This is a genomic window from Dyadobacter chenwenxiniae (assembly GCF_022869785.1).
Lineage (GTDB): Bacteria > Bacteroidota > Bacteroidia > Cytophagales > Spirosomataceae > Dyadobacter > Dyadobacter chenwenxiniae.
The window spans coordinates 519044-576714 of record NZ_CP094997.1 but is presented as its reverse complement, the minus strand read 5'-3'; the positions used below and the strand labels follow the sequence as shown (position 1 = coordinate 576714).

Genomic DNA, 57671 nt, shown 5'->3' with positions numbered 1-57671 from the left:
GCCGCCGTTCAATATATAAGGTATTTTTTCTCCCAATTGCGCATTCACATGAGCAGCATTCGTCGGGCTGATGTAACCGAAAGGGTTCGCGCTTGGTGCAGCCAAAGGAAACGGCAGCGACCTTAGAAGTGCAAGCAACAAAGGGTGATTGGGAATACGAACGGCAACATTATCAAGTCCAGACGTTACAAGGTCTGGAATGATTTGCTTTTTAGGAAGCAACAACGTGAGCGGGCCAGGCCAGAAATGCTTTGCCAGCAGCAAGGCCTTTTCGGGAAATTCGTTAACAAACTCCACGGCTTTTTCCAAAGAATCCGTATGAATGATCAGCGGATCGAATGCCGGCCGGTTCTTCACTTCGAAAATTGACAGCACCGCACTGTCGTTCAATGCATTACCCGCCAACCCATAGACTGTTTCGGTAGGAATGGCCACTAATTCTCCTTTTGTGAGAAATTCTTTTGCAACGTTAATGTCAGTTCCGGTGATCGCCAAAATAGGTGCTGTTTTCAAAATGCAAAAGTACGGCGATGATCGTTAAGAGCAAATGTTGGGTCAAGTCATTTAGATTGTTTTTAAATAACCTCTAATAATGAGTTCCACAGACTACCGATACATAATCCGTGTTTATATTTATTAATTAAATAGCATTTCTAAACTACCCTTTTTATTATGTTTCAAATCAAAGAACAACCTGCCGTTTTTGACGTCTGTATCATTGGCTCAGGAGCGGGAGGTGGAATGGCAGCACTTCAACTTGCCCAACAGGGAGCCAAAGTGGCGCTTTTGGAGGCCGGTGGATATTTCGATCCTGCTGACCCTAAATATATTACGCAGCTGAAATGGCCGTACGAGTCGCCACGCCGCGGTGCTTCCAACCACCGTCCGTTTGGAGATTTTGATGCTGCCTGGGGAGGCTGGGAAATTGATGGCGAACCCTACACAAGAAAAAACGGAACGCAATTCGACTGGTTCAGATCGAGGATGCTGGGTGGCCGGACCAATCACTGGGGCCGCATTTCCCTGCGTTTCGGGCCAAAAGATTTTAAAAGAAAAAGCATTGACGGACTTGGCGACGACTGGCCGATCGGTTACGACGATGTAAAGCCATATTATGATAAGGTTGATAAGCTGATCGGGGTTTTCGGGACGGTTGAAAATATGGATAACGAGCCGGATGGCATTTTCCTTCCTCCGCCGAAGCCACGTTTACACGAGCTTTTTCTAAAACAAGCTGGAAAAAAAGCCAATATTCCGGTAATTCCTTCCAGACTTTCAATCTTAACAAAACCTATAAATGACCAGCGCGGCGTTTGCTTCTATTGCAGCCAATGTTCACGCGCCTGCCAGGCATATGCGGATTTTTCTTCTTCATCTGTCCTTTGTATACCTGCTGTAAAAACCGGCAATGTAACACTGATCAACAATGCAATGGCACGCGAAGTGCTCACCGATCCGGTTACGGGGCTTGCAACTGGCGTTTCGTATGTAGATCGTGAGAAATTGACTGAGCATACTATTAAAGCAAAAGTTGTGGTTCTGGCGGCGAGCGCGGGAGAATCGGCCAGGTTGCTTTTGAACTCAAAATCAGACAGACACCCTAACGGACTTGCCAATTCAAGCGGCGTGGTAGGAAGATATCTGCACGATTCAACGGGTGCCTCACGCGGCGCATTCCTGCCTCATTTGATGGACAGAAAGCGCTATAACGAAGACGGCGTTGGTGGAATGCACGTGTACACGCCGTGGTGGCTGGACAACAAAAAACTGGATTTCCCAAGAGGCTACCACATTGAATACGGTGGCGGAATGGGTATGCCGAGCTACGGATTCGGTGCCGGAATCGAAAATATGAATGGCAAATATCCGACAGCAGCAGGTGTTACCAAGCCAGCGGGCGGATACGGTTCATCATTAAAAGAAGATTACCGTCGTTTTTACGGAGCTTACGTCGGCATGGCTGGTCGCGGCGAAGCTGTTCCTAATTTTGATAATTACTGCGAAATTGACCCGAATGTTGTGGACAAGTTTGGCATCCCTGTACTTCGTTTCCATTACAAATGGACGGATTACGAAATCAAGCAGGCCAAACATATGCATGATACTTTCGAAGAGATCATTCATGCGTTGGGTGGCGTAGCAAGCGGAACCAAGCCTGGTGCTGATACGAATTACGGCATTGCAGCTCCGGGTCGTATTATTCACGAAGTAGGAACGGTGAGAATGGGTAACGATCCTAAAACTTCCGCGTTGAACAAGTTCTCACAAGCGCACGACGCGAAAAATGTGTTTGTGGTCGATGGTGGTTCATTCGTATCCCAAGCCGATAAAAATCCGACCTGGACCATTCTTGCGCTTTCTATGCGAGCGTCGGAATACATTGTGGATCAGGTTAAACAAAAAAATATCTAATTATTTGAACACGGTTTCAAATCATAACTATGAAACGTAGAGATTCATTAAAAGCATTGACGCTCAGCTCCTTGGGTTTATCTGCGCTCAACCCGCAGGTTGCTTTGGCTGAACAGAGAGAACTTGATGCCCAAACCCCGCCGGAAACACCCCTTAAAATTCCGGGCGGACGGACAAAGGAAGAGGCCATCCGTGATGCAAAGCTGATGAAGGAAAAATTCCTCACAGCTTCCGAAATGGCGACAATAAAAGTGTTGGTTGACATTATTATTCCTGCGGACGATAAGTCCGGCAGCGCGTCACAAGCTGGCGTTCCGGATTTCATCGAGTTTATTGCCAAAGATATGCCCCAAAACCAGGTCCCTTTGCGCGGCGGGCTTAAATGGTTAGACCTGGAATCAAACAAAAGATTCACGAAAGGCTTCACCCTGTTGACAAAGGCCCAGCAATTGCAAATCGTGGACGACATTGCCTATCCCGAAAAAGCAAAGCCAATGCATAGCCAGGGCGTTGCATTCTTCAATCTGATGCGTAACCTTACTGCATCCGGTTACTATACATCCAAAATAGGCATTGCTGACCTTGGTTATATGGGCAACACCCCAAATGTTTGGGAAGGTGTCCCTGCGGATGTTTTAAAGCAATATGGTTTGAGCTACGAATAACCTTTGTATAGAATAAGAAAACCCCGGTCGCTTCGCAGTTGCCGGGGTTTTTCTTTGAAAACCGGGGAATAATTGAAAATCTCCGGCTGGTAAACGGATAAGGATCGACATATTCTAATGGTTTAGTTGCGGCATGAGCACACACACGCTCTCAGTTGAACTGCTAAACTATGCCCTCGATCACGTCACATTATCTGTTTGTCAAACTGGTTTGGTTACTGGTTTTCCTCATAATCGCTGCATTCTGGACCACAGTTTATCATTACGCATATAACTTCCCCTATTACGACGATTTCCAGTCCATTGTCCTTTTTCTGACTCATTACATCCAGTCAGACAGTCTTTCTGAAAAGCTAATTCTGTTTTTTGAACAAAATTTCGAACACAGGGTGGTGCTCGCAAAGCTTTTGACGCTAGGCGTTTTCCTGGTCACCGGTCAGGTTAACATTAAAATACTGATTATCCTGGGCGACCTGAGCCTGCTCGGAACGTTGTTTCTGATGTTCAAATTCTTCTCGAAGAAACAGATATCACTGCCAGGCTTTTTCACGATCGTTTGCCTGCTTTTCCAGGTGCAGCATTATGAAGACACCATTTCCTGGGCCACTTGCAGCCTTCAACATGCGCCTTGCCTATTCTTTTCGATGTGGAGTTTTTACCTGGCGCTGCGTCGAAAAAGCGCGTTTTGGAGCAGCGTGTTGGCAATCCTGGCACTTTTCACGAGCGCAAACGGCCTGTCTGCCGTCATTATCCTCATGATTATAACGGCCTATTCCAACATTCCCAAGCTCCACAAAATGACACAAGCGGCATTTTTGTTGTTTATCACTGCTGTGCATTTGCTGACGATCAAAATACATTCCGGCTCGATGCTGGATCATGTCTTTAAACATGTTGCTGTCAAATCAGTGCTATTACTTTCATTCGTGGGGCAACTGGCCGACACAAATTATACCAACAGCATGGTGCCCAGTGTTGTGCTTGGGATTGTGTTTTTGTTTCCAATAACCATTGTTTTGAAAAATTTCTTCGAGAAAACACTAACGGACGTTACCACATTGCAATGGTTCTGCTTCGCAGGCATTATCTCGCTGCTTTTTGTCGGATTCCTGATCGTATTTGCCAGAGGCGTCATGCCGGACTTTGATGGTTACAGAATGGATCGCTATAAAATTTATTCCGCATTCTTCGCTATTTTTTCCGTTGCATTCTATGATCGTTACTGGACATTTGGCAAAGCAGGGTCTTTGGTGAAAATCGCAGTTGCGGCCGCATCGCTGGCATTTTGCATCAGTTCCTATTACATTTATTATGATAAGATCACGCATTTCAGCAGGGAAATCAGCGCGAATGAGCTAAATTATAGTTGGAGTAAAACGATTTACTATCCTGTGATTTTCGAAGATGTCAGCATTACAAATTATCTGGACTTTGCCCAGCGAAATTTTATGTTATCGGACCGGGGCCGTTTGAATGCATTATTAAGCAACATAAATTGGAAACAAAGCGAAGGCAACATTGCGGTGGACATACTAAACATGCCGGATCGCATCGTAATAAGTAACGCGCCTAACAGCCAAATCAATCAGCAAGCGGATGAGCTTTATGTTGTCGCGACAGATCCTGTTAACAATCAGCCAAAATATTTTTGCCTTGCATCTAACAATTATGTAAGATCGGTGAAGAATTTTTACACCACATTTAAAAAATCAGTGGGAACCGAATTTACTTCGACTATTTACAAAAGGAAATTAAAGCCCGGAAATTACAACTTGCATCTGCTTTCCATTCGCGACAGAAAATCCGTTTCTGTTCATTCCATAGGTGAAATCACACTGTAAGTTGACATGCTGGCCATAAAAAAAGGCTGCCACGTAATGGACAGCCTTTGAAATACAATATTATCAGATTAGTACAGCTTCTGACGTTGCTGCTTCACAGTTTCGTCTTTCAGGAATTCGTCGTAAGTCATTAATTTATCCAAAATCCCTTTCGGCCCTATTTCAATGATCCTGTTCGCAATCGTATGAACGAACTGGTGATCATGCGAATAGAACAGAAGACAACCTGAAAAATCGATCAAACCGTTGTTCAATGCAGTAATCGATTCAAGGTCCAGGTGGTTAGTTGGGTCATCCAAAACCAATGCATTAGCGCCTGAAAGCATTGTTCTCGAAAGCATACAACGGACCTTCTCACCTCCCGACAACACTTTTGCTTTTTTAAGAGATTCTTCACCAGAGAAAAGCATCCGTCCCAAAAATCCACGGATAAAGCTTTCGTCCTTTTCTTCGGAATATTGGCGCAACCAGTCAACCAGATTCAGATCCACGTCGAAAAACGAAGTCGGATCTTTTGTGAAGTATGACTTCGTAATGGTCACTCCCCAGGTGTACGATCCTTTGTCGGCTTTCTGTTCTTCGTTGATAATGTCGAAGAAAGAGCTGATAGCCATTACATTACGGCTAACGAATGCAATTTTATCCCCTTTATTAACATTGAAACTGATATTATCAAAAAGCTTCGTGCCGTCGTCAGCCGTCTTTGACAAGCCTTCAACACGCAGAAGCTGATCGCCAACTTCTCTTTCAGACTTGAATGCGATGTATGGATATTTACGCGACGATGGCTTAATGTCATCAATGGTAAGCTTATCCAAGAGTTTCGCACGGGAAGTTGCCTGCTTCGATTTCGAAGCGTTGGCACTGAATCTTCTGATAAATTCTTCCAGTTCCTTACGCTTATCCTCAGACTTCTTATTCTGGTCCTGGCGCTGCTTTAAAGCAAGCTGGCTCGATTCATACCAGAAAGAGTAGTTACCAGAAAACATCTGCACTTTGCTGAAATCGATATCCACAACGTGCGTACAAACCTCATCCAGGAAGTGCCTGTCGTGAGAAACTACGATCACTGTATTTTTGAAATCGGCAAGGAAATTTTCGAGCCAAAGCACCGTTTCAACATCCAGGTTGTTGGTAGGCTCATCCAGCAGTAACACGTCCGGATTTCCAAAAAGAGCCTGTGCAAGCAAAACGCGGACTTTATCATTCGCATTGAGGTCGCTCATTAAGGCACTGTGCTGTTCCTCTAAAAGGCCCAGCCCGCTCAGTAGTTGCGCAGCTTCGGTTTCCGCTTCCCAGCCATTTAAATCCGCAAATTCGGCTTCGAGCTCTGCTGCTTTCTCTCCGTCTGCATCAGTGAATTCTTCCTTTTCATAAATCGCCTCACGCTCCTTCATGATTTTATATAGGCGCTCATGGCCGAGGATTACCGTATCCATCACCGTATAGGCGTCAAATTCGAACTGATCCTGTTTCAGGAAAGTCATCCTTTCCCCCGGATTCATGCTTACATTCCCTGTTTGCGGTTCTATTTCGCCTGAAAGTATTTTCAAGAATGTAGATTTCCCAGCGCCATTCGCTCCGATCACACCATAACAATTGCCGGGAACAAACTTTATATTAACCTCATCGAATAATACCCTTTTGCCGTATCGCAATGATACGTTCTGAACCGTAATCATTTTAAAATAAATTTTTTATGAATGAAAGCGCAAAACTACGAAATTCAGAACGAATTCGCATGTTGAACAAACTAAAACAAACGAAGCGGACCGGTGATTACCAGCCCGCTCAGTCGAAATTTACATATTTAATCAAGGGATAACCCGCAATGTATGGGCACCTTTGCCTACGCTGATCGTCGCTCCCTGCTTTTTAAGCGATGGCGAATCGCCTTTTGCGACTGTCCAGAACTCAACTCCCCCATTTCCCGTGCCATATTGGAGATATTCAAATACGGACACCGCAATGTTTGAACCATCCTTGTCAAAGGCAACGCTCTGCGGATAAATTCCTTCAAAAGGATAATCAGCCACTTTGGTCAACGCGCCAGTTGCAGCCGTAACTTTATACAATGAAAGCGAAGCACCGGTTCCTGAGCCTGCTTCTGTCCAGGGCGCACCGCTTTTACCCGCATTCACAGTTACCAGCATGGACCCATCCGGACTGATTGCAAATGAACCTGTATTTGTTCCCGCCGGAACTTGCGCAGCCACTTTATGCTCAATCGCACCGTCCATCGAGAAATTGACCACCAGAATTTCCCCGTCACCTGCTCCCTTACCTGGCGTTGCAGACTTGGTATCCAGTACGAAATAATGCCTTCCATCCGCTGAGAATCTTCCAAACGAAGGTTCTGTTCCAACCTTGATCGGTTTTCCAACCATTTCAACATTCTTCAATTTCCCCGCTTCCCGGATCACTTTATAGAGTCCTACTTCATTGGAATTATCCAGTGTAAAAGCAATAAAATCACCTGATGGATGCCAGGTAATGTCGATAATCTTGCTCGTTGTATCAATCGCAGCGGGCAGGTTCAGAAAACGCGCAGGTTTACCATCCGGTCCCGCTTCGATGAAAACGAGCTCTTTTCCAACATCATTCGTGGTCAGTATCAGCTCGTTTTTGTTTACGTCAATGGCATTTGGTTTTTTGCCAACAGCAAATCCAAACTTTGCTTTTGGTGCGGCAAGGTTGGTAATGTCAACAACGAACAATTTTTCTCCTGCCGGAAATTCAGCAGACGCATCCTTATATTCATTTACGCCATCCTCAGGACGAAGCCTGCTATCGAGCACGTAGGCTAGCGTTCCTGTTGCGGGCACAGCCAGTGTTTTTCCGGATGCGAGCACAGAGTTTGACACAAGCGCGCTCCCTATGCCTTTGCTCCCGCGCTCAACCGGAAATTTGATTGTTGTAAGAAGGTCTTTTGCAGTATTGTCTCTTAACAGCTTCCCATCAACCAATGCCGATGCCGCCATATCAGCATCCGAAACAACAACCAAACCCCGGGCATTAAAGTTAATGGGCGATTGAGCAATCGCGGGAACTGCTCCGAGCGCTGCCAAACCAGCAAATAATGCGACTTTTTTCATAGAAAAGAATTTAAGTTATAGGTGGTTTAAAATATTAAATGGAGGTTATACCAAAAGAAACCTTGTGAAGCAACATAGCCTCACAAGGTTTCTTCTTGAAAACGCAATATACGATAAAAATAGAAAAGCCCCGATAACAGCGTTACCGGGGCCAAATCTTTACTACAAAAAATTATGCTGCTACTGCAATCGAATTAACCAACCTGGCCAACTTCGACTTCTGGTTAGAAGCTTTTTTCTTGTGGATGATGTTTTTCTTTGCCAAACGATCCAACATTGAAGATACAGTTTTGTAAACTTCAACAGCTACTGCCTTATCAGTCGTTTCACGCAATTTCTTTATGTATGAACGTGTAGTTTTGTGTTGGTAGCGATTACGCAAACGCTTAGTTTCGTTAGCGCGGATTCTTTTTAATGCTGATTTATGATTTGCCATTTTGTAATGATAATTTTCTCTTCTTCATTTCGGTTTGCAAAAATAGAAATTGCTTGTTGAAATGCCAAATTTCGCCGTAAATATATTTGCTAAACCTGACAATACTTATTTGGGCATACGTTGTACGTCCGAATTCAAGTATTCTTCGATGCGATTTTCCAGCTCTGAATAAGGGATGTTGCTGTGAAGCTCTCCTTCCACAGCCAGGGAAATTTTACCCGTCTGCTCAGAAATCACAATGACAATCGCATCCGTGGCCTCGCTCATCCCCATGGCTGCACGGTGCCGGAAACCCAGTGACGAAGGAACATCTACGCCATCGGCAACGGGCAAAACACATCGCGCGGCTTTCAAAATGCCATCCACAATGATAATAGCCCCGTCATGCAGCTCACTATATTGATTGAATAAAGAAACAAGCAGCGGCTTGGAAACACGTGCATCCAGCAATTCCCCGGTCTCCACAAATTTACTAAGATCATCGCGCTTGTTAACCACGATCAATGCGCCGGTAAAATTGGAAGCAATGGTTTTAGAAGCATCAACAATTTCTCTGAGATTCTTGCCTTTCAGATCCAGGACCGAACTGCCCATCACTTTTTTAAGCAAACCATTATTCGTATAAATCGTGGATTTACCGATAATGAGCAGAAACCGCCTGATTTCCTGTTGAAAAATGACGATCAATGCCACGGCTCCAACGCCCATGAAATATTGCAAAATGGCAGTGAGTAAGCCCAGTCCCAGTCCTTTCACAACCAGATAAAACACGTATACAAACAAGTAACCGAGAAAAACCCGGCTGGCAATGCTTCCACGGACAAGTGTAAAAACCTGATAAAGAAGAACGGCCACCAAAAAAACATCCAGGACGTCGGCCCAATTGATGTTCAAAAAACCCACACGCATAAGAAAATCAATATTATTTCGCGACTAAATTACTATTTTTAATTCACACTGGAAGCAGCCAGCCACAGTTTTACCGCCTCCGCGGCAGGTTTCACATCGTGCACCCTGATGATCGAAGCACCTCGCTCCAAAGCCATCGTATTCATGACTGTCGTACCATTTAATGCTTCTCCGGCCGAAACATGAAGCGTTTTATAAATGGTTGCCTTACGCGAGATGCCGACCAAAATAGGACAGTCTAACAAGCTGAATTCGGACAAATGCTGCAATAACGCAAAATTCTGCTTCGTGTTCTTGGCAAATCCAAAACCGGGATCTACTATGATATCCACCACTCCCAGTGATCTCAACTTATCCATTTTTCCTTTCAAATCCTTCAAAATATCCGGAACGAGCTGATTATAAGTCGTCATTGTGCTCATCGTTTGCGGCGTCCCGCGCATATGCATAAGTATATATGGGACATGCAATGCGCTGACAACTTCAAACATCTGCTCATCCAGAGTGCCTCCGGAAACATCATTAACGATGTGCGCACCTGTTTCTATTGCCCGTTTGGCCACCTGAGAACGAAATGTATCCACAGAAATGATAAGTTCAGGGAAATTCTTATTCAGTGGCACCACTGCCGACTCCACCCTATCCGACTCTTCCGCTGCCTCCACTTCCCTGGCCCCGGGCCGCGTGGAGTATCCGCCAATATCAACCATTGTTGCACCCTCAGCCAGCATCTGCCCGGCTTTCGAGAGCAACTCATCCTCAGATTGCATCCGGCTACCTTCGTAAAATGAATCGGGTGTGATGTTAAGAATTCCCATCACTGCCGGTGTGGACAGATCAAGGAGTTTGCCCCTGATGTTGAGCGTTTTTTTGCTAACTTGCAACATAAAATCTTGTTAAATCCAGACAAGGATGTGAGTATCAAACCGTTTGATTTTCTTGTCTATTAAGCAGCAAACCAATTTTACGCAGTGAAATCCACAGAATCGGAATATCAGGAAATCATTCAGTATTGCCAAGATCTTTTCGCAAAAAAAAATCAAGATTACGGAACATCCTGGCGCATTTTGCGCATTCCTTCCCTTACCGACCAGATATTCATCAAAGCGCAGCGCATTCGCACCATTCAGGAGAAAGGTACTCAAAAAGTGAATGAAGATATTTCCTCAGAATTCATCGGGATCATCAATTACTGCGTGATGGCATTGATCCAGATTGCTGCCATCGAGCATAGGGAGGAGATCAATGACACCCAATTGACTTCACTATATAATCAGCAAGTGAACGAAGTGAAGGAACTGCTGTTTAATAAAAATCATGATTATGGAGAAGCTTGGCGCGATATGCGCGTTAGTTCTATGACCGATATCATTCTCATGAAGTTGTTAAGGATCAAACAAATTGAAGACAATCAGGGATTAACGCTTGTCTCTGAGGGGGTTAAAGCCGGATATCAGGACATTATCAACTATTCTGTTTTTTGTTTGATCAAATCCAATGCTTTGCAAACCAATTGATCCGATACCTTCGTCACTGGCAATCCTAAATTTTTGAAATGAAAATCCTTGCTCAGATCTCACGCGCCATAGTTGGCTTACTCTTCATTTTCTCCGGACTTATCAAACTGAACGATCCCGTTGGGACGCAGTACAAACTGGAAGAGTATTTTGAGGTTTTCGCAACGGACCTGCCCCAATTTCATGATTTTTTCATGGCGCTTGTGCCCCTGGCGCTCTACTTTTCAGTGTTTCTGTGTACCGCAGAAGTTGTTTTGGGCATCGCATTGCTTGTAGGATATAAACCCAGGACAACTGCCTGGTCGCTGCTGCTGATCATTGTCTTTTTCACATTCCTGACATTCTATTCTGCTTATTTTAATAAGGTTACGGATTGCGGCTGCTTTGGCGCGGCGATTAAGCTGACGCCCTGGACTTCTTTTAGCAAAGACGTTTTCCTTCTGGCGCTAATCCTCATCATTGTTTTTTACCGAAAAAAATTCAAAGCATTACCAACAGGAATTATCGTCGTCATTTCTACGATTGTTTCGCTGGGCATCGCAGTTTACGCTTTGAGGCACCTTCCGATCCTGGATCTGCTTCCTTACCGCGTCGGTGCCAGCATTCCCGCGCAATTAAAGCCGTCTGAGCCACTACGCTATCTGTACGTTTTTGATAAAGGCGGCAAAGAGGTAGAATTTGAAAAATATCCAAGTGATACCACATTGGTTTTCAAGGAAATGATCGTGCTGAATGAGGATGCCAAGCCGAAAATTACGGATTACAAAGTCTGGAACGACGCAGGCGATTACACTGAGGAAACATTCAAAGGCAAAAAGCTATTTTTGATCATTAAAAACCTCACAGACATCAATACAGCTGCTCTACCTGACATTAACAAGCTCATTAACAGCATCAGGACAAAAGGCGTGGAGCCGATTATTCTCACATCGGGCAACAGCGAAGAAATCGTAAAATTTCTCTCTGCACATCAGCTCAATGCGCCTTATTATTATGTTGACGCGACGGTTTTAAAAACAATTTCGAGGTCCAATCCCGGCTTATGGCTTCTGAAAGACGGCGTCGTGAAGGGAAAATGGCATTATAATGACACGCCGGATGCAGAAGAAGTAATTGAATTGGTAAAATAGTAAGCATGAAAAATGTCATATTAGTCGGTATGATGTCGTCCGGCAAATCGACATTGGGTAAAAAGCTGGCGCGGCTTCTTCATTACAAATTTGTTGATTTGGATAAATTAATTGAGCAGGATCAGCAAAGTGACATTCCTACATTATTTGCCCAAAAAGGCGAACCTTATTTCCGGGAAGTTGAAAGCCGCCTGTTAAAAGAGCAGGCCAGCCAGCAAGGGGTTGTGCTGGCGTCTGGTGGCGGAACACCTTGTTTTCATGATAATATGGCTTTTATCAAAGAAATGGGGATCAGCGTATTTCTGGACGTCCCTGCTGCGAGTCTCGCTAAACGGATCCGGAGCCATGGAAAAGACGACCGCCCGATCCTTTCAGGAGCAGCTTCACTTGAAGAAACACTGCAAAGCAAAATTAACGAGCGCCTGCCATTTTATACCCAAGCCGACATTGTGATAAAAGGCGAGGTGGAAGCCAGCCATTTACTAGAAATGCTTCATCCATTGTTATAAAAAAACCTGCACAAGGCAGGTTTTTTTAACATTTTGAAATAATATCTCTTAGAAATTCACACCGACAGTCAGCACCACATTGACCGGCTTGTGCGTCACTTCAACGGACGCGTAGTTCTCCGGATTATTCAACACGTAAGGGGTGTAAATAGATTTGAATGTGCTCATTGTTCCGCTCAGGTCTGCAAAAAACCTGTCTTTGCGAACGCCCACCCCAGCTGAGAAAAGCAGCTTATCCCTTTTAAACCCAACATTGGCCTGGTAAGGATCTCCAATGTAAGCAGCGCCGAGCCTGGCCCTGAACAAATTGGCGCGAAACTCGCCGCCCAGCCTGAAATTATATGAACTGCGGAATGTGTCTTTGATTTCCGACTTTGTATTGGATTTAAATGCACTGTTATCGGTGCTGCTCAGGTAACTGGTGCGCACGCCCATTACGCTATAATCCTGATATTCGATTGAGCCTGTTACAAAACCTCTGTCCTGAATAAAAAGGGTTGCTCCTACATTAGCTTTTAACGGGCTTCTGAGTAAATATTCGAAGTCGTTAGGAGCAATCGGCAGGTTCAGATATGGGGGCTGGATTAAAGTGCCATCCGGGCCTGTTACCAGATTATCCACATATTCCGCGTTGACATTCTGCGTGAATGTTTCTTTAATGGAGCTGAATGTCGGACTTGTTAACACACCGCCCATTTGAAAAATTGGGTTGAACTTATAAATAACGCCCAGCGCAAAGTTGATCCCAGTGCCTGTCACCGTCAAAGCTTCATTTTGTTGGGTATAGACTAATTCAGGACTATCTACATAATTATCCCGCAATGTCCGGTCATAAGAATAGCGCAGCCTGCTGAAACCAAAGTTGGCACCAATGTATAATTTATCGTTATAATTGCCCGCATAGGCGATCGTCCATTGCGTATTGGCACCTGTTGCTGTGTAAGTGCCGAGCTGATCCACCACGCTGTTTCTGTCGAGTGCATTGTAAGGCGGCCCGCTGTTGGATGTCGGGTTGATCAGATACATTTGATAATACGCTGCCGGCAGTGAATAAGCCACTGGTCCACCACTGTTAGGATTGCCTTCAAAGTCTTCTTCAAGCTGCTGACTCGAAATGCCGCCGTCGATACTGGCGTCCTCAGCCACTTTATCAATAAATGCACTCTTGTCATTCAAACCCGTAAATGTGTAATGATCCCGGAATGACTGCTGTCTTGAAAAAGAGATCCCAAGCGAAGATCGTTTCCACTTGCGTTGAAATCCGGGCTGGCTGGCAATGATCAGGGAAGCTTGCGCAATATTCAGGTTACCCTTGGTTGCGGAATTGTTGTCTCCAAAATAGCTGGTTTTGGTATTTGAAGGCGTAACCCCAGGACTGAATGTAAATTCGGATCTGTTATAAAATCCTAATCCGGCCGGGTTTCCGTGAATCGAACTGGGGTCGCCGCCTAATGATGCGTGATTGCCACCCAAAGCCTGAAATCTGGCCGAGCCGGTCTGGTCCCTTTCCGAATATCGTAACGCATCGGTCGCGTACTGGGCGTAAGTTGTTGACGAAGTTAAAAGAGCACATAATACAGCGCTCCAAAGAATCAGTTTATTCATGGGTCAAAAAAGGAATGCAACGGGTTATTATCAAATACTAAGTAAACGAAAACCCTGCAAAATTATGACATCTTGCAGGGTTTGAAATTCAATTTAGACGCAGTTGGGCGGATTATCTTGGTCCTCTTGAAGAAGAACGTGTTGCACCGCCGCCGCTGCCACCGCTCGAAGGAGCACTGTAACTCCTGGAAGGTGCGCTTGGCGCGCTATAAGTTGGCTGACTGTATGTCCTTTGCGGAGCACTGTAAGATTCGCTCCTGCTGCTTGGCGAGGAATAACTTCTCGTTGGAGCAGTGTAATCAGACTGGCTTCTGGTTGGAGGCGTATAGGTGCTTCCTGAACCTCTCGTCGATCTTGGTGAAGCATAATTACCGGAAGTCACGCCGTCAGAAGAATAATTGCTTCCGCTTGCTGCGCGAGGACGCGAGTAATATACATTGTTTCCTTCACCACCGCCTCTGCTGTATGAGGAGCCAGCTGCTGATCTGCCTCCCGCATCCGCTACGCCTGTTCTGTTACCAGATCTGGAAGAGCGTGGAGAAGTATAACTATCGTTTGCCGAAATTGTGATGTTCGCTGCACTCCTACCCGATCTGTTGCCAGACGCATTGCGGGGTGAGCTTACATAATTCCCGTTGCTGTTCGTACGGCTGCCGCTTCTCGAACTGGTTCCTGCCACTACACGCGGACCAGCCGTTCTGGTTAACCCTCTGCTTTCGTAATTGTTGACAACGACAACCGGACGGCTGTAAGCCCATGGATTGTAACCATAACCTCCTCCGTAGAAGCTGTCATAACCGTAACCGTACATGCTGTTATAACCCCATGGAGAGTAGCCAAATCCGTTATATCCAAATGGATCATAACCGTACATGCTGCTCATTCCCCAAGGCGAATAACCCAGCATCGAACCCATACCATAGCCCATTCCAAATCCCATATAAGGACGAACCCTGCCGTAACCAAACTGGAAGCCGACATTCATCATACTTCCAGGCCAGTACGAACCAAGTCCGCCGAATCCGTATGGATTGGCAAATGCCTGCGCGCCACGGTCGTAACCATCAGCAAACCCGGCATTGTAACCCGGATCAGGTGAGAGTGCACGTTTTACACTGCGTGAAGAAAGGTAGGAATCGTCGTAATAGTCACTCGTTCCCTCACCCGCGTCACCCGTGTAGGCGTAATCGGGATTATTTGAGCGGGAAATATCTTGATCTGCACCCTGGTCTCCACTCACTACGCCAGGGCCGGTGTTATTACCGTAGAGGTCATCATAACCGCCTGATCGTGAAACATATTGATTTGTGGTACATCCCCAAGCTCCCAGCAACACTAGCAAAGAAAGATATTTTGCTTTATTGATCATCGTCATGGCTTTTAAGGATTAAAAGTTTGTTGCTAATATATATAAAAATCCGTTCCTAATTACTAAGTAAACGTCCGTTATAATACATTAATTCCAAAGTTAACATAAAAAACTATCTTTGCAACGCTTGGAAAAACAGGGTGAGCATAACGATATACTCCTTTTCATTTATCAAATAATCCTAATAATGAGTAAAGCCTTACCAACCCGAAGTGAAAATTACTCCGAATGGTACAATGAGTTAGTAAAAAGGGCCGATCTGGCCGAAAATTCCGCGGTAAGAGGTTGTATGGTAATCAAGCCATATGGTTATTCGATCTGGGAGAAGATGCAGCGTGCATTGGACGATATGTTCAAGGAAACGGGTCATACCAATGCTTATTTCCCGCTTTTTATCCCTAAATCGTATTTGAGTAAAGAAGCTTCCCACGTGGAAGGTTTTGCCAAGGAATGTGCCGTTGTGACGCATTACCGCCTCAAAAATGATCCCAATGGAAAAGGAGTGATCGTGGATCCGGATGCGAAACTGGAAGAAGAACTGATCGTTCGGCCCACTTCGGAAACAGTGATTTGGAGCACTTACAAGAACTGGATCCAATCCTACCGCGACCTTCCTTTGCTGATTAATCAATGGGCAAATGTGGTGCGCTGGGAAATGCGTACGCGGTTGTTTCTCAGGACTGCTGAGTTTTTGTGGCAGGAAGGGCATACCGCTCACGCAACCTCCGCAGAAGCGATTGCAGAAACCGAACAAATGCTGGATATCTACGCACAGTTCGCCGAAGAATGGATGGCACTTCCGGTTGTTAAAGGTGTTAAAACGGCCAATGAAAGATTTGCAGGCGCAGTGAACACTTATTGCATTGAGGCATTAATGCAGGATGGTAAAGCGTTGCAGGCTGGAACTTCGCACTTTTTAGGACAGAATTTCGCGACTGCTTTTGATGTGAAATTTCAAGATAAGGACGGCAAGCTGGAATATGTCTGGGGCACTTCCTGGGGTGTGAGCACGCGATTGATGGGCGCATTGATCATGGCGCATTCCGATGACGCCGGGCTGGTTTTACCTCCAAAACTGGCGCCTATTCAGGTGGTGATCGTTCCTATTTATAAAAATGAGGAGCAATTAAATTTAATTTCAGAAAAAGCAACAGAGATTTCGAAGGCACTTAAAAAACTGGGGATCAGTGTGAAATTTGACAACAGTGATGCCTACAAACCTGGATATAAATTTGCCGAGTATGAGTTGAAAGGCGTCCCCGTGCGTCTTGCGATAGGCGCGCGCGATCTTGAAAACGGAACGGTTGAAGTTGCACGCAGAGATACAAAAACGAAAGAAACAGTTCCGCTGGAAGGCATTGCTGAATTTATTCAATCGTTGCTCGATAACATTCAGGAATCTATTTACAACAAGGCGCTTGCATTCCGTGATGAAAATACAACGAAGGTGGATTCCTTTGAAGCGTTTAATAATGTGCTTGATTCCAAAGGCGGGTTCATATTAGCGCATTGGGACGGCACGTCAGAAACTGAGGAAAAGATCAAAGAAGAGACAAAAGCTACTATTCGCTGCATTCCCTTGAATCAGGAACAGGAAGCTGGTGTTTGTATTTACTCAGGAAAGCCTTCGGCAGGACGAGTGGTTTTTGCCCGGGCATATTAATTTTATCAATCTGAAAGCAGTTCTTTCACTGTTAGTAAGGCATTTTTAACCATTTAAGATTTACAAGATGAAGCAGGCGCAGGCAGGTGACAATGTGCAGGTCCATTACAAAGGGACTTTGACAGACGGACAACTTTTTGATTCTTCGGAAGGACGTGATCCGTTAAATTTCAAGCTCGGTAGCGGCCAGGTTATCAAAGGCTTTGACGACGGCGTTACAGGCATGGAAATCGGGGATAAAAAGACCATTCACATTCCGAATGCAGAAGCCTATGGCCCTGTAAACGAGGATATGGTTATCAATTTCGAACGATCACAAATCCCTGCCGACATTCCCCTGGAAGTGGGCGGAACGCTTAATATGCATCAGGATGGCGGACAGGTTATCCCTGTTGTTGTTAAAGAAGTTACTGACCAATATGTAATTCTGGATGCCAACCACCCTCTGGCAGGCCAGGATCTGATTTTTGAGCTGGAACTTGTTGGGATTAATTAGGAAGATATTTGAAATAAAAGCTGTCGGCTGTCGGCTATAGATTTAGAGTTAATGCTATCGGCTTTCAGCTGTCAGCTATCGGCTATCTACTAGTGCCGATAGCTGACAGCCGAAAGCCGATAGCTTTTTCATTTTGCCCATTTTAGACTGAACGCCTGGGGCTTATGTCTGGAAATTTGGAGCAGCACCTGTTTCTCTGCCAGGTCGTGCAACATTCTTTCGGCCCGTTTTTCGGAGATATTAATGATTCTTGAAAAAACTCTGGCTGTAACTGAATCCTGTTCCCTCAGATATGTAATCAGTGTTTTTACATGCCTGGACGCCAGCAATTTTTCAAGATCTGCATCCGTTTCTCCCTGCATTAACAGTTTCGGAATGGGAATGCTTTTGTCCTTCACACGGATATAAATGATCTTCATATCCTTTTCATTAACAGCATAATGCGGTTTATCAGGACTTTCGTCAATCTCTACCTGCAATACTTTCTTACCGTCCAGTAAAATCGATTTAATTCCGATCGTCAGCTTTGGCTCAATGAGTTTGCTTGTCGCAATTTCCAGCTTTTTTAGCTCCGCCAGCTCGGAAGCAACGCCCAAAAATGCGCCCGCGTCCGAAATGCCGATCAGTAAGCTGCCTCCCGATGTGTTGGCGAAAGAAACAAGGGTCCTCGCAATCTTGAATGGGCTGTCAATAGTCCGTTTGAACTCAGTCGTCAACCCCTCTCCCTCTTTGATAATTTGTATGATACTTTTTTCCTGCATTTAGATTAATCCATATTTTTTCCCTGGTAACGAACGGATCATTCCCTGAAATTCCAGGTTCAATAACAAAGCCGCCAGCTTATTCAAATGCATGCCTGCTTGCCAGGCCAATTCATCCAGTTGCATGTTTCCTTTCTGTTTAAGCAGCGCTAAAATCTGCCCTTCGTCCTGCGTAAAACCTTCAAAGCTCGTTTGCATTTGCACCGGCCGCACCGGCTCCGGGTCCTTCCCGTTTTGTTCCCAACCCATCGCCACCGCCATATCTGCAACAGACGTAAAAATGGATGCTTTGTTGTCCCTGATTAAAAAATTACAACCTTCTGAATGCACGCTCCCCAGCATTCCAGGGACCGCATAAACATCCCGGTGATAATTCTGTGCGAACTCAACGGTGATCAGGCTCCCACCCTTCCTGGCAGACTCTACGACAATGGTAATGTCACTCAGCCCCGCAATGATCCGGTTACGCGCCGGAAATCTCATGAAATCCGGTTTGGTATCCAATGCGTTTTCGGTAACCAGCCCGCCGTTTCCGAGCATTTCCGAGGCGGCTTTCTTATGGACCGACGGATAAATGACATTTAAACCGCTGGCCATCACACCAACGGTTGGCATGTTGTGTTTTAGACAAGCCCGATGCGCGGTAATATCAACACCAAATGCAAGCCCGCTCACTACCAATGCATGATAAGGTTCGAGCTCCTTAATGATGGTTTCAGTTACTGATTTCCCATAATCGCTTATTTGCCGCGTGCCTACAATGCCCACCGTTCGGGCCATATTGAAGTCAAAATTACCGCGTGAATAAAGGACAATGGGCGAATCGTATAAGGGTTTCAGTCGGGCCGGATAAGTGGGATCTGTGAAAAAATGCAGGCTGGTATCTGTGTTGCTACAACTGACGAATTCTTTTTCAGCCATTCCAACCGATTCTTTGCTCAGGATTGCCCGCACAACCTTTTCGCCGATACCGGGAATGTGAATGAGCTTTCTGTAATCGGCCTGAAAAACTTCCTCTGCGCCCCCGCAGTAGCTGATCAGCTGCCTGATGGTTATGGAACCCACACCGGGCGTGTGTATAAGCGCAAGCGTACAGATCTTTTCGACCTCCGTTAATTCTGACATGATAGTGTGTTTTGAGTGGCATACAATTTGCCAATATACGTAATGAATATCATTCAAAAATAATAATAATCCTCAAAGGGAATATGGACAATTTACAGACCACTGAAACAGAACCGGTTCAGAGTTTTGAAGGAATGGGTGCTACGTGCTACCCGGAAGGAGTATATTACAGAGTTTGGGCACCAAATGCAGAGGGTGTTAGTGTCATTGGAAGTTTTAATGACTGGAAAGAAGATGCAAACCCTCTTTCACCAGAAGAAAATGGACACTGGGGTGCGCTAATTGAAAACTCAAAAGAAGGTGATGAGTATAAATTTTTATTAAAAACACCATCAGGTGTTCTCCACAGAAATGACCCCTATGCATTGAAAGTGACCAACTCAGCGGGAAATTGTGTGGTTTATAACCAGGCAAGCTTCGATTGGCAGAATGTAAGTTTCCAAATCCCCAGCTGGCACGAGCTGGTCATCTATGAACTGCATGTGGGGACATTCCACGTAAAAGAAGCAGGGCAGGTCGGCACATTATACACGGCTATTGAAAAGTTGCCATACCTGAAAGACATGGGATTTAACGCTGTTGAATTAATGCCCTGTTCTGAGTTTCCGGGATCACGCTCCTGGGGATATAATCCCGCAAGTCCTTTCGCGATAGAATCTGACTACGGCGGCCCCGACGGCTTGAAGGCATTCGTCAAAGCAGCGCACGAAGCCGGGATCGCAGTCATCCTTGATGTTGTTTACAACCATTTTGGTCCTTCTGACCTGGATATCTGGCAGTTTGACGGCTGGCATGAGAACGACGGAGGCGGCATTTACTTTTACAACGACTGGCGTGCCGAAACGCCCTGGGGAAGCACCCGTCCGGATTACGGGCGCGGAGAAGTAAGGCAATACATTCACGACAACGCCATGATGTGGCTGCGCGATTACCGTGTTGACGGACTGAGAATGGATATGGTCCCCTACATCCGCAATGTAAAAGCGGATGGAAACCCCGGAAACGACATCCCCGAAGGCATTTCCTTAATGCAATGGATCAATAAAGACATTCGCGAAAATTGCCCTAACTGCCTCACGATTGCAGAAGATATGCATTCGCTGGATTTCATTACCGACTCCGTGGAAGACGGTGGCTTGGGATATGGCTCTCAATGGGATGCCCGATTTGTGCATTCGGTTCGTGAAGCCATTATCACCGCTAATGATCAGGATCGGAATATGGAGGATGTTGTTGAAGCGATTACACACCGATACAATGAAGATTCCTTTCAACGGATTATTTATACAGAATCACACGACGAAGTGGCCAATGGTCAGGCACGCGTGGCGGAGGAGATTGCGAATGGCGATGTAAATAACTGGTATTCCAAAAAACGCGCTGCTCTGGGGGTTGCGTTAGTGCTTACTTCACCAGGCATTCCTATGGTTTTTCAGGGACAGCCATTGTTAGAGGATAAATGGTTTTCTGACAGCGACCCGATTGATTGGTCAAGACTTGAAAAATTCAGTGGTTTCGCGACTTTACATCGTGATATGATCCATATGCGCCGAAACTGGTTCGGTGTAACAAAGGGTCTTCAAGGCCAGCATGTCCAGATCATTCGTGCCGATAAGGATAAGAAAGTGATCGTGATGCACCGTTGGAGCGAAGGCGGGCCAAAAGACAGCGTTGTTGTCGTTTTGAACTTCTCAATTGAAACATTCCATGACTATAAAGTCGGTTTCCCCAGAGCCGGCAAATGGAACCTGCGATTCAACAGCGACAATGAACAATATGATCCGGAATTCTCACATCTGGGTGTGTTTGACATTGAAACAATGGATGGTGAATTTGACAGTCTGCCAGTTCATGCCACATTGCAAATCCCGCCTTACTCAGTGCTTGTATTTTCTCAGGAAGATTAATAACAACTTATTTCTACCAAAAGACCGGCTTATCACCGGTCTTCTGGCTATTCAATAATCCTGAAAATTCTGTCCCATCGAATCTTGTTGACAAAACTGACAGGATCAGGATCCAGCGACATCCATACAAAAACTGCTTTTCCTACAATGTGGTCTTTGGGTACAAATCCCCAGTATCTTGAATCGGCCGAATTGTGCCGGTTGTCCCCCATCATAAAGTAATAATCCTGGCGAAATGTATAGCTGGTAAGCATCTTGCCATTTTGCAGAATCTTTCCGTCCTTGATCACGATATCGTCATTTCCATCATAATTCTTGATAACCTCTCCATAAATCGCAACATTTATCGGAGATAAGGGAACATTAACTCCTTCTTTTGGTACGACGATGGGGCCATAATTGTCTTTATTCCAATATAATGAGTCCGTTTCAGGAAAGAGATAAGGCTCTTTCAAACCCTTGCTGGTGTGAATGGGCTCAACTCTTTTTACAAAATCAAAAGCCTTTAATTTCTCAACAAGCGCGCTGGTTGTTTTGATAATATACCCCGACTCATCATTGGAGGCTACACTGTCATTAAATGTCTCGGTAAATTGCGAGAAGTCCGTAATGCCATTTTTGCGAAAAACATTCTGCTCGTTAACGGGCGTGGTTGTAGACATAAAGTACTCGCTTTGCATCCGCGCCGGATTCTTTTGCGCAGTTTTGTTTACATACACCTGCCCGTTACGCACTTCGAGCTTGTCCCCGGCAATAGCGACACACCTTTTAATGTAATTGGACCGAAGATCCAATGGATGTGGATGAAGGTCTGGCAAAACTGAACTGTACTTATTGTATGCCTCCGGATGCTCCACGGGCAAATTGAACACAACCACATCGCCGCGTTTTACATCCGTAAATCCTGGAAGCCTGTATTGAGGCAATTGTATCCAGTCAAGATAGGAAGGAATGCTCGTGCCCCAGACCGACTGATGCGTGAGCGGCACTTGCAATGGCGTAACGGGTGTGGTGGTTCCGTAATGTAACCTGCTAACAAACAGATAATCACCAACCAGGAGTGAATTTTCCATGGAAGGCGTAGGAATCACAAAAGCGCTGAAAATGAGCCAACGAATCAAAGTGGCGGTGATTACGGCAAACAGCACAGAATCGAGCCACTCCCTAAAACCGGATTTTTTTGGTTTGGCTTGCTGCGGCTTGTGTGGAATTGAAGTGACAGACATTATGCTGAACTATAAATTTTCAGCAATATAATGTTTATCACAATAATAAATAAACAGTCATATAATATTTATTTATATATCAAAAAAAATAGGAAGCATAATTTATGCTTCCTATCGACTTTATATCATCACTTACTAATTAATCACACGGAACAAACGATTCCATCTGATCTTATTAAAGAAGCTCGTTGGACTTGGATCAATGGACATCCAGACAAAAACAGCCTTACCTACAATGTGGTCCATTGGAACAAAACCCCAATAACGTGAATCCGCCGAATTATGACGGTTATCGCCCATCATAAAATAGTAATCCTGCTTGAATGTATAGCTCGTAATCGCCTTGCCAGCCACTTTCACCGATTTTTCGTCAAACTCCACGCCTTCAAGTCCTTCGTAATTTTTGATGACCGGACCGTAAGTGGCAATGTTCTCAGGGGTTAATTGGACGGTCGCGCCTTCTTTTGGAACAATGATCGGGCCATAATTATCACGGTTCCACTTGAAGAGGGAGGAATTCGGATAAAGCATTGGCTCACTGATGTCCTTCGAAGATTTAACCAATGTAATGCCTTTTACGAAGTCGTATGATTTTAGTTTTGCCGCAATTTCAACGGTGGTAAAAACCAGATAACCCATCTGGTCATTGGAAGGAATTGTATCATTGAAGCTTTCAGTATATGCATTGTATTCTGAAACGCCATTTTCCTTAAATACTTTTTCCTCATTCACAGAGGTTGTCGTCGCCACGAAATATTCATTCTCCATGCGCACTGGATTTTCGACTGCTGTGCCATTGGCATAAACCTGCAAGTCTCTCACTTCCAGTTTATCGCCCGGTAACCCCATGCAGCGTTTAATATAATTTGTTTTAAGATCCACGGGATGCTGCAACTCAGGCGGGTAGTTAAAAACCACAACATCGCCGCGTTTCACTTCACTGAAACCGGGCAGACGATATTGAGGCAATTGAATGGCATCGCTGTAAGAAGGAATGTTCGTTCCCCAAATGGTCTGATGCGTCAAAGGCACTTGCAACGGCGTTTTGGGCGTCCGGGTGCCATAATGCAGCTTGCTAACAAACAAGAAATCACCCACCAAAAGGCTGTTTTCCATGGAAGGCGTCGGGATCGTAAATGCTTCAAAAAACAACCAACGGATTAGGGTCGCGGCAACAACAGCAAAAAGTATGGAATCGAACCATTCCCTTACCGGCGATTTTCTTTTGCCGGTGTGAGCAGTTCGGGAAGTCATTTCTTTATTAATAGCCATGCTATGTTCAATTGATAGTTAAGAGTTTGTATTTCAAATTTTCAGGAGGTCGTTCATACCAAAAACCCCGTTTCTGCCGGGAAGCCATTCTGCCGAAACAACCGCACCCAATGCAAAACCTGCGCGGCTGTGCGCTGTATGGGAAATTTCAATGGTATCCACTTCCGATTCGTAGCGCACAATGTGGGTTCCGGGAACTTCCCCTTCCCTTTTGGACGTAATTTGCAGATAACCGCCCTCCGTTTCAGGAGCGAGTTTCCAGCCTTCCAGATTGTCGATTTCGTCCGTAATGGCCTCGGCGAGTGTAATTGCGGTGCCGCTGGGCGCGTCCAGCTTGTGAATGTGGTGGATTTCGGTCATGGATTGTTCGTAACCATGTCCGTTCATTAATCTGGCCAGCTGGCGGTTGAGGCGGAAGAAGAGGTTAACGCCAATGCTGTAATTGGAAGCATAAAAGAAGGCGCCGTTCTGCTGCACACACAGCTTTTCAATTTCAGAACGATGTTCTAGCCAGCCCGTTGTGCCGCTTACGACGGGCCATCCTTTTTTCAAACAGTAGGTAATATTGTTATAAGCAGCCTCGGGAGCACTGAATTCAATGGCAACGTCCACATCGGCTGGCTTCAATGCATCCATGTCGGAGCGGTTATCGATATCAATTTTCCCTACGATCGAGTGCCCTCTTTCAAGTGCAATTTTTTCGATCGTCTTCCCCATTTTGCCATATCCCAGTAATAAAATCCTCATTAAACGTAAATTTATTCTGTACTAATTATTTTAGGTTAAAAACAAGCCTTAATCCCGGCGTCGGTGTCAGCATTTGCGGTTGATTCAGTTTGGGCTCAACCCTCAAAGTCAGGTCTTCCGATAAATCGAATGTCTTCAAATGCGCTGCTACATTGGCTTCAATGATGGACAGTGTATAAATCAATCCGGACACAATTAAAGCAAACCCCCGGTTACGCCTCCAGTAATTCTTACCGCGGGCAGCCTGATCACGACTTATTTCACCCATTTCACTATTGGTATTCAGCAAATTACGGACCCTGATCGGCATAACTGAATCGGCTGTCAAACCGGCTTTGATCTGTCCATAATCTGGACTGGCAGGGTTCAGATCGTAAAACGACTTATATGTTGCCAGATAATCATGGTATTTCAATGAGTTGAGATAATAAGCGTACAATCCTCCTCCGAAAGCGATGTAAACAATAGGAAGTTTCCAGTAATCGCGGTTATAGATCTGCCCTCCTCCCGGAATTAAAGCAAGTCTGGTCGCTGTTTTAGGAACTGGGAAAAATTTCTTTTCCTTTTTATTCCCTATCAATGAGTCTGCTGCGGAAATTACTGTGCTATCAGCCGTAATGATCTGCACCTGACCTTTTTGCACCGTGTCCTTCGATGTTTTTTGCGCTATCGCTTCCTGAGAAAATAACACGACTACAACAAGCCAAAACCAGTTTTTCAAGTTTTATTTAAATTTCAGTGTTTCCAGAATCTTTTTCAGCTCGTCTTGTGACCCAAAGGGGATCTTGATTTCTCCTTTGTTGTCATTATTGCTTTTTACGGAAACCTTAGCCCCGAAAAAGGACGATAATTGAAACTGTAACGACTTAATTTCTTGATTAATTGTTGCCTGTTTTTTGCTCGCAAACGAGATATTACTCATCATTCCCAGCTTTCTGACCTCCTCTTCCACTTTTCGCACCGACCAGCCCTCTTCAATTATTTTGTTAAAAATCTTTAATTGACTCTGATCACTATTAATGGTGATAATAGCGCGGGCATGTCCCATGCTGATCTGGTTGTCACGCAATGCTGCCTGGATCACAGGCGGCAGTTTCAGTAACCTGATATAATTATTGACCGTTGTTCGATTTTTACCAACGCGTACACCCAATTCTTCCTGCTTAAGATTACATTCCAAAATCAGCCTCTGATAGCTGAGCGCAATTTCAATTGAGTTAAGATTTTCGCGCTGAATGTTCTCGATCAGCGCCATTTCCAGCATTTGCTGGTCATTAGCAGTCCTTATATAAGCAGGAATTGCAGTCATTCCAATGGATCTGGAAGCCTGCAAACGCCTTTCGCCAGAGATCAGCTGATAGCTGTCCTCCGATAATTGTCTCACGGTAATGGGTTGGATAATGCCCTGGACACGAATCGAATCTGCCAATTCCTGCAAGGACTCCTGATCGAATTTTGTGCGGGGCTGGTAAGGGTTTGCCTCGATCAGGCTTACATCTATTTCGCTCATGGAGCCGACCACATCCGTTGCAGACGGCCGCTCCTTTGTTCTGTGCGTATTTACTTTTTCAGAATCCTGAAGAAGCGCTCCGAGGCCTCTTCCCAATCCTGTCATTTTCTTCGCTTTACCGTTCTCCATTGCTTTCTCGCTATTCAAACCATTTATTTAGTTTACACCCAACTGTTTATCAGAGGACATCAAACCGTTTTTACTGAGAATTTCCCGGGCAAGATTTAAATAGCTCACCGCTCCCTTACTGTCTGCATCCTGCGCCATTACAGGAATTCCATAACTTGGCGCTTCGCTGATGCGTACATTTCGCGGGATAATGGTGTTGAAAACAAGTGATTCAAAATGGCTGGTCACCTCATTCACAACCTGGTTGGATAGGCGCAGCCGCAGGTCGTACATTGTTAGCAAGATGCCTTCAATGATCAAACCAGTGTTAAGCCTGGATTGAATAATAGTGATGGTATTCAAGAGCTTACCTAAGCCTTCCAATGCAAAATACTCACATTGAACCGGAATAATAACCGAATCGGCGGCGGTAAGGCTGTTGATGGTGATAAGCCCGAGTGAGGGCGAACAGTCTATAATGATAAAGTCGTAATCATCGCGGATCTCAGCAATGGCATCCTTCATGCGCTGCTCGCGGTTTTTGAGATTGATCATCTCTATTTCCGCACCCACGAGATCAATGTGTGAGGGTAGTAAATTTAAATTCGGAAAATCAGTTTCTAAGATAATATCTGCCGTTTTGGCCTGCTCCACCATGCATTCGTAAATGCTGTTTTCCATCTCCTGCGGATTGAAACCAAGCCCGGAAGTTGAATTGGCCTGTGGGTCAGCATCGATGATAAGCGTACGGAATTCAAGCGCAGCCAGACTTGCCGCAAGATTAATAGCGGTTGTCGTTTTCCCTACTCCTCCTTTTTGGTTTGCAATTGCAATTACTTTGCCCATGTATTCATTTGTGTTACCCAAGGTCAAATTTCAATTATTCGGGGCAATTCACCAAAAAATGTTCCACGGAGTTTTAAATAAATCAGATAAGTAACTGTTAATTAATCACTTATTTAAGATTATTATTTAATTAAAAATAAAAACAGTGCCTTTTTGAGAAGTGTTTCACGCCCAAACCTGTGTTCCTTCGGTGCAGTTTTTGCACATTTCGATCTCGGAACGTGAGCGGATCAGCGATGCCCGGAAGTCGCTATACTTTTTGCCTTTCCAAAGCTGCCGGAAGGTTTCCCGCTTCATATCACCAAGCTGATATTCGGCATCTTTATCAAAGCAGCAAGGCACAACCGCGCCGTCCCAGGTAATAACACAGGAGTGCCACATTTTCCAGCAATGGTCTACAAATTTGTTTTTGATAGAATAGCGGCCGCTTTCCGCCTTTTCATAGCGGGAATATTTGTCAATAGTCGGGATAAGGTCAGATCCTTCCTCGTAATCGTAGATCTGTGCGGTTTTTAAACCCACTTCATCCACGCCCATTTCCTCAGCCAGTTTTTTCACATCCTCAATCTGATGCTCATTAGGCTTCACCACCAAAAACTGAAAGATCACATGCGGCGTGGCGGATTTCAACTCTTTTTTCCACTTGATAATATTGCGCGTGCCTTCCAAAACCTTTTCCAAATTTCCGCCAATACGATATTGCTGGTAAACATCCTGCGTGGTGCCATCAATAGAAATGATCAAGCGATCCAAACCGGACTCAACCGTTTTTTTCGCCTTTTCGTCCGTCAGATAATGTGCATTGGTGGAAGTAGCCGTATAAATACCCTTGTCATGCGCATACTGCACCAGTTCGAAGAATTTGGGATGCAGATAGGGCTCACCCTGGAAGTAAAAAATCAGATATAATAATGTATCGGCAAGTTCGTCAATGGTTTTTTTATACAATTTTTCCTCCATCATTCCCGTCGGACGCGTGAATGAACGCAGGCCACTGGGGCATTCGGGGCAGCGTAAGTTGCAGGAAGTGGTGGGTTCAAATGAAATAGCGATCGGCATTCCCCAATGTACCGGGTTACCCGTGGCTTTTGAATAAAAATAACTGCTTAGTATTTGAATGGCGTTCCATGCCCTTTTGGGCGTAACCTTCGACATCAGGTTCAGGCCATCTTTAAAATTTTTATTCATTATTTGTGGCTTTTGGCAATTAGCAAATGCTAGCAGCCTATTAATCAGGAAAATCAAAAACAATGTTGCAGCCTTACTACACCACCGCGATTCCTGTCGTGTACTTGATTTCGGAAATTACGAAATAACTGCTGATGTGTAACACACTTTTCAGGGCAGAAAGTTTGTGCTGGTAAAATTGATTATACGCTTCCGCATCTTCAACGATCACTTTCAGCATGTAATCGAAGTTGCCCGAAACGACCGAACATTCCAGCACTTCACTCATTTTCACGATGGCCTGATTGAAATCTTCGAAACTCTCTTTCCGCTGCTTATCCAATGTCACATTGCAATAAACGACAAGCGCTTTTCCCAGTTTGCGACGGTTGAGCAGACAAACGTATTTATCAATGATTCCTTCTTTTTCCAATTTCCGGATCCGCTCGTGAACCGGTGTAACCGACAAATTGATCCTGCTGGCTATTTCCTTGATTGTCAATTGAGAATCAGCTTGCAGCAATTCCATTATTTTACGATCCGTAAGATCAGGTTGCATAAAGTATTTTTTATAGCCTATTCAAGGTAAGGAAGAATGTATACCGAATATTTTTTTACATATATGATCAAAAATAGTTTTTTTTTCTGTCCTTCTCGGGTCTGATAGCATCTTTTTTCTACAAAAAGTACTTTTGTCAACTTCAAAATTTGAAAATTCCTACACAAAGCAAACAGACGATCCAATGATCATTGGTGTTCCCAAAGAAATTAAAAATAATGAAAATCGCGTGGCCGTAACGCCCGCCGGAGTAACTGAATTTCGCAAGCACGGGCATGTCGTTTACGTGCAGGCTGAAGCAGGCAAAAGCAGCGGTTTCAGCGATGAGCAATATGCAGAAGCTGGCGCAACAATTCTTCCCACTATTGAGGAAGTTTACGCCATTGCTGAAATGATTATTAAAGTAAAAGAGCCGATTGCAAGCGAGTACGGGCTGATCAAAGAAAACCAACTGCTATTCACATACTTCCACTTTGCCTCTTCGGAACCATTAACACACGCCATGATCGAGCGCAAGGCTGTTTGTCTTGCCTATGAAACGGTTGAAAAAACGGATAGAAGCCTGCCCCTGCTCGTTCCTATGAGCGAAGTTGCGGGCAGAATGGCCATTCAGGAAGGTGCCAAATATCTGGAAAAACCAATGGGCGGTTTTGGGATCCTTTTGGGCGGCGTTGCCGGTGTTAAGCCTGCAAATGTGCTTGTGCTGGGCGGCGGGATCGTAGGAACGCAGGCTGCTAAAATGGCCGCCGGACTTGGTGCGAATGTTACTATTGTGGATATCAGCCTGCCGAGATTAAGATATCTGGAAGACATTATGCCTGCCAATGTGGACACAGTAATGTCCAATGAATACAATATTCGCGAGTTGATCAAAAGCACCAACCTGATCATTGGCGGTGTGCTGATCCCTGGCGCCAAGGCGCCTTCGCTTATTACGCGGGATATGCTTAAACTAATGAAACCCGGCACGGTAATGGTGGATGTGGCCATTGACCAGGGAGGATGTTTTGAAACATCCAGGGCAACAACCCACGAAGATCCCATTTACGAGGTTGACGGAGTAGTTCACTATTGCGTGGCCAATATGCCCGGCGCAGTGCCCTACACTTCTACCCTCGCTTTGACAAATGCAACATTGCCTTACGCGCTCCATTTGGCGGATAATGGCTGGAAAAATGCCTGCACAACGAATGAAGAGCTGCGCAAAGGCCTGAATGTGGTGAACGGGAAAGTGGTTTTCAAAGGCGTTTCGGATGCCTGGAACCTTCCGTACACCGACGTAAAAGAAGTATTTCAATAATAAACCTAGCTAATATGACCTGGCTGGCTGAAAAGCCGGTCAGGTTTTTTCGTTTCCCGAAATATTACAATTAATTTCTCATCAAGATTGTTATTTCGAAACATTTCCTTACTTTTGCATAAAATTTGAACGAACATCCGTTCGTTTCTCTGCTTCTTACACGGTTAGCACTTTTTAGATTCGCTACCAACCTTAAAATTCGCCTGGTTGGCACACCGTTCTCATGCAGGACCCCACGGATGGTTTGTGGTGGGCTTTGCGCAATCCCCTTTTGAATTAATTTACGATTTTGGCTTTGATTGTTTGGTTGTGGGACGATTTTATTGTTTCTGACTTGAACCCATCGAGCCTGCTGACCTACGATACGTTTTCTGTTACGGCGATCCGCAGCAGCATTCAAATAACCGTAACAAGTTGACTATCTTTTATTTACTCGAGAATCAATACAAAAATAAATATAATGACTACTGAAAATTTCGAAACTTTCGAAGAGCTTGGCCTCTCAGAAAACATCCTTAAAGCCCTTACTGAAATGGGTTTTACTAAACCCTCACCCATACAGGCACAAGGAATTCCGGCAGTAATGCAGGGATCTGACGTGATCGGACAAGCACAAACAGGAACAGGAAAAACGGCAGCGTTCGGTATCCCTGTACTGGAAAGAATTGACGTATCCAGCAATGCTGTACAAGCACTGGTTCTATGCCCAACCCGCGAATTAGCGGTGCAGGTTTCCGAAGAAATTGGCCGTTTGGCTAAATATATTAAAGGCCTGAGAATTGAAGCTATCTACGGTGGTGATTCAATTGATCGCCAGATCCGTTCCCTTAAAAAAGGCGTTCACATTGTTGTAGGAACTCCCGGTCGCGTAATGGACCATATGGAGCGTAAGACGTTGAAGTTTGACGAAGTACGCATGATGGTGCTTGACGAAGCGGATGAAATGCTTGATATGGGTTTCCGTGAGGATATCGAAAGCATTCTGGCAGATATGCCGTCTGACCGTCAGACGATTTTGTTCTCAGCAACAATGTCTAAGCCGATCATGTCGATCACAAAACGTTTCCAAACTGATCCTATTTTGATCAAAGTGGTTCGTAATGAGCTTACTAACGTCAACATTGAGCAGGTTTACTTTGAAGTGAAGCCACAGGCTAAGGTTGAAGTAATGACGCGTCTGATTGACATGCACCATTTGAAATCACTGCTTGTTTTTTGTAATACCAAAAGAAAAGTAGACGAAATTGTTGAAGATCTTCAATTGAGAGGTTATGCTTCGGAAGGAATTCACGGCGATTTGCGCCAGCAGCAACGTAGCAATGTAATGAGCAAGTTCAAGGCGGGTGTTACCACCATTCTTGTAGCTACGGACGTTGCAGCACGCGGAATTGACGTAAGCGGACTGGATGGCGTGATCAACTTCGATATCCCATTGGACGAAGAGTATTACGTACACCGTATCGGCCGTACAGGTCGTGCCGGTTTGTCCGGAAAAGCATTCTCACTGGTTGCCCGCGATGAAAAATATCGTTTGAAAACCATTGAAAGTTTTACAAAAGTAAAAATTGAAAAAGGCGTTATTCCTTCTTATGAAGATATCGTCGGCGTTCGCAAGGCTCGTTTTGTTGAAAGCATTTCTGCAACTATCCAAGAAGGTGACGATCAGGAGCTTTTCGGCGATGTGCTTGAAATGTTGCAACACGCAGGTTACTCTACTGAGCAGGTTGTAGGCGCAATGGCGAAGCAGATCATGGGCGTTCAGAAAAACGAATATGCCGATGCTAACCTTGCCTGGGAAGAAAGACGCGGCGAACGTGACGGACGCAGAGAAGGCGGAAGTGACAGGTTCGAACGTCGTCCATCCAGCGGCGGACGTTTTGGAGATCGCAGAGAAAGCGCTCCACGCGGAAACGACCGTTATGCACCTGCGGCACGCGGTGAATCTCGCCCAAGATCAGAAGGCAGCCGCGACGAATCAAAACGTTCGGCAACACCGGAAGCCGGTATGACTCGTTTGTTTTTGAGCCTTGGCCGCAAAGATCACATCTTGCCAAAGGATATCGTAGGAGCCATTGCTGGCGAAGCGAACATTCCAGGTAAAACGATCGGTGCGATTGACATTTATGACAAATTCACTTTTGTAGACGTTCCTGAGCGTGATGCCCGTGCGGTTTTGCGTGCCATGGACGGCAACACCATTAAAGGTAAGCCGGTACAAATTGATATCGCTAAATAATTTATAGCAGCTGATAGGGAAAGGGACTTGTAACAAAGTCCCTTTTTTTGTTATTTTTCGCCATGCAAATTGAACCGAAACCAGAAGTTTGGCTTAGAGGCCCACTGCCCGAAATCTCAGATTACTTACAGCCTGTCGCGCACGCGCTCTTGCAGGCGCAGGAAGAAATCAATGACCAGCTAGGCAATTTCCCGGATGCGTTACTATGGGAACGTCCTGCTAATGTCGCATCCGTTGGCTTTCATTTACAACATCTTACGGGCGTGCTCGACCGCCTGTTCACGTACGCCAGAGCCGAGTCCTTAAGTGAAAATCAGCTTGCATACCTCAAAGCTGAGGAGCAGCAGCCGTCACCGGAATCAACTGTTGCCGATCTGCTGGACAAATTTAACAAGCGGATCCTGATTGCTTTGGCCCAGCTCAAACATACCGACGAGGAAACACTCACCCAAATCCGTTACGTAGGCCGTGCCATGTTGCCGTCCACGCATCTTGGCTTGCTGTTTCACGCAGCAGAGCACACGCAACGCCATACGGGCCAATTGCTGGTGACGGCACGGATTCTTCGGGCGCAGCATTAATCTTCACTTTCAGGCCTGATGTGAAAAAGCCGTCTGACCCACGATTGGCTTTCCGTACGTTCCTCCTTTTTATCATTTTCGTTAAGGGAATTTTTCAACTGGCTCAGATCAGGCTGGCCGGCATTGATCCAGCAGGTAAACCAAATGTCAGCTACCGTTTTCACGGAGGCTCTCATTCGGCGCTCCACCTGGTGATCAAGCATTTGGTGATATTTATGGGAGAATTCCAATGAATAAGTCCTGGTAAGCACATTATTACGGAGTTCGTAGCTGAATTTTTTGTCGGGAGGAAAGGAAGCGGAAAGCTGTTTCTCAAATACAAATACAGAATCCGCTGCAACGTGCGACTCGGCAACGGTTTGCCATGCAAGATGAGCAACATTATCCCTGTAAGTTGCCTGTCCGATCCATAAGTCGTAATGTTCAGCGAACAGCTCAGGCAGCCGCGATTCCCAAAACCCGTGAATGCCTTCCTGCCCGGTCAACTGACCATTGTAATTCCGCGTGGTGTGCAGCGGCACGTGCGCGTCGGCAATGTAATGTCCCAGATCGGCCGAGATCCTGAGAATTTTCCTTGCATCTTTTTCTTTAAATGCTTCCGTCAACTGGTATGCACCGGTTTGGATATACCAGGGAACAATTCCGTGTTTGCGCAAACTGTCTTCACCGATCTGCTTCACGGCTTCAATCCAGAATTTGGGTAAGATTTGAAAAGCGCTGTCACCATAAACGTCGAGGTCAATGTAATGTCGTTCCGCCTCTCTTACCACAGCATATCGACGCCGGTCCGGGTTAACCGCATTTTCGGTAATGAAGTCAATGTTCTCTTTGTAAAAAACCTGCATCTCGGGCGGTAAGCGAAACACAGCAAGGCGATTAATCCGCTTATGCGCCCAGAATCCCCACAGCGGTTTAAGAGCAGTTAGCGTAAGGAAAAGGATTGCAGTTGCACTTATTTTGAACCAAAATGTCCTCGCAAAGCAGGTTTTTCCTGAAATGTTTTTATGCTGACCTGATTTGTCTTCCATATAAAGTTTTGAAGGCTGTTTTTTGCGCCCTACACTCACTTATACGGTTTCCTCTAAAAATAGTAACGGTAAGCCACCGTTTAAAAACCACCTTTTGCGCTTCTCCGAAAAACTGATGATGGAACATCTATTTTTTCAACCGGATATCCGCAACATTCCGTTTACAAGCAATTATAAGCAACCAAAGTAAATTCCGATCAGTGGTTAAAAAGCATAAGTTTCTTTCGTTTTCAGCCAAGAACTCAAAATAAGTTATATTTTATATATAAATAATGCAATTAATAATTATTGTTTTATCTTTGTATAGAGAAAAATTAGAATGACTTATCAGATTTTGAAATAATGAAACCAAGAAATAAAACATTAGGATATTTACTGCCAGTTTTTGCATTATGCGTTTTTATGCTGGTCATCTACGGTGCTTATGTTCCGCACAAGCCAGCTGAAATTCAGCGGGTGGTTTGTATCAAGTTTAAAGCGGGAACAACCAATGAAGATGTAGAAAAGCATTTACGCGATTTTGCATCCATGAAAAACGCGGTGAAAGATGTAGTGGCTTACTCAGCCGGGCATGTTCAGAAATTGGAAGGAAGTGAAAATCAGTTTGATGTGATCCATTATCTGACATTCAGAACAAAAGAAGGTGCAGCGCAATATGCAGCCAATGCCGATCGCAAACAATTTGTGAAGGCTAACGAAGCGAACTGGGACAATGTATTAGAGATGAACTCTAACATTGAAAAATAATTTACAATAGTAATAGGAGTGAAAATCTTAAAAAGAGCCGGGTATCCCGACTCTTTTTTTTATTTCTACCAATTGATTACTTCCAATCCCTTACTTTCCAAAAATGCGTTCGCTTTACTGAAATGCCCGTTGCCAAACCATCCTCCGCCATTCGCAGACATCGGCGAAGGATGTTTAGATTTCAGCACGTAATGATCCGCGGCTTTAATAATGCTGCCTTTGTCTTGCGCATAGCGTCCCCAAAGCATAAAAACGACATTCTCTTTTTCATCGGAAACACATTTAATCACAGCGTCGGTAAATCGTTCCCAACCTTTATTCTGATGTGATCCGGCTTTTCCACTTTCCACTGTTAAAGTAGCATTGAGTAATAAAACACCTTGCTTCGCCCACCTTTCCAGATTGCCCGTTGGCGGGAAAGGTTTACCGAGATCGTCCTGAATTTCTTTGAAAATATTGATCAGCGAGGGAGGCATGCGAACACCGTCATTCACCGAAAAACAAAGGCCATTTGCCTGACCAAGACCGTGGTAAGGGTCCTGCCCCAGGATCACCACTTTGCAGTCATCGAAGCTGCAATGGTTAAATGCATTGAAGATTTGCTTGGCGGGCGGGAATATCTGTTTTGTGTTGTATTCTGCTTTTACAAAGTTCGTGAGTTCGCTGAAATAGGGTTTCTCAAATTCCGGTTCCAGGCGCCTCTTCCACGATTGTTCTATTTTTACATCCATCTCAAAGTTTTTAATTTCGAAACCAAATTATATTATTTTGTTTTGGTTTTATCAGTAATTGATTGTTATTTTCGTTTTAGCAGAAGTGATGCAAGTCTGCCTTAGGCTGCTTCCCCTTTCCAACGCAAAACGCCCAAACACCCTCATCGATATGGTTTCCAAAGTGACAGATGGTGTAAAAGTCACCGTATTAACCGAATATCAGCCCGATTATTCCAACCCGGGCCAAGATCATTTCGTATTTACATATAAGATCCTGATCGAAAATCACAGCGAACATACAGTTAAACTTTTGAGAAGGCACTGGCTCATCTACGATGCCAACGGAACGGTCAGAGAAGTGGAAGGAGCCGGCATTGTGGGCTTGCAGCCGATCCTGGAACCGGGAGATGTACACGATTACGTTTCGGGATGCAACCTGCGTACGGACCTGGGTAAAATGGCTGGGACGTATTTGATGGAACGTGTGCTGGATGGTCGGCAATTCCGCGTAATTATCCCTGCATTTTCCCTCATCGCACCATACAGAATGAACTGATTAACCGGCCTTACTTCGTCGGTTTACTAAATATCTTACCATTGATTGCAGCCTATTTAAAGTATTTGCTTCGCTCCGGCAACGAGCATGCTATTCATTCTCCTTTTCTTTTTGATCTATATACTCAGGTAATTGCCGCAAAAAAGGACGCAAATCCGGACTATGCTGCCTTAAAAAAGCTACGCAAAGAATTGCTAGCATCCGACGAACAGATTAACATCCTGGATCTGGGTGCAGGCTCACGGATCAATAAATCCAACCTTAGAAAAATCGGCACCATTGCCAAAAATGCCGAAAAGCCAGAAAAATTCGGCAAACTCTTTAACCGGCTTGTACAGCGTTTTCAGCCGGAAACGATGCTGGAATTGGGCACCTCTCTCGGGTTGACCACATTATATTTGTCAAAAGCCAAACCTGATGCGCGGATCATGACTTTTGAAGGCTGTCCGTCGACGGCAGACATTGCACAGCAGAATTTCAAAAAAACTGCATGCTGATAACATTGAAGTTATTGTCGGCAACATTGACCATACATTGCCCGAAACACTGGCAAAACTAAGCGCCAAGATTGATTTCGCCTATTTTGATGCCAATCACCGCTATGAGCCCACCGTGAGATATTTCGAGGACTGCCTTCCCTACATGCACAATGACTCGGTCTTTATATTTGACGATATTTATTGGTCCGACGAAATGACACAGGCTTGGGAATACATCAAAAAACACCCGCAAGTGACGCTAACGGTGGATTTGTTCTGGATAGGACTGGTGTTTTTCAGAAAAGAGCAGGTCAAGGAGCATTTCACCCTGAGATTCTGATAAAAACCGCATTATAAGCCGGACGCTCCGCTGAATAAGTAAGAGCACTGAACCTGACAGCATTCTTGCTATAATTGCTGACTTTTACTCATCCTCTTTGCATCTGAATGAACATACAAACCATTCTCAAAGCGTTCGTCGACAAGGCGGTTATCCCGAGCGAACAAGCTTCATTAATTGCTGATTACGAAGAGAATAGGCCGTTCTCTTTACACTGGGAACTGCGCTCTGTCCTCTATTTAGGCATTGTACTTTTCACCTCTGGCATTGGTGTCATCATTTACGAAAACATTGACACCATTGGCCATCAGGTCATTATCGCCCTTATTGCCGCGCTTACTGGTTGGTGCTTCTTTTACACTTTTAAACACGCGCTTCCTTACAGCAACCAGCAAGTAAAAAATCCGCAGAAATTGGCTGACTATATTCTTCTGCTGGGCTGCACCACGTTTCTGATCCTGGAAGGTTATCTGCAATTCCAATACAATGTGTTCGGAAAGCGTTATGGTCTGGCAGTGATCATTCCAACTATCATTTTCTTTTTCTGCGCTTACCGTTTTGACCATAAGGGCGTGCTATCCATGGCCATAACCGGCCTTGCTTCCTGGCTTGGGCTTACCGTTGCACCGCTTTCCGTTCTGGCGGAAAATGATTTTACAGAAAACAGGTTACTGGCAACTGCTGTGATCCTTGGTACAGTGTTATGTCTGGCAGGCTGGGCATCAGAAAAGCAAAACATTAAAAAACACTTTTCCCATACGTACGTCTTCTTGGGCGGAAACCTGGCTGTGCTTGCAGCAATGACGGGGATTTTCAGTGAAAGTGCTGAGCTGATATATAGTATTGCCGGACTGGCTTTGTCAGCATTTTTCATCCAGCGCGCGCGCCTTGCACAATCATTGCTTTTCTTGCTCATGGGCGTCGTGTATGGTTATATCATCATCACTTACCTGATTTTTTCCAATATCGAATCCGACGACGCTGCATTTACTTTTGGTACATTTTATTTTATGTTCACCAGTGTCGGCGTGGTTTATTTCTTGCTCCATTTCAAAAAATTCTTAGGGATCAAAAAATGAAAAAGGCTTATAACGAAACCTGGATTGACAATTTGCATATTCTCAATACGGCAGATCACTGGTTGGAAAAAAAACTGATCTCCCAAGAACAGCATGAAACGGCAAAAAAGGCGTTTCCAGAGAAATTTTACAGACCTGGTATTTTTGTCAAAATAGGGCTCTTCATTTTTGCGCTCATTGCCTGTTCCTTCGCTTCGGGCTTTGTATCATTGTTTCTGATTGGCAATGGCGCTGGTGAAAACGTATCGGTCATCAGCCTGATTTGTATGGTAGGCTTTATTTTCTTCCTCGAACATTTGATCAAAAATAACGGCCTCTACCATTCCGGCGTCGATAATGCGCTGCTATATGCCGCAATGGGCGCCGCTGTGGTCCCATTCGTGTCACTATTCGACAATTTGGAGGGCTGGCAATATTGCATGATCATGTTTGCTTTCACATTCGCAGCTACGCTGCGCTATGCTGATATGATTACAGCCGCAAGCGCCTTTTTGCTGTTATACGGCGTTTTGGGTAATGTAATGATGAAATTCCCGATTGGTAAAGCAATCCTGCCTTTCGCGGTGATGGCACTTTCGGCTGTAATTTATTCACTTGTCAGAAAAGAGAAAAGCACATATTACCAAAGGTGCACCAAACTGACCGAGATTTTATCGCTGGCGACATTTTACCTGGGCGGAAATTATCTCATCGTCCGTGAGGGCAATGCGCTGCTGAATGACCTCAACCTTCCGTTCGCACCGCAAATCCATTTTGCACCGCTATTTTATCTCTTCACGCTTAGCATTCCGATCGTTTACATCTATTTTGGTCTACGAAAAAAAGACCGGATTTTACTGATCCTGGGCTTAGTTGCCTTTGCATTGTCCGTTTACACTTACAGACATTATTTCAGCCCATTCACACCTGCTCAGGAGCTCGCCATTGCCGGAATGTTCATGATAATTGTTTCGGCTGCCTTAATAAAATATCTCCATACGCCGAGACATGGCCTGTCAGACGAGCAGGAAGGAAAGCGTAGACTGGGTAATCTGGAAGCCATATTAGTGGCGCAACACCTGGGTCAGACGCCGGTTGAAGGGAATAATGTAGAATTTGGCGGTGGAAATTTTGGCGGCGGCGGCGCAGGAGAGACATATTAATTGGGCAAAATTGCAGAACTTAGCCCCATTCTTTTCTTGTATCGTCCTAAAATGAAAACATCGATTTTATCTTTTGCGCTGCTGCTTTGCAGCCTGTGCCTATCCGCTCAAACCATTCAGAAAACTTCGGGCAACCCTGTCTTTCCAGGCTGGTATGCAGATCCGGAAGGCATCATTTTCAATAAGCGGTTCTACATTTATCCTACATTCTCAGCCCCTTACAATCAGCAGGTTTTTTTGGATGCATTTTCTTCGGAGGATTTGATCACTTGGAAAAAACATCCGGCCATTCTCGACACAGCTGCAATAAAATGGGCAAAGCGCGCAGTCTGGGCTCCTTCGATCATCGAGAAAGACAAAAAATATTATCTCTTTTTCGGTGCGAACGACATTCAGAACGATCAGGAAAAAGGTGGCATTGGTGTTGCGGTGTCTGATAAGCCCGAAGGTCCTTTTAAAGATCATTTGGGAAAACCACTGATTGACAAATTCCACAACGGCGCGCAGCCCATCGACCAGTTTGTCTTCAAAGACAAGGACGGTCAGCATTACCTGTTTTATGGAGGCTGGAAACATTGCAATGTGGCCAAACTCAATCAAGATTTTACGGGCTTCATTCCTTTCGAAGATGGCACAATATTCCGCGAAATAACTCCTGAAAATTACGTGGAAGGCCCTTTTATGTTTATTCGCAACGGTAAATATTATTTCATGTGGTCCGAAGGCGGCTGGACGGGACCTGATTATTCCGTGGCCTATGCCATCGCCGATTCTCCCTTTGGGCCATTCAAACGGGTCGGAAAAATCTTACAACAAGACCCAAAAGTGGCACGGGGAGCAGGACATCATTCTGTTATTCAAATTCCCGGAACAGAGCAATATTACATCGTTTATCACAGACGTCCTTTAACTGAAACCGATGGCAACCACCGCGAAACATGCATTGACATTATGACCTTTAACGATAAAGGCGAGATTAACCCGGTCAAAATCACCAAAGAGGGTGTTGGTCCGGTCACCTTAAAGTGAGCAAAAGGTGGTTACTAAATCAATTTTAAGTTACTAATGCACAGCGCAACTGACTATATTTGTTGATCCCAACTCAAAAGTCAGTTGCCTGTGAATTTCAAATTTATACTTCAAAGATTATTAAGCCCGTTAAGTTTTTGTAAATTCCAGTGCTTCTTTCTTTTTGGAATAACCTTATCGGCCAACATTGCACTCAGCCAACGCATTGCTCCCGTTTATTTTAACAAGCTACCCCAAGATTTACAGCTTTATCCCCGTAACGCACAAAACGAGGCAACAGTCCCTGTTTCCGGCGTCGTTGAAACAGACGGTTATAATTATATCTCCGTCCAGATTTTAAGGAACAATGCGCTGCATGAATACCTGCGTTCCGAAGTTAAATATGCTAAGGGCCTTGGATCATTCTCTACTGAGGCAAAAATCAAGGCTGAGCTAGCCAATTACCATTTCAAGATATATCTCTGCAAAGGCACAGATTCTACATTAATCACTGAACGCAGGAATGTAGTCGCCGGAGACGTTTACGTGGTTTCAGGGCAATCCAATTCGACAGGATTTTTTACAGAGAAGGACACCAGCAACTTTTGCCGCACTTTTGGAAAGATAACTGCTAACCTCAATACAGCTGCCTATGATCCCGCAGACACATTATGGGCATTTTCCAATCAGCATCCTTCTAACAATGGCGTAGGAACAATGGGATTGGAAATCCAGAAACAGCTCATTCAGCATTCCAATGTGCCTAATTGCCTTATTAACGCCGGTTTTCACTGGTCATCAGCTGCTGCACACGCGCAAAGGACCGAGAGCAACCCGGCCGATTTGAATAATGGCTATGGCCGGATGCTTTACCGCCTTCAAAAAGGCGGGCTGGCAAGCTCGGTGAAAGCTTACATTTTCCGTCAGGGTGAAAGTGAGGCTTATCATGAAGGCGGAAACTGGTCAGGGAATTTTGACGTGCTGCGAAAAAACCTCAAACAGGACCTGGCAAATCTGGCTAAAATATATGTTTTTCAGATCGATGTCATCTACTATCCTTCCCCGGTGGGTGCCGAAGTAAGGGATTACCAGCGCAAGCTTCCCGACATTTACCCGGACCTCCGCTCACTTGCGACGGTAGGAACCACAGAATTTGACGGATTGCATTACGGAAAAGAGGGAAACAGGCAAAGTGGCCTGGAATTATCGCGGCTTATCGCCCGGGATTTTTACGCCTTAAAAGACACCGTCAATATCGACTCGCCCAATATCAAGAAGATTTTTTATAAAACACCTGAAAAAAAGCAAGTTATCCTTGTTTTCGACGAAGGCCAGGAGCTGGTTTACCCAGACCCTTACAAGCCTAATGGTCAAGTTACGCTGGATATGAAGGACTTTTTCTATTTTAATGGTGAATCCGGGTCTGTTGCCTCGGCCAGGGCGGAAGGCAACCGCATCATCCTCGAATTGAAAGCTCCTCAGCAGGCATTGACAATGGATCTCATGCCTATGTACACGCCGGAGGATGGTCCCTATTACCCGCTGAATGGCCCATTTATCAAAAATAAGCTGGGTATGCGCGCTTTCACATTCTTTAAAGTTCCGATCGGCGAAAGCCTGAATGTTCCCGAGCTTGCGGCTGAGTTGGAATCCAACGGCAATGTGCAACTGACCTGGAAAGCGGTGCCCGGCGTTTCAAAATATGTGCTGGAAAGAAAACTTGAAGGCGAAACCGAATACAAAAGCATCGCACAACCTGGTAGCGCCACATTGTCCTACACCGACAAAAATGTCGCGCAATCCGGGAAAGCATCTTTCAGATTGAAGGGCGTTAGTAAGCTTTCTGAATCAGCGGATTACGGTTACGCAGAAATTGAAACAGCCATTATTACCGGCGTTGAAAAAGATCAGGATGTGATGTTTACCGTCTTTCCTAATCCCGTTCAGAAAGGGCAGCTGGTGACGGTTCAGATGAAAAAGCCTGTGAATGGGACACTTTCGCTGTTAAATGCGAATGGTCAGTCGCTCAGTGGTGAGCCTGTGCCGCAGGGCGCTGTTGCTTACATTCGTGTTCCCGAAAATTCAGCAGGTTATTATTTCATAAAATTGAAGGCAGGAGATCAAATTTGGTTGAAAAAAGTGCTCGTCCGCTAGGCAGGCCGATATTAAGGTTGTGGCCGACAATTTGTTTGTGCAAAATTAAAAACGATATTTAGCAAATTTTTTGCACCCACAAATGCTGTCTTTTAAATACGCACTGGAAATTTTCGGCGGGATCATTGTCCTATTTTCCATCATTCCACTCATCCGCCATGACTTTTGGGCGTTTCGGGTTTTCGAATATCCCAGGCTTCAAAAGCTGCTTTTAAACCTGCTCATCCTAATCCTGTATGTGTCTCTGTTTCCGATCAGTGGCACATTTGAGACGATTTTTACGGCGGTTGTTTCTGCCAATGTCTTTTACCTGGTTTACCAGATTTTCCCCTTCACTTTTTTTGCAAGGAAGGCGCTTTTGAAAGCATCGGCCCAGGATCAGGAAAACCAGATCAGGATCATTTCCTCCAATGTTTTTCAGGATAACAGGAATACCGCAGGATGTTTGGCAATGCTTGAAAAACATGATCCTGACTTAATTTTGCTCCTGGAAACAGATCAATATTGGAATGAAGGAACCAAGAAATTACAGGAAAAATATCCTTATCAGGTTCTTGTCCCATTGGAAAATACGTACGGAATGCTGCTGTATTCCAAACTGGAACTGGTAGACCCCGAAGTTAGGTATCTGGTTGATAATGAGATACCTTCCATCAAAGCACAGGTAAAACTCTCTTCGGGGAAAATGGTTCAGCTTTACTGCGTACACCCTACTCCGCCAGTTCCGGGTGAGAATATGTATTCTACTGAGCGGGATAAAGAATTATTACTGGTCGCCAAAGAAGTAAAAGGCAAAAATATGCCAACCATCGTTGTAGGGGACCTTAATGATGTCGCATGGTCTTATACAACCAATTTATTTACCAAAATCAGCGGCTTGCTGGACCCTCGTAAAGGGCGTGGTTTTTTCAATACATTCCACGCCAAATATCCCTTCCTAAGATTCCCTCTGGACCACGTTTTCTGCTCAACTGATTTCAAGTTAATAAGCCTGAAAAGACTTGAAAACTTTAATTCCGACCACTTTCCTATCCTGATCGGACTTCAGTACGAGAAGCAAGCGGATTTGGAACAGGAAGAACCCGAGGCCGATGAGGAAGAAAAAGAGCTTGCCGAAGAAAAGATTAATAAAGCCACAGATTAGCATTGCCAACGCTTCTGCACACCCAAAATTAAACTTTTGGCATGTTTGGAATGATTTTTGTAACACTGATGGCAGGATTTCAAGAAGCAGCGCTTCCCTTCTATCTTAACTTTAATCTTTTGGTTGAATATGCTTTACCAGACATATGAGGAAAAAATAACGCCTGAATTGCATAAATGGCAGCAAAAGATGCAGAAGCGGCCAAATCTGGTAGACAGGACATCCAAAGCGGTTCAGGATAAAATCAATAATATTATTCCGGACAAGGTTCACGAAGTCATTACCGCTACAATTAAGCAAATGACGCGGGCCGTATTGACAGGCGCTGAATTTACAACATCGCTCCCAGCCCCTAAGAATTCTCTAGAAGAGATTGAAAGAGAAGTCACCAGGCGCATTGAATTTTACAAAAAAGCAGGTGCCGCAGAAGGAGGCATAACGGGTGCCGGCGGATTTTTACTTGCACTGGCAGAGTTTCCAATACTGATCGGCATTAAAATGAAGCTGCTCTTTGAAATCTCTGCCCTATACGGACATTCAGCCGAAGATTACCGGGAGCGACTTTTTATACTCCACGTTTTTCAACTCACATTTTCCAGCCAGAAACAGCGTCAGAAAGTGTTCGAGCAAATTATTCAGTGGCAGGAAAAAAGCAAGGAGCTCCCGAGCGACATTCACCAGTTTGACTGGAAAACCTTCCAGCAGGAATACAGGGATTACATTGACCTTGCAAAAATGGCGCAACTTATCCCGGGTATAGGAGCGGCCGTAGGGGTCATCGTAAACTACAGGCTGCTGAATCAGCTTGGTAAAACCGCGATGAACGCTTACCGCATGCGCTGGTTCGAAGAACGTACATTGCAGTCGGCAAGAAGACAGGAACAACTGCCGTCAGCGGCTCAAAATCAATAAAGTATACCAATAAGAGTTACCCTTTGATCCACTTTGCATAAAAATTGAATGAGCGCCAATCAAAAGGAAAAAGTTTATACAAAAGGCCTGGATTCGGCTTTACTGGCAGTTTACAACGGTTACATGTTTTTCCTGCGCTTTTTCCGGGAAGCCTTCCGGGGCAGAATGGAATTTCAGGAACTGGTCAAACAATGTTATGCCATTGGTAACAAATCTTTACTGCTGATCGGACTTACGGGGTTCATCACCGGAATGGTTTTCACCAAGCAGTCCCGCCCTTCTCTGGCCGAATTTGGAGCGGTTTCCTGGCTTCCGTCATTGGTGGCCATCGCGATCGTCCGGGCACTTGCCGCATTGGTTACGGCTTTGATCAGTGCCGGGAAAATCGGTTCCAGCATTGGAGCGGAATTGGGTTCCATGCGCGTTACGGAGCAAATCGACGCTATGGAAGTTTCGGCTGTTAATCCGTTCAAATTTTTGGTTGTAACCCGCGTGCTCGCTTCTACGATCACCATTCCGATCCTGATGTTCTATTGCACAGCCGTAGCGCTTATGGGTGCGTTTTTGAATGTAACAATGAATGAGGGCACGACTTTCAGGGCGTTTTTCGAAAACGCTTTTGAACAAATCACCTTTCTGGATGTGGGAACTTCGCTTGCCAAAGCCATTGCATACGGATTTACGATAGGGATTGTGGGCTGTTACCAGGGTTATAATGCTAGCAAAGGAACGGAAGGCGTAGGGAAGGCTGCCAATTCGGCGGTCGTTATTTCCATGTTCCTGATCTTCATCGAGGAGGTTATTATTGTTCAGGTATCGAATTATTTCAGAATATAAAATGGCAGAAATCAACCAAAAAGAGGAGCCAGTCATTGAGATCAAAGATCTTTACAAGTCATTTGGTGATCTGCATGTGCTTCAGGGCGTGAATCTGACGGTGGATAAAGGAGAAAATGTAGTGGTGCTTGGCCGGTCCGGAACAGGTAAGTCAGTGCTGATCAAGATCATTGCCGGCTTACTGAGACAGGACAGCGGCATGTGCCACGTGCTGGGCCAGGAAGTTTCTGAGCTTAACCAGAAAGAGCTGACGGACATTCGCCTGAAAATCGGTTTTTCATTTCAAAACAGCGCATTGTATGATAGTATGACGGTGCGGGAAAATCTCGAATTTCCTTTGGTAAGGCACGTTAAGGACCTTTCAAGGGCGGAGATCAATGAGCAGGTAGAATATGTTTTGGACGCCGTTGGCTTGCTGCAAACCATTAATCAGGTCCCTTCGGAATTGTCGGGTGGACAGCGGAAGCGGATCGGGATTGCCAGGACGCTCATTCTCAAACCTGAGATTATGTTATATGACGAGCCCACGGCCGGTCTCGACCCGATCACCTGCCTGGAAATCAACCAGCTTATCAACGAGGTGAAAGAAAAATACCACACAAGTTCTATCATCATCACCCATGATTTGACCTGTGCAAGGGAAACAGGCGACCGGATTGCCATGCTACTCGACGGCAAGTTCCTGAAACAAGGGACTTTCGAAGAAGTGTTTGACACCGATGAAGAAAGAATCAAAAGTTTTTACGACTATAATTTTATTCAATAATGGAAACATCAGCAAGAAAACGATCCATAACGGTAGGACTTTTTGTTATAATAGGGTTGATTATCTTCATCGTGGGAATCCTGACGATAGGAAGTATGAAGAAAGTATTCTCCTCCACAATTTCGGTTAAAACGTTATTTGATGACGTGAACGGGCTCAAACAGGGAAATAATGTATGGTATTCCGGGGTAAAAATCGGAACAGTAAAGACCATCCGCTTCTTGTCTAATTCTAAGGTTGAGGTGATCCTGCACATTGAGGAGAAGTCACAGGAATTTGTCCGGAAAAATGCGAAAGCCAAAGTAAGCACGGACGGGTTGATCGGTAACAAGATCATTGTCATTTACGGCGGAACGCAGAAAGTGCCATCCATCGAAGACGGCGATGAACTGGTTGTAGAGAAGATGGAAAGCACAGAAGAAATGCTGGCTGTGCTGTCTGAAAACAACAAAAACTTGCTGGGCATTACAAGCGCATTTAAGACGATCAGCAAAAACATCCTGGAAGGAAAAGGGACTGTCGGGATGCTCCTGAATGATGAGCGTCTTTATAATGATGTGGATCAAACACTTGCCGCGTTGAAAAAAGCTTCTGTAAATGCCCAGACAATGACGGCTTCCTTATCGGGCTTTACCGACAAACTGAACCAGAAAGGCGGCTTAGCAAATGACTTTGCAACCGACACGGTTATCATGCGCGACCTGAGAACCACTATCGGAAGGTTGAATGAAACCGTGACATCTGCCAACGGAATGGTTAATAACCTGAAAACGGCCAGTGAAAATCTTAATTCTAACAGAACGAGTCCACTGGGAGTTTTGCTGCATGACGAAAGCACCGCCAGCAATTTAAAGGGAACACTGCAAAACCTGGAAAGCAGCACCGAAAAACTTGATGAAAATATGCAGGCATTGCGGTCTAATTTTCTGTTCCGCAGATATTTCAAGAAGAAAGCCAAAGAAGAAGAGAAACAGCCTGAAAAAGAGGCGGTAAAAGATTCGGTGAGTCAATAAGAAATTTTATAGTTTTGTAAAAATATTTCGCAAACCTTAAAAACTCACTTTGCAACAGCTCTAACTTCTACTGAATGGACCTACAACTTAACCCTGCCCTGGACCTCAATTACATTGAACAGGTTTATGGAGACGACCCGGTAATACTCCACATGATTTTCGATGCTTTTTTGAGTGACTCAGTTCCGCGCTGGCAATCGCTTCACAATGCATTACACACAGAGGACATGAAAGAATCGGCAAGCATCGTACACGGACTGAAACCTTCTTTCACCATGGCGGGACTTACCTGGATCAGGCCAAAAGTAGAAGTGCTTGAAAAAGCAATCAAGGAAAACGAGACACCGGAGAGTCTCATGGACATGTATCAGAAGATCTCAGCAGAACTCAACGAACTGCTTCCTATCATTGAACACGAATCCGAAAGGTTGAAGTTAATTCAAGTAGAATAGGAGAAAATAATAAAGGGAATTAATATAAAACGGGAAGCGTGTAGCATTAGTTACGCGCTTTTTCTTTTGGACTTGTCCCAAGCAGCACTTTGGTTACCTTTATAAAAACGGATTATTCCTGCGATAACGGCATAATTCATCACGCAGAAATAGTAAGGAACAAACAAGGCTTTCACCTTGATTTTCCTTTTCTCCAACACCCAACCCAAAAAAGCGGCCAAGTAAAATGCAACCTGCGCAACCAAAATCAGAACGTACAAAGCATTACCGGAATCAGCAACAATGGCAAAGTTGAGAACCAATGCCAGGATCATTAAAAACGGGGTAATAGTCCAGCGCAACACACGATGGCTCATGTACTGGAACGACAACATTGGGAAATGGAATGGATTAAGCAACTTTTTAAGCCTGAGTATGGATTGAATCCCGCCCGCCGCAATGCGGACTTTCCTTTTCAATTCCTCCTTAATGTTCTCCGACGAAAGCTCCGAAGCATATGCCTCCGGCTCATAGATAATACGGTAACCCTGCTGCGCAATGAGCATGGAAATCATGAAATCGTCCAGGATCGTGTCGGGTTCCACCTGTCGGTAAAGTGAATGCCTGACACTGAAAAGCTCGCCCGCAGCTCCCACAACTGAATAGAGCTCCGAGTCCCACTTTTTGAGCGTGGATTCATATTTCCAGTAGAAGCCCTCCCCTGCTGTTGCGTCGGAAACGGCGTCCTGCATCACCCGTTTTTCGCCTGAAACAGCACCTACTTTGGGGTCGGCATAATGCCTGGCAATGAGCAGCAATGCGTCCGGGTTCAGATAAGTATTCGCGTCGGTAAAGACAACTACTTCTGTATCAACCTCCCTCATAGCACGGTGCATGGCAAGAATCTTCCCGCTTCTTACAGGCGTGTGCAGCAGCTTAATCTGTTTATATGCGCTGACGAGTTCAGGCGTACGGTCCGACGAGCCGTCTGTGACGAAGATCAGGTTTAATTTACCATGTGGATAAGAGAGCGCGAGCGTGTTTTGAATTTTCTCCTCAATGATACTTTCTTCATTATACGCAGCGATGATCAGCGTCAATGTCGGCATGTCCTGGTCGAGCGACGGGACGGGCCTATTCCCTTTCACCGCCCTCCGAATTTTGACTAAAACATATAAAATAATACCGTAACCAAGGAATGTGTAAAAAACCACAAACAGACTAAGCCAGAATAGTAATTCCATAAATTAACGTGTCAAGGGATAGCCCAGGTGATCGCTATCCGCCTTATTGGTGAAATGCCAGGTTATTGCTTTGAGAAATACGGGAATGAAGTTATATTCTTTGTTTCTGATATATTGAATAAGATTCCTGGGAACCACGGCTAACATGAAATAGCAGCAGAAAATGAAAAATTGACTCGCTGAGCCATTTTTTCGGATAAATAAAATCCGGTTTCGGTTCATAAAAAACTCTTTCAGTGCCGATCGCTTGCCTACGGCGACGGACTCTTTATGATAAATCAGCGCTGAAAGGTCCACATGGATTTCATAACCTGCGTTTCTTATGCGTTCGCACCAATCCAGTTCTTCGTAGTATAAGAAGTAATTTTCGGCCATAACGCCTGCTTTCTCCAATGCTTTACGGCGGATCATCATCGCAGCCCCGTGCGCATAGCCTGTGACACCGCTCAGCGAATCGTATTGACCCCTATCCTGTTCGAATTGCCCGATACAAGCATTGCGCGCCGTGTAGTAATTCATGGGCGTGTAACCCGTGTATTGCAACATGCCAGGCTGGTCGAAATAATGGATTTTAGGAGAGATCATACCGATTTTCGGATTAGCCTCCATAGTCGTGACGAGCTTACCGATCAGGTCTGCTGTTACTTCTGTGTCGTTGTTGATCAGGAATAAATATTCACCGCCGGCATGCGCAATGCCTATGTTGTTGCCCCCTGCAAACCCGGTGTTTTTATCAGATCTTATGAATTTCACCTGTGGATATTTTGCTATCCAGTCCGGGACCGGATCGGGTTTGCTGCCGTTATCGACGACGATGATTTCTAGATTTGAGTAGGTGTTTACTTCCTCCAATGATCTGAGCAAATCTTCTGTAATCCTGAGCTGATTAAAATTTACAGTGACAATGGAAACACTTTTCATTGGATCGGAGCTGGGCACTGAAAACAATCTGAAATGAAGGAATATTTTTATTGATTTGTAGAACTATTTCAAATTTAACAATTAAAACATAGCTTTAAACAAAATGTAAATTTTGCAAGCAGAAAATGTTGGCAGCCATACTAAAAGCCCTGGTTTTACCGCTAAAATCTAATCAGATATTCATAAAGTGAAAATTACGCGCCTGCTTGATATTAAAAAAAATTCGCATATCCCGGATGTGGCCAAACTCAGCGGCAAAAAAGAGCCACTCAGAAAAAAGCTGGACGAATTAATTGAGGTCATAGAACAGTCGGGCGTGGACCATTCACTATCCCAATCTTATCAGGAAGAAATCGCGGAAGCATTCAGGCGCTCCGCATTTAAGGCAAAGGCCGTTGCACCGTTTCAGGCATTGGATCAGGACAATAATCTGTCTCGGGAAGAGCTTCTGGAAGGGTTGGAAAAGTTACTTTCCGAAAATAAGATCGACAGCAAAATCAGCAGTTCCTATATAAGAAGAAATGCAATCCAAAAATTGGTCATGTTTATCCTGGCCATCCTGCTGATCGTTTTTGGTTTCGCCATGATCATTATGCCTGCCCCTCCGAGTTTTGAGATTTTTACCGTTTTTTATTTCAATGCCAATGACGGTGTGACCATTATGGATCTGGTATCATTGCTCATCATTTTTGGTGGAGTACTTTTGTTTGTGCTAAACTTCAACAAAAAATGATGAAATTTTCCGATCCTCCTGCTTCTGTAAACAAAATCCTGCTTGTTGAGGATAACATGATGTTTCGGAGGGTTTTCGAAGCTTCACTGATCAAAGCCGGATATAGCTGCGTGGCATGCGAGTCGGCTGCGGTGGCGCTGGAATTGCTACTGGTGGAAAAGCCGGACCTGATCCTGTCCGATTATGACATGCCCGAAATGAACGGCTTCGATTTCCGCCAGGCTGTACTGCTCAATCCGAACATTAGCGACATTCCCTTCGTCTTCCTTACTTCCTTTACCGACGCCTCTCTGGTGATGGAAGGTTTGAGCATGTATGCGATTGATTTTATCAATAAGGAAACGCCGATTCCGGTGATCATTTCCAAACTAAGCAACATTATCAAGTCGCTTCAGAACGAGCACGTCAGATCCGTCAGAGAGCTGAAAATTGCGGCTGAAACGCTCAATGTGAAGTCAATTCCCACGCGCAATCCCATCATTTCCGGTTTTCGGGTGCATTTCTGGCATAAGGGCTATCTGGGATATCCAGGGGGCGATTTTATCGATTTTGTGCAAGTGGATAAGCGCTTTTGCTTTGCGTTTCTGGGTGATATTATGGGGAAAAAATGGCAGGCCTGGTTCTTCACATTTGGCTTTCTGAGTTACATCCGCGCTGCCATCCGCTTTTGCGTACTCGATAATGATTTTACATTAGATACTATTGTTCAAAAGATCAATAAGCTGATCTATATGGACGAAAGTCTGCAAAACATACTTTCGAGCCTGTCGCTGATTTTGCTGGACAGTGAAACCGGCGACGTCCATTATACGGGCGCAGGTGATTTGCCGCTGATCAGTTTTAAGCCCGAAACCATGCAGGCTTCCACCGTGCTTTCATCGGGACTCTTGCTGGGCTTGCTGGAAGAAGGCTTTTACGACAAACAGGTTATTAAAATGAAAGCGGGCGATCAGCTTATCATTTTTACAGACGGAATGATCGACATTCCGTCAGATGGTTCAAAAAAGAGCGATTACCCGTTTTTTGTGTCCAAAATTACGCCTTATCTGGGCAATGAAGCAAGCTTTGATCTGATCAAAGCCCACGTTTTAGACAGTATCAACGACTCCAATCAAGTCGACGATGCGAGCATTATTTTTATTGAAAAAACATAACCCCTCATGATTCTCCAAGTAAACGAAATCAACAATGTGACGCAGGCAACAATTTTGCCGCAAGAGGCAAGCCTTGCCAATGCAGAAATGTTCAAAGAAGAAATGATCACCCTTGTAGCCAATGGTGCCAAACTCATTGTGGTGAGCTTTGAAAATGTAGACTATATCGACAGCTCGTTCCTGGGAAGTCTGGTGGTTGCCCTTAAATACGCAATGCCCCGGAACGTCGACATTTATCTTGTTTCATTAAAGCCCGACGTAAAAAGCCTGTTGACGATGATCAGAATGGATAAAGTCTTTAAGATTTTCAGAGACTTCGAGGAGGTAATGGAGGCATCGAAATAATTTATGGAGCAAGATTCGATAAGGATTCATTTTACGAGTAACCGGGAAGAAATTCCCGGCATTTTAAATACTTGCCTGGAACATGTGGTGGAAAGGACAAAAGCCTCACCCCCATCTGCCGACACATTTTCAAAAGTAAAGTGGGTTATTACCGAACTGCTGACAAACGCGGTGAAACATTCGGGAACCGGACATTGCACATTGATCATTAAGGTGGACGACGGCATGTTAATACTTGAAAAACAGGATTTGGGAAAACCGCTGTCGGTTTCGGAGCAGGACACTGGCAATATCTTCACGTGGCCCATCGAATCGTTTTCCGGCAAACTTGAATTTCAAATTTATCACAACGGCGTCGATTCGCTCATTGTGAGATCAGAACAAGGCAATCGGGCAAATTTTTACATTGAAGAACTGGAAGGAATGGAAATGCCGGGCTTACTCATCGACACCAGTGAGCACTTCGGGTTGCTGATCATCACGAAGGCATCTGATGCGTTTTCTTATGAGTATGATCTCAAAACCAAGGCTAACCGCTTCATAAGCCTGTTTAATCTCAAAAAACACTAGTATGAAACACAGGTTCGAAGTTTTGGATATTTTCCGGGGGCTGTTTGCAACCCTGGTTTTTGCCTTTCACCTTGCGCCGTTCGCGAATACACCGCTGCTGAACAACCGGTTCGTCGAAAACTCGGATATGTTCGTCGATTTCTTCTTTGTCCTGAGCGGGTTTGTGATCGCTTACAGTTACCAATCGCTTTCCGACGGGCATCAGCTGAAATTGTTTTTAACCAAAAGGGTTTACCGGGTTTATCCGCTTCACCTCGTCATGCTCATCGCGTTTCTGGGAATGGAATTGGCCAAAAATTTATTGAGCCCCTATATTCAGGTGAACAACCTGACCAATCCTGCGAATAATGTTTACACTTTTTGCACTTCCCTTTTTCTTATTAATTCCACGCCGCTGCCTGGCGTAAACGACGTCAGCTGGAACATTCCAAGCTGGTCGATCAGTGCAGAAATGATTGCTTATGTCGTGTTTGGGTCGGCGCTGGTTTTCATTCATTCCTCAGGACAGTTTGCCAGGCGCAATCTGTATTATGCACTCATCATGCTCATTGCACTCACTGGATTATGGCTGGTTTCCCAAAGTTTTCAGATCAATTACAGTTTTGATTACGGCTTTTTGAGAGGGATCCTGGGTTTTTTTACCGGCGTTTTGTGCTTCAACTTTTTTAGTAACACACACGTTTCCGTACGCACCATGCCTGCGTGGATTTTCTCCGTGGGGGAATTGGTCACACTAACACTTATCGGGCTCTGCATTTACAATGGCGAGGCAATGAAACCCTGGGGAGCTGTATTTGAGATCTTATTTTTCGCCTGCATTTACACTTTTGCTTTTGAGAAAGGCATCGTTTCGGCGGGTATGAAGCGTGTGGGGCTGTTTCATAAGCTAGGCCAATATTCCTATTCTATCTACATGACGCACGCTTTGTTCGTGAGCCTTTTCAATGTACTTTTTATACGAATTTTGAAATTTCAGCCGGAAGATTATGTTTACCTAGTTTTCCTGAACTTCGCCCTGATCTACTTTGTGTCATCGTGGACTTACATAAATATTGAAATGCGCTTTCAGTATAAATCGAAGAAGAAGCCCGTTACTGAGCCGGTCAAATAACTTGCAGTTTCAAACTTTCAGCCTGCCTGTCTCTTACTTCATTTTGAGCATTGGTTTCAGGTGCTTGTCCAAAAACTCAGGATAAAATTGGAACATGTAAACAAAAGTATTCAGAATATTAACGCCAATCGTTCTTCTGAGGATAACCTGCGCAACTATAAAGCCTGCTATACTCGAAATCAGTGTGGCATAAGCAGCACCCATCACGCCAATGGACCTGATCAGAAAATAGTTGAGAACAAGATTCAATGTTGCCGATCCGATCACTACTAAAAACGTCACCTTAGTTTTCCCGATAGAGTCGAGAATGTTGCCAAAAAGCCTTCCAAATGGCCCCAACAGGCAATACAAGAGGGTGATCTGCAATAACGGAATGGAGTCGTTGTACTTTTCTCCGGCAATCAGATGAATTACAGTTCCGGAGAAAATATAAAGAAAAAGCACCACAGGAACTACCAGCGCCAATGTGGTCCCCACCGATTTCTCATACAAGTATTTGATCGCACCCGGCCCTTCCGATTCCATGCGCTTGGCACTTTGCGGAAAAACAATGGTTGCAACCGCATTGCCGGGAATGTCGATCAGATTGGTTACCCTTACCGCAATGTTGAACGCTCCGGAAGCAGCGGGAGATAGCAATGCGCCTAGCATCATCTGATCAATTGTGCCTGAAAGCAACGAACTGATCAATGTACCAAACGCATATTTGCCGTAACTGAAAAGCTTATTGACCCACATTTTGCTCACATTCCGCGACAGAACCAGATTGTCTTTCGCAAAATTATAGGCAATCAGCATGCCCAGGAGAGCGCTCAGAATCTGCACCCAAACGAGGTAAATCAGCTCTACATGTATTGAAAATACAAAACACGCAAGTACATAAGCGAAGAAAGTGCCCTGGCGAATGATGGTGGTAATAAAAATACCGTTGAAGCGGAGATTGGCCTGCTCTACACCATTGAACTGCGCCTGCATTCCCGAAAAAAGATAGATCGCAATGTAAAAATACAGCAACGAAACCAGCTGTGGCGAGTCCCAGATACGGCTCAGATAAGGAGCGATCAGGATAATTGTCGTAATGCAAAAAACGGATACAATGCCGCTGATAGCAAATGACGCCGTGATAATTTCCGGGTGTTCTTTCCGATCCGTTGAAGAAATATATTTGACCAAAGCATTCTGCAAAAGGCCGCTTCTGATGGCTTCCAGGATGGTGGTTGTACTGATAAATAACGTCCAAACACCGAAATCGTGCTTCGTTAGCAACCTGACCAGCACGTAAAATCCAGCAAATCCAAAAAAAACGCCGGAGAAGTTCTGGAGTATATTGATAAACCCCGACTTAATCCAATACTGATCCTTGGGCTTATTCTCCATTATGGTTTCTTAGTAAGCGTATCTCCATAAAAGTATCCTACTTCCCGGGGCAATTTTCCGTAGCGGATCAGCACAACCAGACCCAATAATTTATTCAACATGCTGTATACTTAATCAGACTGCGATAATAGAACTAATTTTACTATTTTTTTGCGCAAACCGGGATTAAAGTTTTAACTTTCATCCGAAAGCTCACGCATCGTGTCAGCACAGCATTTATCAGAAGCATATCGACTCCATTTTACTACCCGGACATGAGTTTATTTGGCTTGCCGCAATGGATTTTACCACATCTTTTCACGAATAAGCGGTTTCAGGATCTTACAGGTGACGAAATTGATCGTCTTAAAGCCAGTTTAAGCCGTTTCAAGGAGGAGAGCCCGGATGTTTCCGTAGTAATTCCCGCCTGGAACGAAGAAAACAACATTTATCGCACGCTTTCCTCATTATCAGCCAGTAAGAGCAAATACAAAGTCGAAATAGTTGTCATTAATAATAATTCGACAGACGGCACGCAGCATGTGCTGGAAACGCTCGGGGTAAGGACTTATCTGCAAACCATTCAGGGGACACCATTTGCGCGGCAGATGGGGCTGAAACTCGCTCGCGGGAAATACCATCTCTGCGCCGATTCGGACACATTTTACCCGCCCGACTGGATCGATCTGATGGTGGCGCCGATGGTCAAAGATTCAGGAATCACTGGCGTTTATGGCAACTATGCATTCATCCCGCCTGAAAATCAGGGACGATTCGGTTTGTGGGTTTATGAAAAATTCGCAGGCGTTATGATCCGTATCAGAAAGAAAAACCGCGAATATCTGAATGTCTACGGCTTTAATATGGGCTTTGTAACGGAGATAGGCCGCTCCACGGGAGGGTTCAGGGTAAGCGGCTCACGTGTGTATGCCAACATTGTCGGAAGCGATTTCCAAAACGAGGCGGAGGACGGCCGTATGGCGCTGAACCTGAAAAAAGCCGGAAAACTAAAAATGGTGGCCGATTCCCGCGCAAAAGTTTTCACATCTCCGCGCCGGTTACTGGATGACGGAAGCATTACCAACGCCTTCCTTAATCGCGCCAAAAGACAGATGAAAGGAATGCGTGACTATCTCTCGATGTTTTAAGAACTTATGCACTTTTTCCCGGATACGACCTTATTAATTACGCATTACAACAGAAGCGAGTCCCTGGAACGCCTTCTTACCAGTTTTGAAGATCTCAACTGCCGCTTTGGCGACATTGTTGTGTCCGACGACGGCAGTAAACCTGAACATCTCGAAAAGATCGCGGGTTTGAAAAACCGTTTCAACTTTAACCTCATTACTACGCCCACAAACAGGGGACTGGGCAATAACATTAACAAAGGGCAAGACGCTGTGAAGACAGCGTACACTTTATATGTGCAGGAGGATTTTCAGCCTTCCGACATATTTCCTGCCCATTTCGAGGACGCCATTACATTCATGCGCCAAGATTCAAAATGGGACATTGTCCGGTTTTACGCCTACTTTGCCTACCCTACTTTAAAGCCGTTTCAAAAAGGATTTTCAGAAATGGTTTACAGATTTTGGGATATGAACCACCTCAAATTCTATTATTACAGCGATCACCCCCATTTGAGACGCAGCAATTTTTTGGAAAAGTTCGGGCGATATCCCGAAGGCATCAAAGGCGATCTGACAGAGTATAAAATGGCAGTCAGTTTTTTGCAGAAGAAAGGGAAGGGCTTGTTTTTCAATGAATTTACAAAATTATTTTACCAAAAAAATTCCTCTGATGAACCCAGCACGATGGTCCGGGCGGATTGGAAACTGAGCGAAAATCCGCTGGTTAAGCTTGCACGCAGCGGCTATCTGCGTTACCGGTGGTTGAAGAATACGCTCGACCTGGTGTTCATGAAATAACCTGACCGGAACTGCTTAATGTTATGGAAAAAGAGTATTTTTTTGAAGGTGTGACCCTGCTGATTACACATTATAACAGGAGCCAGTCGCTGGAACAGCTCCTGAAATCGTTCGCCGGGCTTCATTGCAAATTTGAGGACATTGTCGTTTCCGATGATGGCAGCAAGCAAGAACACGTTGATTATCTGCATGGACTACAAAAGCGGTTTAGTTTCCGACTCATTACTACGCCCAAAAACAGAGGACTCGGCAACAACATCAACAAGGGCCAGGACGCGGTGCAGACTCCTTTAACATTATATGTGCAAGAGGACTTCAAGCCCGCCCCGATCTTCCCTGAGAAGTTTGAGCATGCATTGCAGATCATGCATCACAGGCAGGAAGTTGATATGGTCCGGTTTTATGCCTATTTTGAATACCCTTACCTGACCCATGGCGATCACGGGTTTTACGATATGGCTTTCAAAGTATGGAAACCTGGTTACAGGAAGTTTTATATGTACAGCGACCACCCGCACTTACGTCGTACCAGCTTTTTTCAAAAGTTCGGGAGATACATCGAAGGCCAAAAGGGTGATTTTACAGAATACAGCATGATGATGTCATTCCTGAAAAAGAAAGGAAAGGCCGTTTTTTACAAAGATTTCAATGGTTTGTTTGCGCAAAAAAACTCCGAAGTGGAGCCCAGCACTATGAAGCGTGAAAACTGGCGGCAGAGCGAGAACTTTGTACTGGCAAACATCAGGCACCTTTACAGACATTTGAAATTTAATTTTGATTATCTGAGGTGACAAGCTCCATTTTCGAAGCATCAATACAAAAATGACCATATACCGCGCGCCAATTTATTCAAGTGTATGCCGACCAGTTTGACAAAAGCTACTTTTAGATGGTATTATGCTTGCATATACCTTGGCCTTGCATTGATTTTTGGCTCCCATTATTTTACCTACAAAAATGTCCGGGAC

Annotated in this window: 57 protein-coding genes (1 of these 57 cut by a window edge); 34 read left to right on the top strand and 23 right to left on the bottom strand. The window is 44.8% G+C overall.

Annotated elements, in window-relative coordinates:
* Positions 1 to 495, bottom strand: the 5' portion of a protein-coding gene (locus MUK70_RS02360; RefSeq protein ID WP_234655817.1) for an L-threonylcarbamoyladenylate synthase. It extends 462 nt beyond the left edge of the window; only the first 495 of its 957 coding nucleotides appear in the window; its start codon is at positions 493 to 495; its stop codon lies beyond the left edge, outside the window.
* Between the two features lie 177 nt (positions 496 to 672).
* Between MUK70_RS02360 and MUK70_RS02355 the strand changes: the two genes are divergently transcribed.
* The 3 genes from MUK70_RS02355 (at position 673) to MUK70_RS02345 (ending at position 4918) form a co-directional block, all read left to right on the top strand.
* Entirely contained in the window at positions 673 to 2412 is a 1740-nt protein-coding gene (locus MUK70_RS02355) for a GMC family oxidoreductase (protein WP_234602201.1), read from the top strand.
* 29 nt (positions 2413 to 2441) lie between these two features.
* On the top strand, positions 2442 to 3077 hold the full coding sequence (locus tag MUK70_RS02350) for a gluconate 2-dehydrogenase subunit 3 family protein (RefSeq protein WP_234655548.1): 636 nt from the start codon (positions 2442 to 2444) through the stop codon (positions 3075 to 3077).
* A gap of 170 nt (positions 3078 to 3247) precedes the next feature.
* On the top strand, positions 3248 to 4918 hold the full coding sequence (locus MUK70_RS02345; RefSeq protein ID WP_234655549.1) for a hypothetical protein: 1671 nt from the start codon (positions 3248 to 3250) through the stop codon (positions 4916 to 4918).
* Between the two features lie 68 nt (positions 4919 to 4986).
* Here the strand turns inward: MUK70_RS02345 and MUK70_RS02340 are convergent, their stop codons facing one another.
* From MUK70_RS02340 to folP, 5 genes are all read right to left on the bottom strand, one after another.
* Positions 4987 to 6600: an ABC-F family ATP-binding cassette domain-containing protein gene (locus MUK70_RS02340; RefSeq protein ID WP_234655550.1), complete on the bottom strand. Its 1614-nt coding sequence runs from the start codon at positions 6598 to 6600 to the stop codon at positions 4987 to 4989.
* 132 nt (positions 6601 to 6732) lie between these two features.
* Complete coding sequence (locus MUK70_RS02335) at positions 6733 to 8013, bottom strand: beta-propeller fold lactonase family protein (RefSeq protein WP_234655551.1); 1281 nt, start codon at positions 8011 to 8013, stop codon at positions 6733 to 6735.
* Between the two features lie 172 nt (positions 8014 to 8185).
* Positions 8186 to 8449 (bottom strand): 30S ribosomal protein S20, encoded by a 264-nt coding sequence (gene rpsT, locus MUK70_RS02330; RefSeq protein WP_234602193.1) that lies wholly within the window; start codon positions 8447 to 8449, stop codon positions 8186 to 8188.
* 105 nt (positions 8450 to 8554) lie between these two features.
* The gene (cdaA, locus tag MUK70_RS02325) at positions 8555 to 9358 is read right to left on the bottom strand and encodes a diadenylate cyclase CdaA (protein ID WP_234602188.1); all 804 of its coding nucleotides are present in this window, start codon (positions 9356 to 9358) and stop codon (positions 8555 to 8557) included.
* A 38-nt stretch (positions 9359 to 9396) separates the two neighbouring features.
* A complete protein-coding gene (gene folP / locus MUK70_RS02320; protein ID WP_234655552.1) occupies positions 9397 to 10245 on the bottom strand; it encodes a dihydropteroate synthase in 849 nt (282 codons plus the stop codon).
* Positions 10246 to 10329: 84 nt separating this feature from the next.
* Here folP and MUK70_RS02315 point away from each other — a divergent pair, with 84 nt between their 5' ends.
* The 3 genes from MUK70_RS02315 to MUK70_RS02305 are packed head-to-tail and all read left to right on the top strand — an operon-like array spanning position 10330 to position 12514.
* The gene (locus tag MUK70_RS02315) at positions 10330 to 10875 is read left to right on the top strand and encodes a DUF1599 domain-containing protein (RefSeq protein WP_234655553.1); all 546 of its coding nucleotides are present in this window, start codon (positions 10330 to 10332) and stop codon (positions 10873 to 10875) included.
* A 38-nt stretch (positions 10876 to 10913) separates the two neighbouring features.
* Positions 10914 to 12005, top strand: a complete 1092-nt coding sequence (locus MUK70_RS02310; RefSeq protein ID WP_234602184.1) for a BT_3928 family protein — start codon at positions 10914 to 10916, stop codon at positions 12003 to 12005.
* 5 nt (positions 12006 to 12010) lie between these two features.
* Positions 12011 to 12514 carry a shikimate kinase gene (locus MUK70_RS02305; protein ID WP_234655554.1) on the top strand — a complete coding sequence of 168 codons (504 nt, stop codon included), beginning with the start codon at positions 12011 to 12013 and terminating at the stop codon, positions 12512 to 12514.
* 48 nt (positions 12515 to 12562) lie between these two features.
* Here MUK70_RS02305 and MUK70_RS02300 read toward each other — a convergent pair whose 3' ends face one another.
* Together MUK70_RS02300 and MUK70_RS02295 are read right to left on the bottom strand one after the other, a co-directional pair.
* Positions 12563 to 14119: a hypothetical protein gene (locus MUK70_RS02300; RefSeq protein ID WP_234655555.1), complete on the bottom strand. Its 1557-nt coding sequence runs from the start codon at positions 14117 to 14119 to the stop codon at positions 12563 to 12565.
* A 112-nt stretch (positions 14120 to 14231) separates the two neighbouring features.
* Complete coding sequence (locus tag MUK70_RS02295) at positions 14232 to 15488, bottom strand: hypothetical protein (protein ID WP_234655556.1); 1257 nt, start codon at positions 15486 to 15488, stop codon at positions 14232 to 14234.
* A 187-nt stretch (positions 15489 to 15675) separates the two neighbouring features.
* Here MUK70_RS02295 and proS point away from each other — a divergent pair, with 187 nt between their 5' ends.
* Positions 15676 to 17151, top strand: coding sequence for a proline--tRNA ligase (proS, locus tag MUK70_RS02290; protein ID WP_234655557.1), 1476 nt, complete (start codon positions 15676 to 15678; stop codon positions 17149 to 17151).
* A 67-nt stretch (positions 17152 to 17218) separates the two neighbouring features.
* Positions 17219 to 17647, top strand: coding sequence for an FKBP-type peptidyl-prolyl cis-trans isomerase (locus MUK70_RS02285; RefSeq protein ID WP_234602175.1), 429 nt, complete (start codon positions 17219 to 17221; stop codon positions 17645 to 17647).
* Between the two features lie 128 nt (positions 17648 to 17775).
* Here the strand turns inward: MUK70_RS02285 and MUK70_RS02280 are convergent, their stop codons facing one another.
* Both MUK70_RS02280 and dprA read right to left on the bottom strand, forming a co-directional pair.
* On the bottom strand, positions 17776 to 18408 hold the full coding sequence (locus MUK70_RS02280; RefSeq protein WP_234655558.1) for an AlbA family DNA-binding domain-containing protein: 633 nt from the start codon (positions 18406 to 18408) through the stop codon (positions 17776 to 17778).
* Positions 18409 to 19533, bottom strand: a complete 1125-nt coding sequence (gene dprA, locus MUK70_RS02275; protein ID WP_234655559.1) for a DNA-processing protein DprA — start codon at positions 19531 to 19533, stop codon at positions 18409 to 18411.
* A gap of 83 nt (positions 19534 to 19616) precedes the next feature.
* Between dprA and MUK70_RS02270 the strand changes: the two genes are divergently transcribed.
* A complete protein-coding gene (locus MUK70_RS02270; RefSeq protein WP_234655560.1) occupies positions 19617 to 21440 on the top strand; it encodes an alpha-amylase family glycosyl hydrolase in 1824 nt (607 codons plus the stop codon).
* A 47-nt stretch (positions 21441 to 21487) separates the two neighbouring features.
* Here the strand turns inward: MUK70_RS02270 and lepB (MUK70_RS02265) are convergent, their stop codons facing one another.
* The 8 genes from lepB (MUK70_RS02265) to MUK70_RS02230 form a co-directional block, all read right to left on the bottom strand.
* Entirely contained in the window at positions 21488 to 22666 is a 1179-nt protein-coding gene (gene lepB / locus MUK70_RS02265) for a signal peptidase I (RefSeq protein ID WP_234655561.1), read from the bottom strand.
* A gap of 135 nt (positions 22667 to 22801) precedes the next feature.
* Positions 22802 to 23938, bottom strand: a complete 1137-nt coding sequence (gene lepB, locus MUK70_RS02260; protein WP_234655562.1) for a signal peptidase I — start codon at positions 23936 to 23938, stop codon at positions 22802 to 22804.
* Between the two features lie 33 nt (positions 23939 to 23971).
* Complete coding sequence (gene dapB / locus MUK70_RS02255) at positions 23972 to 24685, bottom strand: 4-hydroxy-tetrahydrodipicolinate reductase (RefSeq protein ID WP_234655563.1); 714 nt, start codon at positions 24683 to 24685, stop codon at positions 23972 to 23974.
* A 25-nt stretch (positions 24686 to 24710) separates the two neighbouring features.
* Complete coding sequence (locus MUK70_RS02250) at positions 24711 to 25406, bottom strand: DUF5683 domain-containing protein (RefSeq protein ID WP_234655564.1); 696 nt, start codon at positions 25404 to 25406, stop codon at positions 24711 to 24713.
* A 3-nt stretch (positions 25407 to 25409) separates the two neighbouring features.
* On the bottom strand, positions 25410 to 26324 hold the full coding sequence (locus MUK70_RS02245) for a ParB/RepB/Spo0J family partition protein (protein ID WP_234655818.1): 915 nt from the start codon (positions 26322 to 26324) through the stop codon (positions 25410 to 25412).
* Positions 26325 to 26351: 27 nt separating this feature from the next.
* On the bottom strand, positions 26352 to 27149 hold the full coding sequence (locus MUK70_RS02240; protein WP_234602159.1) for a ParA family protein: 798 nt from the start codon (positions 27147 to 27149) through the stop codon (positions 26352 to 26354).
* 165 nt (positions 27150 to 27314) lie between these two features.
* The gene (locus tag MUK70_RS02235) at positions 27315 to 28337 is read right to left on the bottom strand and encodes a radical SAM protein (protein WP_026630316.1); all 1023 of its coding nucleotides are present in this window, start codon (positions 28335 to 28337) and stop codon (positions 27315 to 27317) included.
* Positions 28338 to 28413: 76 nt separating this feature from the next.
* Entirely contained in the window at positions 28414 to 28875 is a 462-nt protein-coding gene (locus tag MUK70_RS02230) for an Lrp/AsnC family transcriptional regulator (RefSeq protein ID WP_234602157.1), read from the bottom strand.
* A gap of 184 nt (positions 28876 to 29059) precedes the next feature.
* Between MUK70_RS02230 and ald the strand changes: the two genes are divergently transcribed.
* From ald to MUK70_RS02215, 3 genes are all read left to right on the top strand, one after another.
* Complete coding sequence (gene ald, locus MUK70_RS02225; protein ID WP_234655819.1) at positions 29060 to 30175, top strand: alanine dehydrogenase; 1116 nt, start codon at positions 29060 to 29062, stop codon at positions 30173 to 30175.
* A 460-nt stretch (positions 30176 to 30635) separates the two neighbouring features.
* Positions 30636 to 32411, top strand: coding sequence for a DEAD/DEAH box helicase (locus MUK70_RS02220; protein ID WP_234602156.1), 1776 nt, complete (start codon positions 30636 to 30638; stop codon positions 32409 to 32411).
* Positions 32412 to 32473: 62 nt separating this feature from the next.
* Entirely contained in the window at positions 32474 to 32992 is a 519-nt protein-coding gene (locus tag MUK70_RS02215) for a DinB family protein (protein ID WP_234655565.1), read from the top strand.
* Here the strand turns inward: MUK70_RS02215 and MUK70_RS02210 are convergent.
* The gene (locus MUK70_RS02210; RefSeq protein ID WP_234655566.1) at positions 32989 to 34020 is read right to left on the bottom strand and encodes a zinc dependent phospholipase C family protein; all 1032 of its coding nucleotides are present in this window, start codon (positions 34018 to 34020) and stop codon (positions 32989 to 32991) included. The genes MUK70_RS02215 and MUK70_RS02210 overlap by 4 nt on opposite strands.
* 342 nt (positions 34021 to 34362) lie before the next feature.
* Between MUK70_RS02210 and MUK70_RS02205 the strand changes: the two genes are divergently transcribed.
* Positions 34363 to 34767, top strand: coding sequence for a Dabb family protein (locus MUK70_RS02205; protein ID WP_234602144.1), 405 nt, complete (start codon positions 34363 to 34365; stop codon positions 34765 to 34767).
* 65 nt (positions 34768 to 34832) lie between these two features.
* Here MUK70_RS02205 and ung read toward each other — a convergent pair whose 3' ends face one another.
* Positions 34833 to 35498, bottom strand: a complete 666-nt coding sequence (ung, locus tag MUK70_RS02200; protein ID WP_234602143.1) for a uracil-DNA glycosylase — start codon at positions 35496 to 35498, stop codon at positions 34833 to 34835.
* Positions 35499 to 35649: 151 nt separating this feature from the next.
* Between ung and apaG the strand changes: the two genes are divergently transcribed.
* The 13 genes from apaG (at position 35650) to MUK70_RS02140 (ending at position 47362) form a co-directional block, all read left to right on the top strand.
* Positions 35650 to 36036, top strand: a complete 387-nt coding sequence (gene apaG, locus MUK70_RS02195) for a Co2+/Mg2+ efflux facilitator ApaG/CorD (protein ID WP_026630324.1) — start codon at positions 35650 to 35652, stop codon at positions 36034 to 36036.
* Positions 36037 to 36077: 41 nt separating this feature from the next.
* The gene (locus tag MUK70_RS30940) at positions 36078 to 36533 is read left to right on the top strand and encodes an O-methyltransferase (RefSeq protein WP_310590029.1); all 456 of its coding nucleotides are present in this window, start codon (positions 36078 to 36080) and stop codon (positions 36531 to 36533) included.
* Complete coding sequence (locus MUK70_RS30935) at positions 36499 to 36855, top strand: O-methyltransferase (RefSeq protein WP_310590028.1); 357 nt, start codon at positions 36499 to 36501, stop codon at positions 36853 to 36855. The genes MUK70_RS30940 and MUK70_RS30935 overlap by 35 nt, the downstream gene beginning before the upstream one ends.
* 107 nt (positions 36856 to 36962) lie before the next feature.
* Entirely contained in the window at positions 36963 to 37934 is a 972-nt protein-coding gene (locus MUK70_RS02185; RefSeq protein ID WP_234655568.1) for a DUF2157 domain-containing protein, read from the top strand.
* The gene (locus MUK70_RS02180) at positions 37931 to 39076 is read left to right on the top strand and encodes a hypothetical protein (RefSeq protein ID WP_234655569.1); all 1146 of its coding nucleotides are present in this window, start codon (positions 37931 to 37933) and stop codon (positions 39074 to 39076) included. Before MUK70_RS02185 ends, MUK70_RS02180 begins: the two co-directional genes overlap by 4 nt.
* A 51-nt stretch (positions 39077 to 39127) precedes the next feature.
* Complete coding sequence (locus MUK70_RS02175; RefSeq protein ID WP_234655570.1) at positions 39128 to 40105, top strand: glycoside hydrolase family 43 protein; 978 nt, start codon at positions 39128 to 39130, stop codon at positions 40103 to 40105.
* A gap of 90 nt (positions 40106 to 40195) precedes the next feature.
* Entirely contained in the window at positions 40196 to 42238 is a 2043-nt protein-coding gene (locus MUK70_RS02170; protein WP_234655571.1) for a sialate O-acetylesterase, read from the top strand.
* A gap of 82 nt (positions 42239 to 42320) precedes the next feature.
* Positions 42321 to 43382, top strand: a complete 1062-nt coding sequence (locus MUK70_RS02165; protein WP_234655572.1) for an endonuclease/exonuclease/phosphatase family protein — start codon at positions 42321 to 42323, stop codon at positions 43380 to 43382.
* 129 nt (positions 43383 to 43511) lie between these two features.
* Entirely contained in the window at positions 43512 to 44294 is a 783-nt protein-coding gene (locus MUK70_RS02160) for an EcsC family protein (protein ID WP_234655573.1), read from the top strand.
* Positions 44295 to 44342: 48 nt separating this feature from the next.
* The gene (locus MUK70_RS02155) at positions 44343 to 45131 is read left to right on the top strand and encodes an MlaE family ABC transporter permease (protein WP_234602127.1); all 789 of its coding nucleotides are present in this window, start codon (positions 44343 to 44345) and stop codon (positions 45129 to 45131) included.
* A 1-nt stretch (position 45132) separates the two neighbouring features.
* On the top strand, positions 45133 to 45897 hold the full coding sequence (locus MUK70_RS02150) for an ABC transporter ATP-binding protein (protein WP_234602125.1): 765 nt from the start codon (positions 45133 to 45135) through the stop codon (positions 45895 to 45897).
* Positions 45897 to 46910 (top strand): MlaD family protein, encoded by a 1014-nt coding sequence (locus MUK70_RS02145; protein ID WP_234655574.1) that lies wholly within the window; start codon positions 45897 to 45899, stop codon positions 46908 to 46910. The genes MUK70_RS02150 and MUK70_RS02145 overlap by 1 nt, the downstream gene beginning before the upstream one ends.
* 74 nt (positions 46911 to 46984) lie before the next feature.
* Positions 46985 to 47362 carry an Hpt domain-containing protein gene (locus MUK70_RS02140; protein ID WP_234602107.1) on the top strand — a complete coding sequence of 126 codons (378 nt, stop codon included), beginning with the start codon at positions 46985 to 46987 and terminating at the stop codon, positions 47360 to 47362.
* Between the two features lie 50 nt (positions 47363 to 47412).
* Here the strand turns inward: MUK70_RS02140 and MUK70_RS02135 are convergent, their stop codons facing one another.
* Positions 47413 to 48585: a glycosyltransferase family 2 protein gene (locus MUK70_RS02135; protein ID WP_234655575.1), complete on the bottom strand. Its 1173-nt coding sequence runs from the start codon at positions 48583 to 48585 to the stop codon at positions 47413 to 47415.
* Positions 48586 to 48588: 3 nt separating this feature from the next.
* On the bottom strand, positions 48589 to 49506 hold the full coding sequence (locus tag MUK70_RS02130; protein WP_234655576.1) for a glycosyltransferase family 2 protein: 918 nt from the start codon (positions 49504 to 49506) through the stop codon (positions 48589 to 48591).
* A 187-nt stretch (positions 49507 to 49693) separates the two neighbouring features.
* Here MUK70_RS02130 and MUK70_RS02125 point away from each other — a divergent pair, with 187 nt between their 5' ends.
* From MUK70_RS02125 to MUK70_RS02105, 5 genes are read left to right on the top strand one after another with little or no spacing between them, the layout of a single operon-like run.
* The gene (locus tag MUK70_RS02125; protein WP_234655577.1) at positions 49694 to 50239 is read left to right on the top strand and encodes a hypothetical protein; all 546 of its coding nucleotides are present in this window, start codon (positions 49694 to 49696) and stop codon (positions 50237 to 50239) included.
* On the top strand, positions 50236 to 51393 hold the full coding sequence (locus MUK70_RS02120) for a response regulator (RefSeq protein WP_234655578.1): 1158 nt from the start codon (positions 50236 to 50238) through the stop codon (positions 51391 to 51393). The genes MUK70_RS02125 and MUK70_RS02120 overlap by 4 nt, the downstream gene beginning before the upstream one ends.
* A gap of 6 nt (positions 51394 to 51399) precedes the next feature.
* On the top strand, positions 51400 to 51738 hold the full coding sequence (locus tag MUK70_RS02115) for an STAS domain-containing protein (protein ID WP_234655579.1): 339 nt from the start codon (positions 51400 to 51402) through the stop codon (positions 51736 to 51738).
* 3 nt (positions 51739 to 51741) lie between these two features.
* Positions 51742 to 52308 (top strand): ATP-binding protein, encoded by a 567-nt coding sequence (locus MUK70_RS02110; protein ID WP_234655580.1) that lies wholly within the window; start codon positions 51742 to 51744, stop codon positions 52306 to 52308.
* A gap of 1 nt (position 52309) precedes the next feature.
* Entirely contained in the window at positions 52310 to 53419 is a 1110-nt protein-coding gene (locus MUK70_RS02105; RefSeq protein ID WP_234655581.1) for an acyltransferase family protein, read from the top strand.
* 33 nt (positions 53420 to 53452) lie between these two features.
* On the opposite strand, the gene MUK70_RS02100 is transcribed toward MUK70_RS02105, so the two are convergent.
* Positions 53453 to 54796: a flippase gene (locus tag MUK70_RS02100; protein WP_234655582.1), complete on the bottom strand. Its 1344-nt coding sequence runs from the start codon at positions 54794 to 54796 to the stop codon at positions 53453 to 53455.
* Between the two features lie 254 nt (positions 54797 to 55050).
* Here MUK70_RS02100 and MUK70_RS02095 point away from each other — a divergent pair, with 254 nt between their 5' ends.
* The 3 genes from MUK70_RS02095 to MUK70_RS02085 are packed head-to-tail and all read left to right on the top strand — an operon-like array spanning position 55051 to position 57494.
* Positions 55051 to 55923 (top strand): glycosyltransferase family 2 protein, encoded by an 873-nt coding sequence (locus MUK70_RS02095; protein WP_234655583.1) that lies wholly within the window; start codon positions 55051 to 55053, stop codon positions 55921 to 55923.
* 6 nt (positions 55924 to 55929) lie between these two features.
* Positions 55930 to 56703, top strand: coding sequence for a glycosyltransferase family 2 protein (locus MUK70_RS02090; RefSeq protein WP_234655584.1), 774 nt, complete (start codon positions 55930 to 55932; stop codon positions 56701 to 56703).
* A 23-nt stretch (positions 56704 to 56726) separates the two neighbouring features.
* Entirely contained in the window at positions 56727 to 57494 is a 768-nt protein-coding gene (locus MUK70_RS02085; protein ID WP_234655585.1) for a glycosyltransferase, read from the top strand.
* Positions 57495 to 57671: the final 177 nt, after the last annotated feature.

Coding starts and splice junctions, on each gene's coding strand:
- MUK70_RS02355 (WP_234602201.1), top strand. CDS start 673: ATGTTTCAAATCAAAGAACAACCTGCCGTTTTTGACGTCTGTATCATT.
- MUK70_RS02350 (WP_234655548.1), top strand. CDS start 2,442: ATGAAACGTAGAGATTCATTAAAAGCATTGACGCTCAGCTCCTTGGGT.
- MUK70_RS02345 (WP_234655549.1), top strand. CDS start 3,248: ATGCCCTCGATCACGTCACATTATCTGTTTGTCAAACTGGTTTGGTTA.
- MUK70_RS02340 (WP_234655550.1), bottom strand. CDS start 6,600: ATGATTACGGTTCAGAACGTATCATTGCGATACGGCAAAAGGGTATTA.
- MUK70_RS02335 (WP_234655551.1), bottom strand. CDS start 8,013: ATGAAAAAAGTCGCATTATTTGCTGGTTTGGCAGCGCTCGGAGCAGTT.
- rpsT (WP_234602193.1), bottom strand. CDS start 8,449: ATGGCAAATCATAAATCAGCATTAAAAAGAATCCGCGCTAACGAAACT.
- cdaA (WP_234602188.1), bottom strand. CDS start 9,358: ATGCGTGTGGGTTTTTTGAACATCAATTGGGCCGACGTCCTGGATGTT.
- folP (WP_234655552.1), bottom strand. CDS start 10,245: ATGTTGCAAGTTAGCAAAAAAACGCTCAACATCAGGGGCAAACTCCTT.
- MUK70_RS02310 (WP_234602184.1), top strand. CDS start 10,914: ATGAAAATCCTTGCTCAGATCTCACGCGCCATAGTTGGCTTACTCTTC.
- MUK70_RS02305 (WP_234655554.1), top strand. CDS start 12,011: ATGAAAAATGTCATATTAGTCGGTATGATGTCGTCCGGCAAATCGACA.
- MUK70_RS02300 (WP_234655555.1), bottom strand. CDS start 14,119: ATGAATAAACTGATTCTTTGGAGCGCTGTATTATGTGCTCTTTTAACT.
- MUK70_RS02295 (WP_234655556.1), bottom strand. CDS start 15,488: ATGATCAATAAAGCAAAATATCTTTCTTTGCTAGTGTTGCTGGGAGCT.
- proS (WP_234655557.1), top strand. CDS start 15,676: ATGAGTAAAGCCTTACCAACCCGAAGTGAAAATTACTCCGAATGGTAC.
- MUK70_RS02285 (WP_234602175.1), top strand. CDS start 17,219: ATGAAGCAGGCGCAGGCAGGTGACAATGTGCAGGTCCATTACAAAGGG.
- MUK70_RS02280 (WP_234655558.1), bottom strand. CDS start 18,408: ATGCAGGAAAAAAGTATCATACAAATTATCAAAGAGGGAGAGGGGTTG.
- dprA (WP_234655559.1), bottom strand. CDS start 19,533: ATGTCAGAATTAACGGAGGTCGAAAAGATCTGTACGCTTGCGCTTATA.
- MUK70_RS02270 (WP_234655560.1), top strand. CDS start 19,617: ATGGACAATTTACAGACCACTGAAACAGAACCGGTTCAGAGTTTTGAA.
- lepB (WP_234655561.1), bottom strand. CDS start 22,666: ATGTCTGTCACTTCAATTCCACACAAGCCGCAGCAAGCCAAACCAAAA.
- lepB (WP_234655562.1), bottom strand. CDS start 23,938: ATGGCTATTAATAAAGAAATGACTTCCCGAACTGCTCACACCGGCAAA.
- dapB (WP_234655563.1), bottom strand. CDS start 24,685: ATGAGGATTTTATTACTGGGATATGGCAAAATGGGGAAGACGATCGAA.
- MUK70_RS02245 (WP_234655818.1), bottom strand. CDS start 26,324: ATGGAGAACGGTAAAGCGAAGAAAATGACAGGATTGGGAAGAGGCCTC.
- MUK70_RS02240 (WP_234602159.1), bottom strand. CDS start 27,149: ATGGGCAAAGTAATTGCAATTGCAAACCAAAAAGGAGGAGTAGGGAAA.
- MUK70_RS02235 (WP_026630316.1), bottom strand. CDS start 28,337: ATGAATAAAAATTTTAAAGATGGCCTGAACCTGATGTCGAAGGTTACG.
- MUK70_RS02230 (WP_234602157.1), bottom strand. CDS start 28,875: ATGCAACCTGATCTTACGGATCGTAAAATAATGGAATTGCTGCAAGCT.
- ald (WP_234655819.1), top strand. CDS start 29,060: ATGATCATTGGTGTTCCCAAAGAAATTAAAAATAATGAAAATCGCGTG.
- MUK70_RS02220 (WP_234602156.1), top strand. CDS start 30,636: ATGACTACTGAAAATTTCGAAACTTTCGAAGAGCTTGGCCTCTCAGAA.
- MUK70_RS02215 (WP_234655565.1), top strand. CDS start 32,474: ATGCAAATTGAACCGAAACCAGAAGTTTGGCTTAGAGGCCCACTGCCC.
- MUK70_RS02210 (WP_234655566.1), bottom strand. CDS start 34,020: ATGGAAGACAAATCAGGTCAGCATAAAAACATTTCAGGAAAAACCTGC.
- MUK70_RS02205 (WP_234602144.1), top strand. CDS start 34,363: ATGAAACCAAGAAATAAAACATTAGGATATTTACTGCCAGTTTTTGCA.
- ung (WP_234602143.1), bottom strand. CDS start 35,498: ATGGATGTAAAAATAGAACAATCGTGGAAGAGGCGCCTGGAACCGGAA.
- apaG (WP_026630324.1), top strand. CDS start 35,650: ATGGTTTCCAAAGTGACAGATGGTGTAAAAGTCACCGTATTAACCGAA.
- MUK70_RS02185 (WP_234655568.1), top strand. CDS start 36,963: ATGAACATACAAACCATTCTCAAAGCGTTCGTCGACAAGGCGGTTATC.
- MUK70_RS02180 (WP_234655569.1), top strand. CDS start 37,931: ATGAAAAAGGCTTATAACGAAACCTGGATTGACAATTTGCATATTCTC.
- MUK70_RS02175 (WP_234655570.1), top strand. CDS start 39,128: ATGAAAACATCGATTTTATCTTTTGCGCTGCTGCTTTGCAGCCTGTGC.
- MUK70_RS02165 (WP_234655572.1), top strand. CDS start 42,321: ATGCTGTCTTTTAAATACGCACTGGAAATTTTCGGCGGGATCATTGTC.
- MUK70_RS02160 (WP_234655573.1), top strand. CDS start 43,512: ATGCTTTACCAGACATATGAGGAAAAAATAACGCCTGAATTGCATAAA.
- MUK70_RS02155 (WP_234602127.1), top strand. CDS start 44,343: ATGAGCGCCAATCAAAAGGAAAAAGTTTATACAAAAGGCCTGGATTCG.
- MUK70_RS02150 (WP_234602125.1), top strand. CDS start 45,133: ATGGCAGAAATCAACCAAAAAGAGGAGCCAGTCATTGAGATCAAAGAT.
- MUK70_RS02145 (WP_234655574.1), top strand. CDS start 45,897: ATGGAAACATCAGCAAGAAAACGATCCATAACGGTAGGACTTTTTGTT.
- MUK70_RS02140 (WP_234602107.1), top strand. CDS start 46,985: ATGGACCTACAACTTAACCCTGCCCTGGACCTCAATTACATTGAACAG.
- MUK70_RS02135 (WP_234655575.1), bottom strand. CDS start 48,585: ATGGAATTACTATTCTGGCTTAGTCTGTTTGTGGTTTTTTACACATTC.
- MUK70_RS02130 (WP_234655576.1), bottom strand. CDS start 49,506: ATGAAAAGTGTTTCCATTGTCACTGTAAATTTTAATCAGCTCAGGATT.
- MUK70_RS02120 (WP_234655578.1), top strand. CDS start 50,236: ATGATGAAATTTTCCGATCCTCCTGCTTCTGTAAACAAAATCCTGCTT.
- MUK70_RS02115 (WP_234655579.1), top strand. CDS start 51,400: ATGATTCTCCAAGTAAACGAAATCAACAATGTGACGCAGGCAACAATT.
- MUK70_RS02110 (WP_234655580.1), top strand. CDS start 51,742: ATGGAGCAAGATTCGATAAGGATTCATTTTACGAGTAACCGGGAAGAA.
- MUK70_RS02105 (WP_234655581.1), top strand. CDS start 52,310: ATGAAACACAGGTTCGAAGTTTTGGATATTTTCCGGGGGCTGTTTGCA.
- MUK70_RS02100 (WP_234655582.1), bottom strand. CDS start 54,796: ATGGAGAATAAGCCCAAGGATCAGTATTGGATTAAGTCGGGGTTTATC.
- MUK70_RS02095 (WP_234655583.1), top strand. CDS start 55,051: ATGAGTTTATTTGGCTTGCCGCAATGGATTTTACCACATCTTTTCACG.
- MUK70_RS02090 (WP_234655584.1), top strand. CDS start 55,930: ATGCACTTTTTCCCGGATACGACCTTATTAATTACGCATTACAACAGA.
- MUK70_RS02085 (WP_234655585.1), top strand. CDS start 56,727: ATGGAAAAAGAGTATTTTTTTGAAGGTGTGACCCTGCTGATTACACAT.